At 36.4% G+C, this 55,292-nt stretch carries 62 protein-coding genes, 1 riboswitch and 1 other annotated feature; of the genes, 43 read left to right on the forward strand and 19 right to left on the reverse strand.

Going from position 1 to position 55,292, the window contains the following annotated elements; all coding sequences use genetic code 11:
- Positions 1–180: 180 nt before the first annotated feature.
- Positions 181–372: a YjzD family protein gene (locus LC095_RS23745; RefSeq protein ID WP_078435211.1), complete on the reverse strand. Its 192-nt coding sequence runs from the start codon at positions 370–372 to the stop codon at positions 181–183.
- A gap of 307 nt (positions 373–679) precedes the next feature.
- On the opposite strand from LC095_RS23745, the gene LC095_RS23750 reads away from it, so the two are divergent.
- The 4 genes from LC095_RS23750 to LC095_RS23765 all read left to right on the forward strand — a co-directional run bounded on the left by LC095_RS23750 (position 680) and on the right by LC095_RS23765 (position 3,555).
- A complete protein-coding gene (locus LC095_RS23750; protein ID WP_226530457.1) occupies positions 680–1,411 on the forward strand; it encodes an alpha/beta hydrolase in 732 nt (243 codons plus the stop codon).
- Positions 1,412–1,576: 165 nt separating this feature from the next.
- On the forward strand, positions 1,577–2,326 hold the full coding sequence (locus LC095_RS23755; RefSeq protein WP_226530458.1) for a hypothetical protein: 750 nt from the start codon (positions 1,577–1,579) through the stop codon (positions 2,324–2,326).
- Between the two features lie 71 nt (positions 2,327–2,397).
- Positions 2,398–3,351: a BMP family ABC transporter substrate-binding protein gene (locus tag LC095_RS23760; protein ID WP_226530459.1), complete on the forward strand. Its 954-nt coding sequence runs from the start codon at positions 2,398–2,400 to the stop codon at positions 3,349–3,351.
- 21 nt (positions 3,352–3,372) lie between these two features.
- The gene (locus tag LC095_RS23765; RefSeq protein WP_078435207.1) at positions 3,373–3,555 is read left to right on the forward strand and encodes a ComZ family protein; all 183 of its coding nucleotides are present in this window, start codon (positions 3,373–3,375) and stop codon (positions 3,553–3,555) included.
- 28 nt (positions 3,556–3,583) lie between these two features.
- Here the strand turns inward: LC095_RS23765 and LC095_RS23770 are convergent, their stop codons facing one another.
- A complete protein-coding gene (locus LC095_RS23770) occupies positions 3,584–3,892 on the reverse strand; it encodes a hypothetical protein (protein WP_226530460.1) in 309 nt (102 codons plus the stop codon).
- Between the two features lie 234 nt (positions 3,893–4,126).
- Here LC095_RS23770 and LC095_RS23775 point away from each other — a divergent pair, with 234 nt between their 5' ends.
- The 4 genes from LC095_RS23775 (at position 4,127) to LC095_RS23790 (ending at position 8,166) form a co-directional block, all read left to right on the forward strand.
- On the forward strand, positions 4,127–5,059 hold the full coding sequence (locus tag LC095_RS23775) for a beta-ketoacyl-ACP synthase III (protein WP_226530461.1): 933 nt from the start codon (positions 4,127–4,129) through the stop codon (positions 5,057–5,059).
- Between the two features lie 27 nt (positions 5,060–5,086).
- Positions 5,087–6,328, forward strand: a complete 1,242-nt coding sequence (fabF, locus tag LC095_RS23780) for a beta-ketoacyl-ACP synthase II (protein WP_226530462.1) — start codon at positions 5,087–5,089, stop codon at positions 6,326–6,328.
- A gap of 149 nt (positions 6,329–6,477) precedes the next feature.
- Positions 6,478–7,272 carry a DUF2268 domain-containing protein gene (locus tag LC095_RS23785; protein WP_226530463.1) on the forward strand — a complete coding sequence of 265 codons (795 nt, stop codon included), beginning with the start codon at positions 6,478–6,480 and terminating at the stop codon, positions 7,270–7,272.
- Positions 7,273–7,413: 141 nt separating this feature from the next.
- Complete coding sequence (locus LC095_RS23790; protein ID WP_226530464.1) at positions 7,414–8,166, forward strand: YjbA family protein; 753 nt, start codon at positions 7,414–7,416, stop codon at positions 8,164–8,166.
- A gap of 135 nt (positions 8,167–8,301) precedes the next feature.
- On the opposite strand, the gene trpS is transcribed toward LC095_RS23790, so the two are convergent.
- Positions 8,302–9,291, reverse strand: coding sequence for a tryptophan--tRNA ligase (trpS, locus tag LC095_RS23795; protein ID WP_026561051.1), 990 nt, complete (start codon positions 9,289–9,291; stop codon positions 8,302–8,304).
- 67 nt (positions 9,292–9,358) lie between these two features.
- Positions 9,359–9,564: a binding site (T-box leader), on the reverse strand.
- Positions 9,565–9,679: 115 nt separating this feature from the next.
- Complete coding sequence (locus LC095_RS23800) at positions 9,680–10,042, reverse strand: DUF3899 domain-containing protein (RefSeq protein WP_226530465.1); 363 nt, start codon at positions 10,040–10,042, stop codon at positions 9,680–9,682.
- A 403-nt stretch (positions 10,043–10,445) separates the two neighbouring features.
- Here LC095_RS23800 and LC095_RS23805 point away from each other — a divergent pair, with 403 nt between their 5' ends.
- From LC095_RS23805 to spxA, 7 genes are all read left to right on the forward strand, one after another.
- The gene (locus tag LC095_RS23805) at positions 10,446–12,134 is read left to right on the forward strand and encodes a peptide ABC transporter substrate-binding protein (RefSeq protein ID WP_226530466.1); all 1,689 of its coding nucleotides are present in this window, start codon (positions 10,446–10,448) and stop codon (positions 12,132–12,134) included.
- 146 nt (positions 12,135–12,280) lie between these two features.
- On the forward strand, positions 12,281–13,210 hold the full coding sequence (opp3b, locus tag LC095_RS23810) for an oligopeptide ABC transporter permease (protein WP_226530467.1): 930 nt from the start codon (positions 12,281–12,283) through the stop codon (positions 13,208–13,210).
- Positions 13,210–14,232 (forward strand): oligopeptide ABC transporter permease, encoded by a 1,023-nt coding sequence (gene opp3C / locus LC095_RS23815; RefSeq protein ID WP_226530468.1) that lies wholly within the window; start codon positions 13,210–13,212, stop codon positions 14,230–14,232. The genes opp3b and opp3C overlap by 1 nt, the downstream gene beginning before the upstream one ends.
- A 21-nt stretch (positions 14,233–14,253) precedes the next feature.
- The gene (locus LC095_RS23820; RefSeq protein WP_226530469.1) at positions 14,254–15,297 is read left to right on the forward strand and encodes an ABC transporter ATP-binding protein; all 1,044 of its coding nucleotides are present in this window, start codon (positions 14,254–14,256) and stop codon (positions 15,295–15,297) included.
- Between the two features lies 1 nt (position 15,298).
- Positions 15,299–16,237 (forward strand): ABC transporter ATP-binding protein, encoded by a 939-nt coding sequence (locus tag LC095_RS23825; RefSeq protein WP_226530470.1) that lies wholly within the window; start codon positions 15,299–15,301, stop codon positions 16,235–16,237.
- A gap of 382 nt (positions 16,238–16,619) precedes the next feature.
- Positions 16,620–17,198 carry a GNAT family N-acetyltransferase gene (locus tag LC095_RS23830; RefSeq protein WP_226530471.1) on the forward strand — a complete coding sequence of 193 codons (579 nt, stop codon included), beginning with the start codon at positions 16,620–16,622 and terminating at the stop codon, positions 17,196–17,198.
- Between the two features lie 245 nt (positions 17,199–17,443).
- Positions 17,444–17,839 carry a transcriptional regulator SpxA gene (gene spxA, locus LC095_RS23835; RefSeq protein ID WP_226530472.1) on the forward strand — a complete coding sequence of 132 codons (396 nt, stop codon included), beginning with the start codon at positions 17,444–17,446 and terminating at the stop codon, positions 17,837–17,839.
- 81 nt (positions 17,840–17,920) lie between these two features.
- On the opposite strand, the gene LC095_RS23840 is transcribed toward spxA, so the two are convergent.
- Complete coding sequence (locus tag LC095_RS23840; RefSeq protein WP_226530473.1) at positions 17,921–18,589, reverse strand: TerC family protein; 669 nt, start codon at positions 18,587–18,589, stop codon at positions 17,921–17,923.
- Positions 18,590–18,925: 336 nt separating this feature from the next.
- Between LC095_RS23840 and mecA the strand changes: the two genes are divergently transcribed.
- From mecA to pepF, 5 genes are all read left to right on the forward strand, one after another.
- Positions 18,926–19,597 carry an adaptor protein MecA gene (gene mecA / locus LC095_RS23845; protein ID WP_026561060.1) on the forward strand — a complete coding sequence of 224 codons (672 nt, stop codon included), beginning with the start codon at positions 18,926–18,928 and terminating at the stop codon, positions 19,595–19,597.
- Positions 19,598–20,013: 416 nt separating this feature from the next.
- A complete protein-coding gene (gene cls, locus LC095_RS23850) occupies positions 20,014–21,525 on the forward strand; it encodes a cardiolipin synthase (protein ID WP_226530474.1) in 1,512 nt (503 codons plus the stop codon).
- Between the two features lie 115 nt (positions 21,526–21,640).
- Positions 21,641–22,825 carry a competence protein CoiA gene (locus tag LC095_RS23855; RefSeq protein ID WP_226530475.1) on the forward strand — a complete coding sequence of 395 codons (1,185 nt, stop codon included), beginning with the start codon at positions 21,641–21,643 and terminating at the stop codon, positions 22,823–22,825.
- 80 nt (positions 22,826–22,905) lie between these two features.
- Complete coding sequence (locus LC095_RS23860; RefSeq protein WP_226530476.1) at positions 22,906–23,067, forward strand: hypothetical protein; 162 nt, start codon at positions 22,906–22,908, stop codon at positions 23,065–23,067.
- 140 nt (positions 23,068–23,207) lie between these two features.
- Positions 23,208–25,037, forward strand: coding sequence for an oligoendopeptidase F (gene pepF / locus LC095_RS23865; protein WP_226530503.1), 1,830 nt, complete (start codon positions 23,208–23,210; stop codon positions 25,035–25,037).
- A gap of 197 nt (positions 25,038–25,234) precedes the next feature.
- On the opposite strand, the gene LC095_RS23870 is transcribed toward pepF, so the two are convergent.
- From LC095_RS23870 to LC095_RS23890, 5 genes are all read right to left on the reverse strand, one after another.
- Positions 25,235–25,390: a hypothetical protein gene (locus LC095_RS23870; RefSeq protein ID WP_226530504.1), complete on the reverse strand. Its 156-nt coding sequence runs from the start codon at positions 25,388–25,390 to the stop codon at positions 25,235–25,237.
- 393 nt (positions 25,391–25,783) lie between these two features.
- Positions 25,784–26,668 carry a ClpXP adapter SpxH family protein gene (locus LC095_RS23875; protein ID WP_226530477.1) on the reverse strand — a complete coding sequence of 295 codons (885 nt, stop codon included), beginning with the start codon at positions 26,666–26,668 and terminating at the stop codon, positions 25,784–25,786.
- Positions 26,652–27,083 carry a hypothetical protein gene (locus LC095_RS23880; RefSeq protein WP_226530478.1) on the reverse strand — a complete coding sequence of 144 codons (432 nt, stop codon included), beginning with the start codon at positions 27,081–27,083 and terminating at the stop codon, positions 26,652–26,654. Before LC095_RS23880 ends, LC095_RS23875 begins: the two co-directional genes overlap by 17 nt.
- A gap of 231 nt (positions 27,084–27,314) precedes the next feature.
- On the reverse strand, positions 27,315–27,959 hold the full coding sequence (locus tag LC095_RS23885; protein ID WP_413467538.1) for a lytic transglycosylase domain-containing protein: 645 nt from the start codon (positions 27,957–27,959) through the stop codon (positions 27,315–27,317).
- A gap of 11 nt (positions 27,960–27,970) precedes the next feature.
- Complete coding sequence (locus LC095_RS23890) at positions 27,971–28,555, reverse strand: CYTH domain-containing protein (protein WP_226530479.1); 585 nt, start codon at positions 28,553–28,555, stop codon at positions 27,971–27,973.
- A gap of 161 nt (positions 28,556–28,716) precedes the next feature.
- On the opposite strand from LC095_RS23890, the gene LC095_RS23895 reads away from it, so the two are divergent.
- The 4 genes from LC095_RS23895 to LC095_RS23910 are packed head-to-tail and all read left to right on the forward strand — an operon-like array spanning position 28,717 to position 31,515.
- Positions 28,717–29,100: a hypothetical protein gene (locus LC095_RS23895; RefSeq protein WP_226530480.1), complete on the forward strand. Its 384-nt coding sequence runs from the start codon at positions 28,717–28,719 to the stop codon at positions 29,098–29,100.
- 42 nt (positions 29,101–29,142) lie between these two features.
- Positions 29,143–29,772 (forward strand): GTP pyrophosphokinase family protein, encoded by a 630-nt coding sequence (locus LC095_RS23900; RefSeq protein WP_078435186.1) that lies wholly within the window; start codon positions 29,143–29,145, stop codon positions 29,770–29,772.
- Between the two features lie 49 nt (positions 29,773–29,821).
- Entirely contained in the window at positions 29,822–30,625 is an 804-nt protein-coding gene (locus LC095_RS23905; RefSeq protein WP_026561069.1) for an NAD kinase, read from the forward strand.
- Positions 30,625–31,515: an RluA family pseudouridine synthase gene (locus LC095_RS23910; RefSeq protein WP_226530481.1), complete on the forward strand. Its 891-nt coding sequence runs from the start codon at positions 30,625–30,627 to the stop codon at positions 31,513–31,515. Before LC095_RS23905 ends, LC095_RS23910 begins: the two co-directional genes overlap by 1 nt.
- A 47-nt stretch (positions 31,516–31,562) precedes the next feature.
- On the opposite strand, the gene prpE is transcribed toward LC095_RS23910, so the two are convergent.
- Together prpE and LC095_RS23920 are read right to left on the reverse strand one after the other, a co-directional pair.
- Positions 31,563–32,297 carry a bis(5'-nucleosyl)-tetraphosphatase PrpE gene (prpE, locus tag LC095_RS23915; RefSeq protein ID WP_226530482.1) on the reverse strand — a complete coding sequence of 245 codons (735 nt, stop codon included), beginning with the start codon at positions 32,295–32,297 and terminating at the stop codon, positions 31,563–31,565.
- Positions 32,298–32,367: 70 nt separating this feature from the next.
- Positions 32,368–33,543 carry an FtsW/RodA/SpoVE family cell cycle protein gene (locus tag LC095_RS23920; RefSeq protein ID WP_226530483.1) on the reverse strand — a complete coding sequence of 392 codons (1,176 nt, stop codon included), beginning with the start codon at positions 33,541–33,543 and terminating at the stop codon, positions 32,368–32,370.
- 351 nt (positions 33,544–33,894) lie between these two features.
- On the opposite strand from LC095_RS23920, the gene mgtE reads away from it, so the two are divergent.
- The 11 genes from mgtE (at position 33,895) to LC095_RS23975 (ending at position 44,689) form a co-directional block, all read left to right on the forward strand.
- Positions 33,895–35,262, forward strand: a complete 1,368-nt coding sequence (gene mgtE / locus LC095_RS23925; RefSeq protein ID WP_226530484.1) for a magnesium transporter — start codon at positions 33,895–33,897, stop codon at positions 35,260–35,262.
- A 179-nt stretch (positions 35,263–35,441) separates the two neighbouring features.
- A complete protein-coding gene (locus tag LC095_RS23930) occupies positions 35,442–37,289 on the forward strand; it encodes a monovalent cation:proton antiporter family protein (RefSeq protein WP_226530506.1) in 1,848 nt (615 codons plus the stop codon).
- Positions 37,290–37,620: 331 nt separating this feature from the next.
- Positions 37,621–37,730: riboswitch (TPP riboswitch) on the forward strand.
- Between the two features lie 77 nt (positions 37,731–37,807).
- Positions 37,808–38,425 (forward strand): thiazole tautomerase TenI, encoded by a 618-nt coding sequence (gene tenI, locus LC095_RS23935; RefSeq protein WP_226530507.1) that lies wholly within the window; start codon positions 37,808–37,810, stop codon positions 38,423–38,425.
- On the forward strand, positions 38,409–39,536 hold the full coding sequence (thiO, locus tag LC095_RS23940) for a glycine oxidase ThiO (protein WP_226530485.1): 1,128 nt from the start codon (positions 38,409–38,411) through the stop codon (positions 39,534–39,536). The genes tenI and thiO overlap by 17 nt, the downstream gene beginning before the upstream one ends.
- On the forward strand, positions 39,533–39,736 hold the full coding sequence (thiS, locus tag LC095_RS23945) for a sulfur carrier protein ThiS (protein ID WP_226530486.1): 204 nt from the start codon (positions 39,533–39,535) through the stop codon (positions 39,734–39,736). Before thiO ends, thiS begins: the two co-directional genes overlap by 4 nt.
- A complete protein-coding gene (locus LC095_RS23950) occupies positions 39,736–40,509 on the forward strand; it encodes a thiazole synthase (protein ID WP_319005847.1) in 774 nt (257 codons plus the stop codon). The genes thiS and LC095_RS23950 overlap by 1 nt, the downstream gene beginning before the upstream one ends.
- A complete protein-coding gene (locus LC095_RS23955; RefSeq protein WP_226530488.1) occupies positions 40,509–41,525 on the forward strand; it encodes a thiazole biosynthesis adenylyltransferase ThiF in 1,017 nt (338 codons plus the stop codon). Before LC095_RS23950 ends, LC095_RS23955 begins: the two co-directional genes overlap by 1 nt.
- A gap of 17 nt (positions 41,526–41,542) precedes the next feature.
- A complete protein-coding gene (thiD, locus tag LC095_RS23960; RefSeq protein WP_226530489.1) occupies positions 41,543–42,358 on the forward strand; it encodes a bifunctional hydroxymethylpyrimidine kinase/phosphomethylpyrimidine kinase in 816 nt (271 codons plus the stop codon).
- Positions 42,359–42,453: 95 nt separating this feature from the next.
- A complete protein-coding gene (gene thiE / locus LC095_RS23965; protein ID WP_226530490.1) occupies positions 42,454–43,104 on the forward strand; it encodes a thiamine phosphate synthase in 651 nt (216 codons plus the stop codon).
- 76 nt (positions 43,105–43,180) lie between these two features.
- The gene (fabI, locus tag LC095_RS23970; protein ID WP_226530491.1) at positions 43,181–43,954 is read left to right on the forward strand and encodes an enoyl-ACP reductase FabI; all 774 of its coding nucleotides are present in this window, start codon (positions 43,181–43,183) and stop codon (positions 43,952–43,954) included.
- Positions 43,955–44,191: 237 nt separating this feature from the next.
- The gene (locus tag LC095_RS23975) at positions 44,192–44,689 is read left to right on the forward strand and encodes a CotO family spore coat protein (protein WP_226530492.1); all 498 of its coding nucleotides are present in this window, start codon (positions 44,192–44,194) and stop codon (positions 44,687–44,689) included.
- Between the two features lie 111 nt (positions 44,690–44,800).
- Here LC095_RS23975 and LC095_RS23980 read toward each other — a convergent pair whose 3' ends face one another.
- The 5 genes from LC095_RS23980 to LC095_RS24000 all read right to left on the reverse strand — a co-directional run bounded on the left by LC095_RS23980 (position 44,801) and on the right by LC095_RS24000 (position 47,732).
- Entirely contained in the window at positions 44,801–45,214 is a 414-nt protein-coding gene (locus LC095_RS23980) for a CotY/CotZ family spore coat protein (protein ID WP_226530493.1), read from the reverse strand.
- A gap of 154 nt (positions 45,215–45,368) precedes the next feature.
- Positions 45,369–45,854, reverse strand: coding sequence for a CotY/CotZ family spore coat protein (locus LC095_RS23985; RefSeq protein WP_226530494.1), 486 nt, complete (start codon positions 45,852–45,854; stop codon positions 45,369–45,371).
- Between the two features lie 480 nt (positions 45,855–46,334).
- On the reverse strand, positions 46,335–46,844 hold the full coding sequence (locus LC095_RS23990) for a spore coat protein (RefSeq protein ID WP_226530495.1): 510 nt from the start codon (positions 46,842–46,844) through the stop codon (positions 46,335–46,337).
- A 93-nt stretch (positions 46,845–46,937) separates the two neighbouring features.
- Entirely contained in the window at positions 46,938–47,219 is a 282-nt protein-coding gene (locus LC095_RS23995; RefSeq protein WP_226530496.1) for a hypothetical protein, read from the reverse strand.
- 90 nt (positions 47,220–47,309) lie between these two features.
- On the reverse strand, positions 47,310–47,732 hold the full coding sequence (locus LC095_RS24000; protein WP_026561087.1) for a spore coat protein: 423 nt from the start codon (positions 47,730–47,732) through the stop codon (positions 47,310–47,312).
- 306 nt (positions 47,733–48,038) lie between these two features.
- Here LC095_RS24000 and LC095_RS24005 point away from each other — a divergent pair, with 306 nt between their 5' ends.
- From LC095_RS24005 to LC095_RS24025, 6 genes are all read left to right on the forward strand, one after another.
- Positions 48,039–48,389: a DUF1360 domain-containing protein gene (locus tag LC095_RS24005; RefSeq protein WP_078435166.1), complete on the forward strand. Its 351-nt coding sequence runs from the start codon at positions 48,039–48,041 to the stop codon at positions 48,387–48,389.
- Between the two features lie 142 nt (positions 48,390–48,531).
- The gene (locus LC095_RS26980; RefSeq protein ID WP_264196186.1) at positions 48,532–48,657 is read left to right on the forward strand and encodes a hypothetical protein; all 126 of its coding nucleotides are present in this window, start codon (positions 48,532–48,534) and stop codon (positions 48,655–48,657) included.
- A 137-nt stretch (positions 48,658–48,794) separates the two neighbouring features.
- Positions 48,795–49,490, forward strand: a complete 696-nt coding sequence (locus LC095_RS24010) for a DUF421 domain-containing protein (RefSeq protein WP_226530497.1) — start codon at positions 48,795–48,797, stop codon at positions 49,488–49,490.
- Between the two features lie 14 nt (positions 49,491–49,504).
- On the forward strand, positions 49,505–49,708 hold the full coding sequence (locus LC095_RS24015; protein ID WP_226530498.1) for a hypothetical protein: 204 nt from the start codon (positions 49,505–49,507) through the stop codon (positions 49,706–49,708).
- 87 nt (positions 49,709–49,795) lie between these two features.
- Positions 49,796–49,927: a YjcZ family sporulation protein gene (locus LC095_RS24020; protein WP_372496303.1), complete on the forward strand. Its 132-nt coding sequence runs from the start codon at positions 49,796–49,798 to the stop codon at positions 49,925–49,927.
- 166 nt (positions 49,928–50,093) lie between these two features.
- Positions 50,094–50,348, forward strand: a complete 255-nt coding sequence (locus LC095_RS24025) for a stage VI sporulation protein F (protein ID WP_026561091.1) — start codon at positions 50,094–50,096, stop codon at positions 50,346–50,348.
- A gap of 204 nt (positions 50,349–50,552) precedes the next feature.
- On the opposite strand, the gene LC095_RS24030 is transcribed toward LC095_RS24025, so the two are convergent.
- Positions 50,553–52,829, reverse strand: coding sequence for an ATP-dependent helicase (locus tag LC095_RS24030; RefSeq protein ID WP_226530499.1), 2,277 nt, complete (start codon positions 52,827–52,829; stop codon positions 50,553–50,555).
- Positions 52,830–53,004: 175 nt separating this feature from the next.
- Between LC095_RS24030 and LC095_RS24035 the strand changes: the two genes are divergently transcribed.
- A complete protein-coding gene (locus tag LC095_RS24035) occupies positions 53,005–53,250 on the forward strand; it encodes a hypothetical protein (RefSeq protein WP_226530500.1) in 246 nt (81 codons plus the stop codon).
- A 51-nt stretch (positions 53,251–53,301) separates the two neighbouring features.
- On the opposite strand, the gene LC095_RS24040 is transcribed toward LC095_RS24035, so the two are convergent.
- Positions 53,302–53,976, reverse strand: coding sequence for a YetF domain-containing protein (locus tag LC095_RS24040; protein WP_226530501.1), 675 nt, complete (start codon positions 53,974–53,976; stop codon positions 53,302–53,304).
- 159 nt (positions 53,977–54,135) lie between these two features.
- On the opposite strand from LC095_RS24040, the gene LC095_RS24045 reads away from it, so the two are divergent.
- Positions 54,136–55,149 carry a DUF3231 family protein gene (locus LC095_RS24045; RefSeq protein WP_226530502.1) on the forward strand — a complete coding sequence of 338 codons (1,014 nt, stop codon included), beginning with the start codon at positions 54,136–54,138 and terminating at the stop codon, positions 55,147–55,149.
- Positions 55,150–55,292 lie beyond the last annotated feature (143 nt).

The raw sequence follows: 55,292 nt of genomic DNA on the forward strand, positions 1-55,292 counted from the left end.
GTATTGAACATAAATATCACCCTCCCAATTAGTTATCTATATTATACCAAATTAACGCGGTGAAAAGTTAAAGTATTCAGATGAAAATAATAGGCTGCCGAGGTTTCTCGACAGCCTGACCTACTGTTAGAAGTAGGTTTTTTTGTTTTTTAGTCGAATCATTTTTAATACTTAGGTTTTTTAATGATGATCATGCTTAGCTACAGGCTCGTTAGGAATAACCTCAGCAATAATGAAAATGACAACGATTGCAATCACGGATAAAACTGTCGCAGTCATAAAATCGTAATGACCACCTGTCATATTATTCACTACATATGACGCCATGTGAATTAATAAAAAGCCCCAAAAAAATGTCCAAAAGAAACGCAAACCATTCACCTCAATTTCCAGACGAGTTCTTATTATATATTATCACAAAATATTTCAAGTTTAAAAGAACCTTTTTAAATTGTTCATAAACTCTCCATAACCTGCATGAAATAATAAAACTAAAGGAATTTTTCATGGGGGAAATTTAATCGAGAGGTTGGAAAAACCTGTAAGCTTCAATAGAAGCTTTCACTTTAGATGTGTCCATATTTGCAACGAACGTGATACAATCCCATTCTTTTTAAAAAGTTAGACATACATTATAGAGAAATAAAATGACATTGAAGAGAAAGGTGGTGGGCAAGTAATGACGATAACGGAACGCTTTTTTCAGATTGAGACAGAATGGAATGTAATACATTTACCATTTAAACCAAATGGGTTTGGAATATTAATCATTGGTGATCGTTCAGATTTTGTTGATGAAACCTCCAGTTTTTGGCACCAACATTATGGGAGAAATCAATTAATTTCAGATTTAATGAAGCAGGGGTATACACTCTTTCATTCGAATCTTTATGGAAACCACTGGGGCAGCCCTCGTTCAGTCACAATGGCGAAACAGTTATACCATTTAGTCATGAAAAAAGAGATATTAAATCAACGAATTCATTTATTGATTGATGGAATGGGTGGGTTAACAGGGTTACAATTAATGCAGGAAATACCTGAAAGGATTCGTTCTGTCGCCATGATGAATCCTTGCCTTGACCTCCAAGCTCATCTTGAAAATGAAAAAGAGCATAAATTTTTCTATAAACGATTAATAAAGGAAATTTCGGCAGCATATGGTGTGGATCCAAAAATCGTTTCATCTCTAAATCTTCCCACACTAAACACAACTTCTACAATACCTGTGAGAATTTGGCATAAAACGAATAGTACCATTTATTCACCACAAGATCACAGTAAAAAATATGAAGAAATGCGAAACAAAGCTGAACATCCTATTCAATTAATTTATCATCTTGGTGACAATTTATATCGTATTAATCAATCAATCATAAGATTCTTTAAAGAAAATGAAAAAGTGTTATAAGGATAGAAAAGCTTAGGTTTTCAAAAAACCTAAGCTTTTTTATTGGATATATGGGGTAATCCCATGTCATGAGGCGACGAGGCTTGTCATTCTGTCAAAGGGAATACTAAATGAAGGATCTTTTGCATATTGTAAGATATCGTCCTTAAGGAGGTAATTCAAGATATGCGAGTGATGGTGTTTGGAGCACAGTCACACATTGGGTTTGCGATTTGTGAAAAGTTGCTTGAGGAGGGAATTGAAGTATGTGGAATTTTTTTAGACTCTACCTCAGAAATGAGAAAGCTTCTACTGGAAGAAAGAATGTTGTTGATTGGAAGAAATGCTTTATTTCATGAATTAACATTAGATGATGACTGGAGAAACATAGAAGCTACCCATGTAATTTATTGTAAAGAAAAAAGCGATGACCAAGATTTGCTATGTTTCGAGAAATCTGTTGAGACAGCAGTTGAAACAAGGAGCCACTACTTTTATGTAGCTCCTGATCCCAGACAGATTGAAGAAGACGATCAGTATCATACGTCAACACTGGAATCTTATACGCTTTTTAACTTACCGGGGCTTTATGGACCATTTCAACCACCGGAAGAAAAAATTCATCAACACTTAAAATCTTGTGTAGCAGGTCAGAAAAACACACTTATTATTAACGAGCCGATAATATTTATTACAGATGCTGCTGAAACAATAGTTGAGATCATAGAAAAAGGTAATTATCAAAAAGTGTATTCGTTTCTATGTGAACAAAAGGATGAAACAATTGAATCAGTTTCAGTTGAGGTGAAAATAAACGCGAAAGAAACTGAATCAGATGGATACCGGATCATGAACAAAACATCCATAGAAAAGGGACTATTAGAACAGATTTCCTGTATTAAAATGTATAAAGAGATCTACGGAATTGATAGTTAGTGCTTGAACAAATAAATCATGAAAGGATAAAATAAAAGCGAAGGAAAAAGAATACAAGGAAGTGGTTGCCCATGTACTTAAAGCTAGGTTCTGTCTTTATTATTCTTCTTTCGCTTTTTGGTTGTGGACAACCTGTAGCTTCGGGGGAACTCGAAAAGGTTGGTTTACTTGTTACAGAAACAATTGATGAAAAGGTTTGGGGAACAAAAGGCTACAAAGGATTGTTGAAGATTCAATCGGAATTAAATGTTGACGTATATTACAAAGAAGGCATGAATGATGAGGCAGGTATACGTGAAGCTATCGAAGAATTTCATAACAATGGTGTAAATCTCATTTTTGGACATGGAAGTGAGTTTACAAATTATTTCAATGAGATAAGTAGTGAATACCCGGACATTCACTTTGTTGTTTTTAACGGAGAAACCAATGGTGAAAATGTTACAAGTTTGAATTTTGATTCAAATGCAATGGGTTTTTTTGGTGGGATGGTAGCAGGAGAAATGACAAAGACGAACAAAGTTGCAGTTTTAGCAGCTTTTGAATGGCAGCCTGAAGTTGATGGCTTTTTCGAAGGTGCTTACTATCAAAATGAAAATGTGGAAGTAGATATCCAGTATGTACAAGATTGGAACAATACGGATATTGCGTTAACTCTACTTGATCAAATGATTGCAGATGGAGTAGACATTGTTTATGTAGCTGGCGACGGATATAATATAGCTGTGATTGAAAAGTTGAAAGAAGAGGGACTTTATGCAATCGGCTTTGTGTCAGATCAATCTGACCTGGGAAAAGGTACAGTGTTAACAAGTACAGTTCAACATGTTGACACATTGTACGAAGTTGTCGCAAAGGAATTTGATAATGGAAAACTGGAAAATGGGGAACTCTATTATGATTTTAAAGATGGAGTGATTTCATTAGGTACCTTCAGTCCTCTGGTCAGCGAAGAATTCAAATCAACTGTTATGGAATCAATCAAAGAGTATAAGGAAACAGGACTCTTACCTAATCAACTTTAATAAATGAAAGGAGTGAAGAAAATGGAACAGCACCCAAAAACAATGGAATTTATGCAAATTGCTATGAAGTACTTGCCTGAAGCAAAGCAAAAGCTAGAGGGCTCAGGAATTGAATTATCAATGGAAACCATCCAACCAATGCTTGAACTATTTACAAAAGTTATGGGAGAAGCATATGAGCTTGGGAAAAAGGATGCTCAGTAAAAAAACAAAGGCTGCCAATAGGTAGCCTTTATTTCATTTTCTTCTTTATATAATCCACAATTGGTCCAAATTCTTTTAAAACCGGTTTTAAATTTTCTAATGAACCCATAATATCATCAATCTGCTCCATTAAGGTAAAGTAGTTCACCTCATTATTTTGTTCTTCTACTTGTTTTTCCTGAGAATTGTGTTGTTCTCTGTATTTATTGGGAACCCTATTTCCGAACATAAGCTGTGTAAATCGGTCGGATGGAGGAGTGGCTTCGGTTTCCTTTTCTGTAGGTTCTGACAGTGAATCTAGGTCAATCTGTTCTTCATCCTTCTCGTCATAAGACATGTCTTACACCTCCTTTACGTTTGGCTGCGATACATATCTATTACTAGTTTATGAATGGGAATGTAGCAAGGTCTAGACATGTGTACTGAAACATTAATATTGAAAAAAAAAAGTGAATGATATAGAATTAGTACCAAGTCATAATAATTGATATAAAAAGTGCAATTTTCAATAGTAGAAGATAAATGAAAAACCAAATGTAGTGAGAATGAATGGATAAAAGGGGCTGTACAAATGAATGCAGGAATAATTGGTATCGGTCGGTACACACCTGAAAAAGTTGTTACTAACGCAGATTTAGAAAAAGTGATGGATACATCTGATGAGTGGATTAGAACAAGAACCGGCATAGAAGAACGACGCATTGCAGATGATTCAATAGATACATCCCATATGGCAACTTTTGCTTCGGAAAAAGCATTAAAGGATGCGGGGGTTTCTGCAGAGGATATAGATCTGATTTTAGTTGCAACTGTAACTCCTGATCAGCCGTTTCCTACTGTTGCATGTATGTTACAAGAGAAATTAGGAGCAAAAAAGGCAGCTGCAATGGATATTAGCGCTGCATGTGCCGGTTTTATGTATGGAATGGTTACAGCTAAACAATTCGTTGAGTCTGGTGCTTATAAAAATGTATTAGTAGTTGGAGTCGAAAAACTATCTAAAATTACTGATTGGGATGACCGTAATACGGCAGTTCTTTTTGGAGACGGTGCTGGTGCAGCAGTCATTGGCCCAGTAAGTGAAGGAAAAGGAATTCTATCCTTTGAATTAGGTGCGGACGGCACAGGCGGAAAGCATTTATATCAAGATGAATACATCATTATGAATGGTCGTGAAGTATTTAAATTCGCTGTTAGACAAATGGGTGAATCGAGTTTGAACGTGCTGGAAAAAGCAGGTTTAACAAAAGAAGATGTAGACTTCTTAATCCCGCATCAGGCAAACATCCGAATCATGGAAGCGGCAAGAGAGCGTTTAGAGCTTCCGGTTGAAAAAATGTCTAAAACCGTGCATAAATATGGAAATACTTCAGCAGCATCCATTCCTATTTCTTTAGTAGAAGAAGTAGAAGCAGGAAAGATTAAAGATGGAGACTTAATTGTAATGGTCGGTTTCGGCGGAGGACTTACATGGGGAGCAATTGCTCTTCGTTGGGGTCGATGAGAATAAAAAAGAATGAGGTGAAGCTACATGGAAAAAAAGCGAGTAGTAGTAACAGGATTGGGTGCAGTAACTCCGATAGGAAATGATGTAGAGACAACTTGGCAAAATGCGATAAACGGTGTTTCAGGTGTTGGACCCATCACTAGAATAGATTCAGAGCCATATGCAGCAAAAGTAGCAGCAGAGCTTAAAGACTTTGATGTTGAACAGTTTATGGATAAAAAAGACGCAAGAAAAATGGACCGCTTTACTCAATATGCAGTAGCAGCATCCTTCATGGCTGTTAAAGACGCAAATCTTGAAATCACAGATGACAACGCACCACGTGTTGGTGTTTGGATCGGTTCTGGCATTGGCGGAATGGAAACCTTTGAACAACAATATAAAACCCTCCTTGAAAAAGGTCCTAGAAGAGTAAGTCCATTCTTCGTCCCAATGCTTATCCCGGATATGGCAACAGGTCAAGTTTCAATTGCTTTAGGGGCAAAAGGTTTTAACTCTTGTACAGTAACAGCTTGTGCAACAGGAACAAACTCAATTGGAGATGCTTTTCGTGTTATTGAACGCGGGGAAGCAGATGTGATGATTTCGGGTGGAGCAGAAGCACCTCTTACTGAAATGTCATTTGCAGGATTTACTGCTAATAAAGCATTGTCAACAAACCCGGATCCTAAAACAGCAAGCCGCCCATTTGACCAAGATCGTGATGGTTTTGTTATGGGTGAGGGAGCAGGTATTGTTGTTCTTGAAGAATTGGAGCATGCTTTAGCTCGAGGAGCAAAAATATATGCTGAAATCGTAGGATATGGGGCAACAGGTGATGCCTATCATATAACAGCACCTGCACCAGGTGGTGAGGGTGGATCAAGAGCGATGCGGATGGCAATTGAAGGTAGTGGCCTATCAGTTGATGATATTGATTATATTAATGCTCATGGTACAAGTACCCCTTACAATGATAAGTTTGAAACGCTAGCCATAAAAGAGGTATTTGGTGAACATGCTAAAAAATTAGCGATAAGTTCAACTAAATCAATGACTGGTCATCTTCTAGGTGCAGCAGGTGGAGTTGAGGCTATTTTTAGTGTTTTGGCGATTAAAGAAGGTATCATTCCGCCAACGATTAATTTGCAAACTCCAGATCCTGAATGTGATCTAGATTATGTTCCTAATGAAGCCCGTAAACAGGAAGTAAGAGCTGCTCTAAGTAACTCTTTAGGATTTGGTGGACATAACGCAACAATTATTTTTAAGAAATATCATGCTTGATTTTTATAAACCCGACAGTTGTGTCGGGTTTATTTTTTATGAAAACCGTTTAATTAATAATGTAGTGGCAAATTAACAAAGATGTAACTTCCATCAAGAACAGTTCTTCCTCCACTTCATAGAATACTTATGAAGGAGAGATGTTCATCATGAGTTTAATCAATACGATTGATTGGCTAGAGAATACACCACAGCAACTAAAAATTTGTGAAAAATTAATTCCATTTTTTAACCATATGAATAAGAGAGAAATTGCTTCCTATCTAAATTCTTTTGGTATGTATAAACATCAAGCAAACATTGAGCAATGGATTGAACAGATGACAGAAAAGCAACTTAGCCATTATATTAAAAAGTTAGAAAAGAGATATAAGCTTGAGTGGAATGGACCGGATGTACCGATCTTTATGTTCCCGATAGATCAAGCCAATCGGAAAATAGAGAGGGAATACCGCGGGAGATCTGGTTTAGCTTTTCATAATAAATTATTCTTATTTCTTTCAAAAGACGTACATAAAGACGATATTGAGTCTTTATTTTTACACGAATATCACCATGTTTGCCGACTGGCTGCTGTCACAAAATCTGAGGATACGTTTACGATAATTGATACAGTGATTATGGAAGGTTTGGCAGAAAATGCGGTTAGGGAAATGGTTGGCGAACAGGCTGTGTCGAATTGGACAAAATTATATGATTCAGACCAATGTGAAAGATTTTTTGAGCGAATGATTCTGCCAAATAAAGAGATGACTAGGGAAAGTTCAAAATTTACCCAGCTCATGTATGGAACTGGATTTTACCCAAATATGCTGGGGTATTCTGTAGGATATCATATTGTAAAAACATTGATGGATAAAACAGGATTGAAGACAAAGCAGATGTTAGGTATGCCGTCTGAAAAAATACTGAAAAAGTATTCGGATGTAAAGAAAACATCATAAAAAAGAGCCTACTTTCATACAATGTGTTAGGACATGTTCAAACTTCTGAAAAAACAATGCATAATCTTCATAGATTGGAATAAATTCTCTAAAATTTGCCTATACTGTTTGACAAATGGTACTGAAGTGAGGGGTTTTTATATGTTATTTCTTCATGATGTTTGGGTAAATTGGTTTGAAGGTGAAGAGAATGGATACAATGTCTGTCATTTTCATGAATGGAGAAAAGATGACAGTGTTGAACTCCTTGATCAGGTTCCTCTATTAAAGGTAAATTCCATGCTATTCGACTACATAGAAAACAACTTATCGGAGTTACCACCTGGTCTATTAAAAGATATTTTTCAAAAGGCTTATATACGTAAAAACCATGAGCGAATCCAACTTGATTATTGTTTTGTTGTGACAGATGGAATAGGAATTTTAGCAGTTGATACAATTGGCTATACCATTCCAATTCGAAAAAGCAGAATTATCCCAAGACAAGAACAATTGGTATTTGAAATGGTGAAAGAAATTGAGCCTGAATCATATTCAACAGAAATTATAAAAGAAGAATCAAACAAGGAATATCATATTTTGTCTTTAGCACCACAATATATGAGAGGCTTGACAAGAAAAGAACGCCAATTAAAGCAATTGTTATTTATGGCGCTTGATCAGCTGTTGGCAACAAAAAATGCTGCTGAAGTGAAGTACTGGTATACTGAATGGAATCCTACAAAATATGAGGATATTCAGCAAAGAGAATTTGATGAAGTATGGAATCAGCTCTATGAAGAAACATTAAACGGTTGGTCTCCTAAGCATATTCAGCTATGTGAACGACTAATAAAAGGACAACCCTTTTTTGAAAAGCTTTGGGACATGGAGCATGAATCAAAGGTTAATTGACTTGGACAAGCTACATAGTAAAAAAACGATGTGATAGGTTCACATCGTTTTTTTAGTTTCAATAGGACTTGCAAAAAAAATTACTGGATTTGCAAGAATAAATAGAAACCTGCAAAATTGAGGTAAGTAACTCTTTTACTTACGCTTACGACCTAGTCCCATAGCATTTTCCATTTTCTTTAATGTGCGGCTTGCGACTGCATTCGCCTTTTCTGCACCTTTATCAAGGATTTGATCCAACTCATCTGACTCCATCAGCTGATAATACTTATCTTGGATCGGTTTTAATGCATTTACAACAACCTCAGCTACATCTGTTTTGAAATCGCCGTATCCTTTTCCTTCATATTTTGCTTCGATTTGTTCAATCGGTTCATTTGTTAAAATAGAATAAATCGACAAAAGGTTTGAAATTCCAGGCTTGTTTTCTTTGTCGTATTTTACAATTCCTTCTGAATCAGTGACAGCACTTTTAATTTTTTTCTCAATTTGTTTAGGATCATCTAAAAGTGTGATAAATGCTTTTTGATTCGCGTCTGATTTACTCATTTTTTTGGTTGGATCCACTAGTGACATAATGCGAGCACCAACTTTTGGTATACGTACCTCAGGGATAGTAAGAACATCGTTATATTTTTTATTAAAACGTTCTGCCAAATCTCTGGTTAACTCTAAATGTTGTTTTTGATCTTCGCCTACTGGTACAAGGTCAGTATTATAAAGAAGAATATCTGCTGCCATTAGTGGTGGATATGTGAGTAATCCGGCAGAAACAGCTTCTTTTCCATGTGATTTATCTTTGAATTGAGTCATTCTTTCTAATTCTCCGATATAAGAAACACATTGTAACATCCATCCTGCTTGTGCATGGGCAGGAACCTCGGATTGAATAAATAATGTGACTTTATCAGGGTCTAAACCAACAGCAAGATAGAGTGCTGCAAGACTTCTTATGTTTTTCCTTAAAGCTAATCGGTCCTGAGGAACGGTAATTGCGTGTTGATCAACGATACAAAAATAACAATTGTACTCATCTTGTAAATCAACAAATTGTTTTAATGCACCAATATAATTGCCTAATGTAACGGAACCACTTGGTTGTATGCCTGAAAAAATTGTTTTCATAGTACCCTCCTAAAAAAATAAGTGAAATGTATAAAAATAAACACAAAAAAGGCCCACTCGCCCCGAAGATAGGGACGATGGACCGCGGTGCCACCCTAATTATTTCTTAAAAGAAATCACTTTAATCTTTAACGCAAGATTACGTCTGCACGTACTAAATTTCTGCACAGAAGCTCAGAAGTCCATTCCATATCGGTCATTACCTGTTTGCACCAACCACAGGCTCTCTACAAAATGCGCCATATATGTACTACTCTTCATCATAGCCGATTATTTTTTATATCTTCAAAGTTTAAGAAAAGACATAGACCCCCGCCATTCTGGTTGTAAGAAGTCGTGTTTTTCTAATTATATGAAATCATGTATGCATTTGCAAATTTTATATGTTTTATATGTAATAATAAAGAACTGTCCCGATCACTACAATGCCAGTCATAACTAATCCACTAGTTAAAAAAGGTGAATGATCGAATGCTAACAGCTCAGAAACTGGTGTCATTTCATTCACTTCCTGTTTTGAAAGCTCCTTCCCCTTAGAAACAAACATTCTTCTAAAGCCATATGTTATGCCGTCAAAGAAACCACCTTTTACTGTGATTGTAAAGAAAGAAATAAACAACAGTCCCATAGCGAAAAAGAAAGAAATATTTACAAATGATAAAATAGTTAATTTTTGGTAAATGATAAAAGACAGTAAGATTGTTAAACATAATGACACAATAATGAGTGTAACAGATCGATTAGTGCGCAATTTCTTTCACTCTTTTCTTGTTAAAATATTTTGCATCTATTATATCAGATGAAAGGAGGAGGGAAAAAAACAAGTGAAGTTATTGTAGAAATATTTATTAGATACAAATGTATAAATTATATAAATTCATTCGTCATATTTCTACAATTTCTACAAAAAATGTTTGTAAGATTTTGTAACCCTTTCCAATTCAACGCGTTAAAGCGTTGTGAAGAAAATGAGTGAAAAATTAAGAAAATTCAAATGGATTTAGATAGGTCTTTTTACCTATTTTTTATTCGAATTTCATTAATATTATTGCATTTGTGTAAATTTTATTAAAAAAATAAATGCACAATTTACTGAATACTTGTATAATAATCCGTGTAAAGAAACTTGTTCAAAATAAAGGGAGGTCAAATTTGTGAAAAAGTCGAAATATTTTCTACTTTTAGCATTATCGCTTGTACTAAGTATGTTTTTAGCTGCATGTAATGGTGGCGAAGATACTGGTAAAGAGACAGATACAGGCGGAGATGAAGGTGCAGCTGAGCAAAAAATTACTGCTCTAGAGTCACAAGCAATTCCATCAATGGATAGTGTAATGGCTCAAGATACAGTTAGTTTCACTACGATGAATAACGTAATGGAAGGTTTATACCGTCTAGATCCAAACCAGGAAGTTGTTGAAGGTATGGCAGAAGGTGAACCGGAAGTTAGTGAAGATGGTACAGTTTATACATTTAAATTAAGAGATGCGAAATGGTCAAATGGCGACCCTGTTACAGCGAATGATTTCGTGTATGCATGGCAACGTGCAATTGATCCTGCAAACGCATCACCTTATGGTCCATATATGATGGATGGTAAAATCAAAGGTGCAGCTGAAATTTCTGCAGCTGGTGCAGAGAAAAAAGAATACGATCTTAACACTCTGGGTGTTAAAGCAATCGATGATAAAACACTTGAAGTAACATTAGAAAGACCAATTCCATATTTCCAATCTTTAATGGCGTTCCCAACGTTCTATCCACAAAATCAAAAATTTGTTGAAGAACAAGGTGACAATTACGCGAAAACTGCGGAAAACCTAGTTTATAACGGACCTTTCGTTTTATCTGACTGGGGCGGAAGCACAGCATCTGAATGGACTTACACAAAAAATGAAGATTATTGGGATGCAGAAACAGTTAAGTTAGAAACAGTTCAATGGAATGTATTAAAAGATTCTCAAGCATCTGCAAATGCTTTTGAAACTGGTGAAGCAGATGTAACTGGAAAACTTTCTTCTGACATCGTTCCTCAATATGAAGGCGATGAAAGAATGGTAAAATGGTTAGAACCAACAATCTTCTGGTTGAAATTTAACCAAAAAGAAAATGAAGCTCTAAAAAATCCGGATATTCGTAAAGCTCTTGCACAAGCAATTAACAAAGAAGACTTCGTTAACAGTGTATTAAATAATGGTTCAATCATTGCAAACTATGCTGTTCCAAGTGAATTTGTTAAAAACGAAGAAACTGGTAAAGACTTCCGTGAAATTAATGGAAACGAATTATTACCATATGATGTAGATGCAGCAAAAGCATCATGGGAAAAAGGTTTAGCTGCTCTTGGTACAGATAAAGTAGAAGTTAGATACTTAGGTGATGACACTGAAAGTGCTAAGAAGGTTGCTGAATATGTTAAGAACCAATTAGAAACAAATCTTCCTGGTCTTACGATTAAAGTTGAGAGTGTTCCATTCAGCGTTCGTTTAGATCGTGAAAATTCTCAGGATTATGATATTCAAATGGCTGGTTGGGGTCCTGACTACTTAGATCCAATGACTTTCTCTGACCTATGGTTAACAGGCGGAGGAAACAACAAAATGGATTACTCTAATGAAAAGTATGATCAGTTAGTAAAAGACGCTCAAACAACATTAGCACAAAAACCTGTAGAGCGTTATGAAGCACTTGCTGAGGCTGAAAGAATCTTACTTGAAGAAGATGCTGCGATTGCTCCTATGTATCAACGTTCTTCTAACGTGTTAGTAAATGAGAATGTTGAAGGATTTACTTACCACTTAGTTGGACCAGAATATAGTTACAAATGGGCATCAGTAAAATAAGTATTGATTTTATTAGTACTTTTTGATTATAGTGATAATTGATGTAAAGAGAGAGAGTATATTGAATATCGATATACTCTCTTTTCCCTTGTTGGGAAATTGTCGAACTTTGTAGAATATTTAATTTATTTAGGAGGTGCACTCATATGGCGAAATACTTAACTCAACGTGTTATTTATATGGTCATTACACTTTTTTTAATTGCCACGTTTACTTTTTTCCTCATGAAAATTATTCCAGGTACACCTTTTACAAATGCTAGTAAATTGTCAGAGACACAGCTAACGATTATGAAAGATAAATATGGTTTAGATGAGCCCGTACCGGTTCAATATATGAACTATATGGTGAATATGCTTAAAGGTGATTTAGGTGTTTCCTTTCAATTCAATAATGTAGGTGTCACTGAAATACTTGTAGATAGCATTGGTCCATCAGCAACACTAGGATTTCAGGCCATTCTTTTTGGAACATTTTTCGGTATTATCTTAGGCGTTATTTCAGCATTAAGACAAAATACTTGGGTTGATTATAGTGCAACATTTTTAGCGGTACTTGGTAAATCAATCCCTTCATTTGTTTTTGCGGGACTATTGCAATATTATATTGCCGTAAAATTAGGTTGGTTTCCGGTTGCATTTTGGAAAGGCCCGGAATACACGGTATTGCCTACAATTGCATTAGCTATGTTCCCGATTGCAACAGCAGCAAGGTTTGTTAGAACTGAAATGGTAGAGGTTTTAGAATCAGATTACATTACACTTGCTAAAGCTAAAGGTGCAAGCTGGTTTGAAATTGCATTTAAACATGCCCTTAGAAATGCGTTAATTCCAGTAGTAACTGTTTTAGGACCGTTGGTTGTTAGTTTAATGACCGGTTCTCTTGTTATAGAAAAAATATTTGGTATTCCGGGACTAGGTGAGCAATTCGTAAAGTCAATTACAGTAAACGACTACCCGGTTATTATGGGGACAACAATCCTTTTTGCGGTTCTGTTTGTTGTCGTTATCTTAATTGTGGATTTACTGTATGGAATCATTGATCCGCGGATTCGTTTAGCGGGAGGTAAAAAATAATGGCACATGAGAAAATTTCAAAAGAGTTGTTTAAACCCGCTCATATTGATTCTGCGAAAAGTGAAGAAATTTCCAAGCCGAGCCTTAATTATTGGCAAGATGCATGGTTGCGAGTTAGAAAAAACAAAGGTGCAATTATCAGCTTAATTGTTTTAGCACTATTAACAATCATGGCTATTGTTGGACCACATATAAATGGTCATGGTTATGATGATCAAAATCTTAAACATTCTAACTTACCCCCAAGAATTCAGGGGCTTGAGAATATTAGCTGGTTACCATTCGATGGGGACTTAACTAGAAAAAACGGCGATGTTTATAATGCCTATGAACAAAAGAAGGTAGATGAATATTACTGGTTAGGGACAGACAGTCTTGGTCGTGATTTATTTACGCGTGTATGGAAAGGTACACAAGTATCATTATATATTGCGGTATTAGCTGCTGTTATTGATATGGTTATTGGTGTTTTATACGGTGCAATCTCCGGATTTGTCGGTGGCCGCACTGATAATGTTATGCAACGGATTACAGAAATATTAGTAGGAATTCCAAACCTTGTTGTTGTTATCCTCATGATTATTGTGTTGGATCCGGGTATTTTATCGATTACAATCGCCTTAACCATTACAGGTTGGGTCGGAATGGCGAGGGTTGTCCGTGCCCAGGTCATGAAATTAAAACAACAGGAATATGTTTTAGCAGCTAGAACATTAGGTTTGTCAAATGGAAAGATTATTTGGAAGCATCTTTTACCAAACTTAGCTGGTGTAATTATCATCAATACGATGTTTACCATTCCAAGTGCCATTTTCTTCGAAGCCTTTTTAAGCTTTATTGGACTGGGATTACAGCCACCGTTGGCTTCTTTAGGTACACTGATTGATGACGGGTTTAAAGTACTTCAGCTATACCCTTATCAAATGATCATACCGGCAATTATTATTAGTTTAATTATGATCTGCTTTAATATGATTGCAGATGGACTGCGCGATGCTTTAGATCCGAAAATGCGTGACTAGAAAAGGTAGGTGAACCCGAAAATGGATAAAATCTTAGAAGTGAAAGACTTGCACATTTCATTCCATACGTTTGCTGGAGAAGTGCAGGCAATTCGTGGAGTTAATTTCGATTTGTTTAAAGGGGAGACTTTAGCAATCGTAGGTGAATCCGGTTCAGGAAAATCAGTTACGACAAAAGCAATTATGCGTTTGCTTCCCGAATCAAATTCAGACATTAAACAAGGTGAGATTCTTTTTGAAGGTAAAGATCTAGCAAAAGAATCAAATAAAAATATGCAAAAAATTCGTGGGAAAGATATCTCGATGATTTTCCAAGATCCAATGACATCATTGAATCCAACAATGAAAATTGGAAAGCAGATTATGGAACCGATTATTAAACATCAAAAACTAAGTAAATCAGCTGCGAAGGAACGTGCAATTGATATATTAAAGCTTGTAGGAATTCCTAAACCTGAAGAGCGTTTTAATCAATATCCACATCAATTTTCCGGTGGAATGAGACAAAGGGTCGTAATCGCGATTGCTCTTGCATGTAATCCGAAGGTTCTTATTGCTGATGAACCGACAACTGCATTAGATGTGACAATTCAAGCTCAAATTCTTGAATTAATGAAGGAATTACAGAAGAAAATTAATACATCTATTATTTTTATCACCCATGATTTAGGTGTGGTGGCAAATGTTGCTGATCGTGTTGCCGTGATGTATGGTGGGAAAATTGTTGAAACCGGAACAGTTGATGAAGTCTTCTACAATCCACAGCATCCATATACATGGGGATTAATAAGTTCAATGCCAAGCCTTGATACTGAGGAAGAGGAATTATACGCCATTCCAGGTACTCCGCCTGATTTATTACACCCACCAAAGGGTGATGCATTTGCACCTCGTAATGAATATGCAATGCAAATTGATCTTGAGGAGCAGCCTCCAATGTTTAAAGTATCTGATACACATTATGCTGCAACATGGTTACTCCATCCGGATGCGCCGAAGGTTGAACCGCCACTAGCAGTAAAACGACGCCAGCGTCAATTCCCTGACAAAAAAGGGGGGAACTAAAATGAAAACAAAAGAAAAGTTATTAGAGATTAAAAATTTAAAGCAATATTTTAACATAGGTAAGCCTAACGAAGTAAAAGCGGTAGATAATGTTTCGTTTGATATTTTTAAAGGGGAAACATTAGGGTTAGTTGGAGAGTCCGGGTGTGGAAAATCTACAACCGGCCGAACAATTATCAGATTATATGATGCTACTGACGGTGAGGTTCTATTCAACGGAGTAAATGTACATGGAAAAAAATCCCGTTCACAATTAAAAGAATTTAACCGAAAAATGCAAATGATCTTTCAGGATCCCCAAGCTTCTTTAAACCCAAGAATGAAGGTTTCAGATATTATTGCTGAAGGTATTGACATTCACGGTCTTGCAAAAACGAAAAAAGAACGTATGGACAGAGTCATTGAATTACTTGAAACAGTTGGATTAAATAAAGAGCACGCAAACCGCTATCCTCATGAATTTAGTGGCGGTCAGCGTCAACGTATCGGAATCGCTCGTGCACTTGCTGTAGAGCCTGAATTCATTATTGCAGATGAACCAATCTCTGCACTTGATGTATCGATTCAAGCTCAGGTTGTTAATTTAATGAAAAAGCTTCAAAAAGAAAAAGGCTTAACATATTTATTTATTGCCCATGATTTATCAATGGTGAAATATATAAGTGATCGTATTGGTGTAATGTACTTTGGAAAGCTTGTGGAACTAGCTAGTGCAGAAGAACTCTACAACAATCCGATTCACCCTTACACACAATCCTTACTATCAGCAATTCCACTTCCTGATCCGGACTATGAGCGCACTCGAGTTAGAAAGACGTATTCGCCTAGTCAACATAATTATCAACCAGGTGACGAAGTTGAATTCAGAGAAGTAAAACCAGGACACTTTGTCATGTGTTCACAAGCGGAATTTGAAAAATATAAAAAAGAACATGCTTAATAATTTTGTGGAAGAGATTACCGTTGGTAGTCTCTTTTTTTTACGTGTACATATATGAAAAAAATGTTATAATTAAACTGGAACATGTGTTCTTTTAGGGGGAATTGTTACTTATAAACCAGTAATAACACTATAGTGAAATGGAGCGGAAGACACTCGACTCCTGCAGGATGTAGAGGAAAGGCTGAGACCCCGCAGGCGAAGCCGAGGAGGCTCAGCTTCCTCCCTGCGGAAAGCGAGTGTCTGGAGCGCAATGAAACGGATCAATCTTGACCATTAGTTTGTAAGAAACAGCCTTTTATTAACATAGAATGTTTAATAATTCATAAAAAGGGTATACATAAGCATGGGAGAATTTATTAAATGTGATAGGAGTAGATGAATGAACTGGTATGAGAAATTAAATCAGTATTTTCCCATTGAAGAAATGAAGTCAAAAAAACATATGGAAACATTGCTTCAAGAGAGGAAAGATATCTATCATAAGGATGAAGGGAAAAATCATGTCTTAATGTATGCTGAACTTCCTGATTTTCTTTTTATTGATTATCTCTTCGTATCAAAAGATGCTCGAGGAGAAGGATTAGGGAGTAAATTAATCAATAAGCTCAAAAATAAAAAGAAACCGATCATTCTTGAAGTTGAGCCCATTAATTATGAAGACTCTGATTCCGAAAAGCGCTTGAAATTTTATCAGAAACAAGGTTTTAAGCATGCTGAATCAATTGGTTATGAAAGGCGCTCACTTGCAACAAATGAAATAAATAAGCTTGAAATCTTATACTGGGCACCAAATGATGAATCTGAAGAAAAGATTTTTGAAGCGATGCAACAAACATATACCCTTATTCATACATTCAAAGACAAAGAACTTTATGGAGAATCCTATCAACCTGTTCATGAAGTACTTTCAATGAATGATAAGAAGAACAATCAAAATATTTTCGATGAGCTGACTTAATTGAGAATGCAGACAGTGCCTTTTTTGAAACAGCAGGCTATTATTGAAGTCAAAATAAGTCACTGTTTACATACACTATCTAGACTTTTCAAGATTGTAATCGTTTTGTCATACTTTTAATATAATAGCTATATGCATACTTACTTTTTTATAGTATAATCAACTTATTGATTCTTAATTAAATTAATTTTAATTTTAGAAAGATATAAATGTTACTCATTCTATATTTAGAGGAGTGAAAGTCAATGGTTACATTGTATACATCACCAAGTTGTACTTCATGTCGTAAAGCAAAGGCATGGTTAGAGGAACATGAAATTGCGTACGTTGAAAGAAATATTTTTTCGGAACCTTTATCCATTCAGGAGATTAAAGAAATCCTACGAATGACTGAAGACGGAACAGATGAAATAATCTCAACACGTTCTAAAATTTTCCAAAAGTTAAATATTAACTTAGAAACATTGCCATTGCAAGATTTGTATACTTTGATTCAAGAAAACCCTGGACTTCTTCGTCGTCCTATTATCATTGACGAAAAAAGACTGCAGGTAGGCTATAATGAGGATGAAATCAGACGTTTCCTTCCTCGCCGTGTTCGAACTTATCAATTACAAGAAGCACAACGTTTAGTTAATTAAATATGAAAAAGAGGTTATTTCTACATTTTAGTCAAATTCTTGAATACTGTAGAAATACCTCTTTGTTTATTTTGGGATTGTCTATTCTTTTCTTAAAGAAATTTGTTGATAAATAAGACCTGCTAACAAAATAAAAGACACGGTTAAATAGGGAATGCTCTGCTCAATCATAGGGTAAGAGGTAAAAAGATTTTGCAAATTAGGCTCTTCAATAATCATTTTTCCTGATGTAAGCGCAAGTAAGCCGCCACCAATATAGATCAAAAATGGATATTTTGTCAGTAAGACAAGGATGATCTTACTTCCCCAAATGATAATAGGAATGGAAATAAATAGTCCTAGTGCTACTAATAGCATATGCCCCTGCGCTGCTCCAGCTACTGCAAGAACATTATCAAATCCCATTAATAAATCGGCAACAACTATTGTCTTAATAGCTTTCCATAAAGATGGATGACTTCTTATCTTAGTTGTGTCTTCCTCTTTCCCTACAATAAGCTCGTACGCTATATAGAGGAGAAAAACGCCACCGATAAGTTGAAGGAAAGGTATTTTCAGTAAATAAACGGCAATTAAAGTAATGAAAATACGAATAACAATTGCGAGCATTGTTCCTAATACAATCGCTTTGTTGCGCTGAACAACGGGTAAGTTACGGCATGCCATAGCGATAACAACGGCGTTGTCTGCACCAAGGACTAAATCAATTCCTATGATCAAAAGAAGTGATAACAAGAAATCGTGTTCCATCGAATAAACCCTCTTTTCAGCTTTTTGACTGCTCGTACAAATTATATGATTGTATTTTTAAGTTATGCTTTTAAGATTCATATAGGTAAATAACTGTTTTTGTAAATTCAGAGTTTTTTTATTTCCTTTAAGCACTTTTTATCATAAAATAGGAGTACAAGATTCTTTCAATATTGAAGGTTTTGAACATTAGTGTGAATCATTCTTTCAGGAGAATGTTGACACTTTCCTTTACCCGGGTTAAATAGTTGAAATTTTGGGTAAAGTGTAGTAAAGTACAACTACCCTGAGGGGGGTTGTCCCTTCAACATCTTATATAGAAGGGAAGGTTGAGTAATGGAAATTGAACGTATTAACGAGAATACCGTAAAGTTTTATATTTCGTATTTAGATATAGAAGAGCGTGGATTTGATCGTGATGAAATATGGTATAATCGTGATCGAAGTGAAGAACTTTTTTGGGAAATGATGGATGAAGTCCATGAGGAAGAAGAATTTATGGTTGAAGGACCTCTTTGGATTCAAGTTCAGGCACTTGATAAAGGTTTAGAAGTTATTGTGACAAAGGCCCAATTATCCAAAGACGGACAAAAGCTTGAACTTCCGATTTCTGATGAGAAGCTTAAAGAACTGCCAGTAGATGAAAATATTGAATCCTTATTGGATCAACATTTTAATAAATCAAGTGATTCACAAGATGATCACATGGAAGATATGGAGCAACAGCTTCAATTTGTATTAAAATTTAATGATCTTGAACATATTATTTCCTTGTCTAAATATTCGCAATTGAATGGGATGACGAATCATTTATACACGCTCGACCAACAATATTATTTATTTATAGAGTTTGATGACGAGGTCAGTGATGATGAAATCGAGAACACATTAAGTATACTCCTTGAATATGGACAAGAATCCCGGGTGACTATTCACCGACTTGAGGAATATGGATCTATCATTGCAAAAGATCATGCACTTACTGTTATCAGAAAGCACTTTTCCTAATAAATCATAAGTAACAGAAAAAACCGATTATTCATGAATCGGTTTTTTCTGTGTTTTTTACCCCACCTTATCAGGCGGAAAAATTTTCACTTCAATATTCGAGAGAAGCAAAGAAGATAAGCGGGAAATAACTATAACTGCCTTAAAGGTCCGACGAAGGACAGGACGTCCAAGTCAGGCTAGCATAAGGATGTGGCGTTATATCTAGCCTGATAAGTTTCGCTAACCATCAGAAGGATGAAGAAAACCCCTACTGATGGAAGTCTCACTTTATTTTACTATTATAGGGTTAAAAAGGATTCTTAAGTAATAAAATAGTGAGAACTATAAAGCAGTAAACTTTGAAAAACAGCCGGAGAGGTTTTGTTTTATTAAAAGAAGGGAAGTAAGAATAAAAATAAGACAGGTGAAAATCGATGAAATTTACATTCCGATTACTACTATTTATTACACTTATTGCTTCCATTATCCTAATTACCAAAAGCTTCTGGGGAGATTGGATTGTTGGATCTGTCAGTGTCCTTTTTACACTTTCCATTATATTTATTTGCATTGTCATTTTCTTAGAAAATCGACATCCATCTCATACAATCACATGGCTCGTTGTATTGGGGGGGTTTCCTCTAGTAGGTTTCTTTTTTTATTTATTCTTTGGAAGAAATATTAAAAAGAGGCGGTTGTTTGAAAAAAAAGCTCTTTTAGATGAAAAAGCATTTTTGGAAATAGAGGGAAATCAAAAGTCATATCAAGATAAAATTGAGCATATGGGGAATCATCAGCAATTATTGTTTAAGTTAGCTCACCGTTTAGGACATAGTCCTATTTCATTTAGCACCAAGACAAAAGTGTTAACAGATGGAATTGAGACATTTGAACATATCTTCCAGGAAATTAAGAAAGCAAAACATCATATTCATCTTGAATATTACATTGTGAGAGATGATGATGTTGGACAGGGGTTAAAGAACCTCCTGATTGAAAAAGCAAAAGAAGGCGTTGAGATCAGGTTTCTTTATGATGCTGTTGGGTGCTGGAAATTATCTAAAGAATATATTAAAGAACTAAGTAAAGCGGGTATAGAAATGGTTCCGTTTTTACCGGTCAAAATTCCCTTCTTTAACAATAAAATAAATTTTCGAAATCATAGAAAAATCGTCGTGATTGATGGAGAAGTTGGCTTTGTTGGGGGCTTGAATGTAGGAGATGAATATCTGGGGAAAGATTCCTATTTTGGTTATTGGCGTGACACCCATCTGCTTATTAAGGGTGAAGCAGTTCGAACATTACAAATGATTTTTTTACAAGACTGGTACTACATGACAGATAAAAAACTTTTACATCATTTGTATTTAGCATCTAACACAGAGTCAGTAGAGGAAACGGGAGGGGTGCAGTTAATTGCAAGTGGTCCAGATAATAAATGGGATGTTATTAAGAACTTATTTTTTTCAATGATTATTTCTGCAAAAGAGTCGATATGGATTGCTTCTCCTTATTTTGTACCTGATGAAGATATTCTCTCAGCACTAAAGGTTGCCGCATTAAGTGGAATTGACGTTAGACTTCTCGTACCAAAGCGTCCGGATAAAAAAATTGTTTATTATGCATCAAGATCATACTTTCCTGAACTATTAGAGGCAGGAGTAAAAGTATATGAATATGAGAAAGGATTTTTACATAGTAAAATTATTATTGTTGATTATGAACTAGCTTCCATTGGGACAGCCAACATGGACATGAGAAGCTTTCATTTGAATTTTGAAGTGAATGCCTTTCTATACCGGACGGGAAGTACACAAAAGCTAGTAGACGCATATATAAATGATATAAATCATTCCAGAGAGATTAATTTAGAACAGTTTTCAAAGCGATCGCTTCCGGTAAAACTTTTTGAATCCGGGGCAAGGCTTATGTCGCCATTGCTTTAAAACAAAAATAAAAACAACCAGTGGAAATTGGTTGTTTTTATTTGCAAAAGTTTATTTTTCGTCATTTGTCAAATTCCCTTTCGTATGGATAATGGATAGAAAAGGGGGGAAGCAAATGTTTGTCGCAATTGATCAGGAAGGATTGATGGTTAATGTTGCAGAAACAAAGTGGTCAAGAACGAAATTAATGAAGCTCAGGGAAGAAAGGATCTTCAACTGTCCAACATGTAATCAAGAAGTAGATTTGAAAATAGGCTCTATTATCGCTGCACATTTTGCACACAAAAAATCTGGGGAATGCCCCACCGTCAAAGGAAGTCTTGAAAGTGACTATCATATGAGGGGAAAACATGATTTGTATCATTGGTATACTAGTCAGAAAGGGATAGAATCTGTACAACTCGAACCTTATCTACAAGAAACAATGCAGCGCCCGGACCTATTCATTAAATATAATCAAAAAAAGATTGCGATTGAATATCAATGCTCAACAATTGATACGAGAATTTTGAGAAAAAGGTCACAACTATATCACCAGGAAGGAATCTCCTATCTATGGATCTTAGGTGCCAAAACTCTAACAAGAGTAGCATCACAGTCCTATCGTCTATCTCCTTTTCAATGGAACTTTATCTTGAAAAAAGAAAACTCAGCACCATATCTATTTTCATATTGCCCTAATTCAAGGGCAATGATTGTGTTATACCATCTTCTTCCATTTTCCTCACGAACAGTTATTTCTGAACATAAACATTATCCTTTACCGTCAAGCTCGCTTCATGATGTCATGAAACTTCAACCTTATAAAAAAGAAAATTTGTATAAGGAGTGGATTCGTAAGGTTAGAAGTTTTCGTCTTAAAGCCCCGGGTTTTCAATCTAAACAATCGTCAAAACTCCATCAATATCTATATCAAACCGTTCATCTGCCACTTCCATATTTACCTTCCTATGCATTTCTTCCTTTGGACAATAATTATATTTTTGAATCTCCTGTCTATGTGTGGCAGGGATGGATCCTCTTGTTTATTCATGCTATCCCGTTAAATGGTTCATTTCGTACACATGATGTTTATCATGCCATCTCAATAAGAATGAATGATGGCTCCATTACATCTCGCTCTTTAATAAAGCATGTGTCCTTTACTTCAGCAATTAATACATATCTCATGAAACTTGCAGACTTGGGAGTTGTTATTTTCGAAGAAGAGGAACGATTGAAGAAGAAAAAAGAAATAAGGTGGACAAACCAAATGGAAGAGCTGCTCAAGGAAGATGTGAAAATAATAGGATCAATATAAATACGACAGTGAATAGGAATTTATTTTTTGAACAAATTAAAAGGGAGATATTAACATAAAGAGGTGAACATATGTTTAATATGAAGAGAAAAAATAATCCTGTTTTAATGGTGGCTTCGATGTTAGGTGTTGGGGCAGCTACTTACTATTTGACAAAAGAAGCAATGCGGGGTGAAGATAGAGATAGTAAGGAATCATATCCAACTGAAAATCCCTTTGATTATATAAGGAATGATTTTTAATTGGCTCATGCGGAGAATGATCTTCGGGAGGGTTGGATATGAACATAAGCAAACTGTTATCTCTTCTTACAGCTTTTACACTTATGGGTTCAATGAGCCCAAGCTCCGCATTAGCTGTCAACGTTAAAGGGGGAAATGATATGTCGGAACAAACAGCAGTAAAAAAGTTACCATCTAGAAGTGACATCAAAGTAGATGATACATGGAGATTAGAGGATATTTTTTCTACAGATGATGCCTGGGAGAAAGAATATAATGAAGTTCAACAAGCACTACCTAAAGTAGCTGAGTTTAAAGGAAAACTAGGGGACAGTGCAGCATCTCTTCATGAAGCTCTTTCCTATCAAGACGAGGTTATGGAGCGCTTAGGAAAACTGTATACATATGCACATATGAGGTATGATCAGGACACAACAAACTCAAAATACCAGGCATTAAATGATCGTGCCAGAAACTTATACACACAGGCTTCAAGTATTAGCTCATATATTGTACCGGAAATTCTATCAATTGATGAAGCGAAAATTAAGCAATTTTTAGGAGAAAAAGAAGAACTGAAACTATATGAGCATGCTTTAGACGAAATTAATCGCCAGCGTCCACATGTTCTTTCGGCTGAAAAGGAAGAACTATTGGCTGAAGCTTCAGAGGTTTTAGATTCTTCAAGCAATACATTTGGTATGCTGAACAATGCTGACTTAACTTTCCCGACAATTAAGGATGAAAACGGAGAAGAGGTAGAAATCACACATGGCCGATATATCCGCTTTTTAGAAAGTGAAGATCGCAGAGTACGTGAAGAGGCATTTAAAGCAGTATATGGCAAATATGATGAATTCAAAAACACTTTTGCCAGTACTCTAAGTGGGACAGTAAAAAAAGACAATTTTAGTGCAAAGGTAAGAAACTATGATTCAGCTAGGCAGGCAGCACTAAGCAGTGACAATATTCCTGAGGAAGTCTACGAAAATTTAGTGAATACGATTCATGATCATTTGGATTTGCTTCAACGTTATGTGAAGCTTCGTAAAGAAGTACTGAAGCTTGATGAAGTTCATATGTATGATCTGTATACACCGCTCATCAAAGATGTGAAAATGGAAGTAACCTATGAAGAAGCAAAAGACTATATCTTAAAAGGTCTTGAGCCATTAGGAGAAGATTACATCTCAATACTTGAAGAAGGCTTTGAAAATCGTTGGGTTGATGTACATGAAAATAAGGGAAAACGCAGTGGTGCCTATTCATCAGGTGCATATGGAACAAATCCATATATATTAATGAACTGGCAGGATAATGTAAACAATTTATTTACACTTGCTCATGAGTTCGGACATTCTGTACACAGCTATTACACACGCAAGTCTCAACCATATCCTTATGGAAACTACTCTATTTTCGTTGCAGAAGTAGCTTCGACTTGTAATGAAGCACTGTTAAATCATTATCTGTTAAATACAATTGATGACGAAAAGAAACGGCTATATTTATTGAATCATTTCCTTGAAGGATTTAGAGGAACTGTTTTCCGTCAAACAATGTTTGCTGAATTTGAACATATCATTCATCAAAAAGCACAGGATGGAGAACCGCTAACACCTGAATTATTAACAAAAACTTACTATGACTTAAACAAAAAATACTTTGGTGAAGATATTGTAGTTGATGAAGAAATAGGATTGGAATGGTCAAGAATTCCTCATTTCTATTACAATTACTATGTTTATCAATATGCAACAGGATATAGTGCTGCAACAGCATTGAGCAACCAAATTCTAGAGGAAGGTCAGCCTGCTGTAGACCGTTATGTAGAATTTTTAAAAGCAGGAAGCTCTGATTATCCAATTGAAGTTCTTAAAAAAGCAGGTGTTGATATGACTTCATCTGCACCGATCGAAGAAGCTTGCAAAGTGTTTGAAGAAAAATTAAATGAAATGGAAGAGTTATTAGCGAAAGTGAATAGTTATTAGAAAAGCGCAAGCGCCTTGACCAGCCTAGGGCAAATAAGGCGATTTGGAATAGAAGGCGATCTTTGCCTTCAATTCCAAATTGACTTATGACCTCGAGGGGCTAGGCGCTGGAGCTAGACACCTACACTAAGTACAAAATTTTTTACTTTCTTACCTGTAACTATAAAAGGAATATGCATACGCACATTCCTTTTTATTTAAAATCCTTTAAACGTTTTTCGATGGTTAATAAAATAAAGAGTTGTAAAAATAGCAATAAATAGTAGAGGAGACGTAATATATAGCGGGAAAATGTCCATAAATGCTAATAAGTTAATAATGATTAAAACAATTGTTATGAAGGTTAGAAGCAGGATCCAGCTACCTTTCATGAGTAATCCCCCTTTGAATTAATTCTTAGTATTTTATATGTTATCAGTGAGCCAATTATCCATGAAAATTGAGACAGGTTAAGTCATCGAGAAGTGCATGCAAACATCATTTGAATGTGAATTTTTTGTGAAAAGGAGCTATCTTACTTGTCAAATGTCGACACATTTTGATATATTATAGATGTGAAATTAATCACAAACAAACATTTACCCCTTTGTTTGACCGTGAAAAATTTCTCCCATCCCCTTTGTTGTCGTTAAGACATATAAAAAAGACCCTTTACTTTGTATAGGGTCTTTTTATTTTGGAAGCGGAAGTTTCTTTACTTTCTTATCCATAAAAAAGAGATTGACTATAGTCAATCCCCAATCCCTTTATTTGGTTCCTATATATCTCCAAAATGTTCCATGTTTCGCTTGAACCTTTTCAACTTTTTGGGAAAGAACCAGCTTTTTAAGCTCTTTTTCTACTTCAGTTATGGTCATATTATAAACAGTTGCAATCTCAACTGATGCAACAAATCGATAATGCTGTAAGAAGATTTCCAATGGAGGTGTGTGTGAAGGTTTAATCACGTCACCAACCATTTCTTCTAAAAGCTGTACATACATATCATAAGAATAAATGCCGGTTATTTTTAATCCTTCCTGCTCAACTTCTTCGCTAAAAAAAGCGAGTGTGGGGATTTCCTGAATATCCATTTCTGATGTGATTTTAAGATCACATTGCAATGCTTTTGCAGCACTATCAGAATGGAGGTCCTTTTGAAATTCAGTTACATCCAGTCCTACGTTATTAGCAATATCTACTAAAATTTCTTCTTCTGATACATTTTGACTTTCAATAAATAATAGTTCCTGCAATTTACGTAAATAGCGAAGTCCTGCTTTTCTACCTTGCAATTCTGCGGATTTTATTGCAAGAGATGCACGGTACGGAGTTGATAATGGATTTTCCATCCATACTTTACCATCACAAGACATGCCTGTACGACATGCAGTTTTTTCCCAAGCTTGAGCGAGCTTTTCAGGGCTTTTTCTTTTCGTAATATTCAATGTTGCGAGGCGTCCGCTAATGATGTATTTAAGGGTAAAGAGCCGTCCGTACTCGATTTGCAACTTTTTTACAATTGGTTCCAATGCCCAACATTCAGGGCAAAGAGGATCAACAAACATATATATTTCAATTGGTTTATCAGGATGCCCATGACAATGGGAGAAGAAGAGGGATACGTTCTGTTTCTCATGATGTTCCTTCATTGCTTGTGCCTTCTTTCTGATTGCTTTCTTCTTCCGGTTCAATTGTGTTGACCATATGATGTGCTGTTAGCTGTAATCGATGAAGGAGAAAATCCCTTATTTCTCCTTCTAAGCCTGTTTCTTTCATAGCAGTTTGCATACAGCTTATCCAAGCATTTGCTCTGGAAGGTGTGATTTCAAAGGGCAGATGTCTTGCTCTTAACATCGGATGCCCATGTTCTTCCGTATAAAGTTGTGGTCCACCTAAGTACTGTGTCAGAAATTGCTTTTGCTTACGTGCTGTTTCCGTGAGATCATCTGGAAATATGGGAGCCAGTAACGGGTGTTTCTGAACATGAGAATAAAAGGTATCAACAAGCTGCGAAAGTGTTTCTTCTCCGATCGCTTCATAAGGTGTTAAATGTTGATTCGTCATGTTGATTTCTCCTTTTCGATGTGCTAAATAACAGGGTACGTTAAAATTGAATCTTAGGTAGCTTTTGTTTTTGATGTAAATTCATTTTAACAAGCGTTCTTACATATCTCAAACAAACCGCTCTCAAATGTTATATTTACCATTATTGTATGTGGAAGAGATGGTAGTATGTATAAGTTGTCTCATGTGAAAAAAAGACCATCATAGAAGATGGCCTTTAAAAAGTTTGCTTTACACCAGATAGGTTGACGTGATTTTTCTTACATAGTTTTGTGTTTCTTTAAATGGGGGAATGCCGCCATATTTGTCTACGTTTCCGGGTCCCGCATTATATGCTGCTAAAGCGAGGGAAACATCTCCATTGTATCGTGATAGCATTTGTTTTAAATATTTTGTTCCACCGTCAACATTTTGGGCTGCATCTAACGGATTATCTACTCCAAGAGATCTTGCAGTTGCAGGCATCAGCTGCATCAATCCCATTGCTCCGGCATGGCTTTTGGCAGACGGGTTAAAACCGGATTCCTGTATAATGACAGCACGAATTAACTTCTCATCTACACCATACTTTTCGGCTGCTTTATTAATGATTTCATCAATTGAGTTTGCCTGTAAAGGAGCGTCCGATTGACTAGTAGGATTCAATTGATCTACAACAGGGGAACTCATTAACGAAGATATTGGCAAAGATGATAGTGTTGGTATAACATTCTGTTGGACTGTTTCATTATTACTGCTGGTACCGACTGATAAGAAAGATTTTAGCAGTTCTTGAAAATTCGTTTCAAAAGTGGAATTACTTGACTGATTAGCAGATTGATTAAAGCTTTGAAGTGCTTGCAGTTCAAGCATGGTTTTGTAATATTGCATTTTAATATCCAATAGTCTTACCTCATCTCACTATATTTTTGCTCATAAAACCGGCGAATTTTATTTTTCGTTTCACGAATTGGAATATTTAGTTCTTCTAAAAGATTATCGAAAACCTTTTTCCCTTCTTGTTCATCTGTTACTTCATATTCAAGTTCAAAGTCCTCTATATTTAAATATCGGCTGTGATCGATCACAAGTAAACCATTTTTATAATTTATTTCTGCCCGTAATGTGGATAAAGTACCAAAATAGCTCATGTCCGCTTTATTAATTCCAAGGCTTGTTATTCTCTCAGTAATTTGTCCATCCTCTAGGATCCCTGTTTCCATCATCTGTTGTGCTGCTTCTTTTGTAACGATTTGATGAGTCTCCAGTATGCCGACTTGTGCAGGCTCCTTTAATGTCATGACAAATTGATTCTGTTTCTTTCGAATTCGAAGAGCAGATCCACGTTCTTTTAAAGAAAACTGCGGGGTGTCAAAATAATGATTTTCCTGAAGAAAAAACTGTTCATCCTTCAACTGAAATACTTTTTTTATGTTCGTAAACTCATTGCGAGTTAATATGTTTTTAAATTCTATTTCTATTTCCTGTGACATATCGGTTTGACCTCACTAATCAGAGTTTCAACGAAAGCCATTACCTTCAACAGGTGCTTCCGCATTTCTTATTATCTCTCGAATTTAAATAGTCTGCAATGTTATCATGTAACTTTTTAATATGGTAAAATAATCTTGGATTGTAATGGAAGGAGATTCGTATGAATACTAGAATTGAATTAGTCGAAGCAAAAGTAGAAGATCATGTATTAATTTTGGAGCCGGGAGAAATTTCATCCGGATTGGAACAAAGTGATGTAAAGGCACAAGGACAGATGCTTGTTGATTCTGATCAATTGGCTTTTATTTATATATTAGAATCAGGGGATGAGTTTGTCTATGCAAGTCTTCCTCATCAAATTTGGCCGCAATTAAAAGAAGCGTTGGATAAAGAGTATAAAGTTGCTATGAAATTGAAGGCCAAGCAGATTGAGCTCGAAAATTTAACAGAAGAATTACGTTATCTATTAGAAAATATTAAAGATAATGCAAATTACGGAGATGAAATGGAGAGCAAGGTAGTAGAACTTTTTTCTCTATCTTAAAATGTAGTGGACAACAGGCGGTTGTGTTAGGGGGATACATAGATGGAAGGTCAACAATGGAAAGCCTTTTTGGCTCCTTATAACCAGGCAGTGGAGGAATTAAAGGTTAAGTTAAGAGGCATTCGGTCACAATATGAGCTGGAACATTCTAATTCTCCGATCGAGTTTGTTACTGGCCGAGTGAAGCCTATTGCTAGTATTTTAGATAAAGCTAAGCGGAAAAATATAGCAATGGAAGATTTGGAAGAAGGTCTTCAAGATATCGCAGGGGTAAGGATGATGTGTCAGTTTGTTGATGATATTCGATTTGTTGTAAATATGTTGAAAAATCGAAACGACCTGGAAATCATTGAGGAACGAGACTATATTACAAATCAAAAAGACAGTGGTTACAGATCTTATCACCTTGTTGCAAGATACCCGGTACAAACCATTGCAGGTGAAAAGAAGCTGTTGGTTGAAATTCAGATTCGTACGTTATCAATGAATTTTTGGGCAACGATTGAACACTCATTAAATTATAAATACAGTGGAAACATTCCGGACAACATCAAAGTCCGCTTAAAACGAGCTGCTGAAGCTGCATACTCACTAGATGAAGAAATGTCCCAGATAAGAGGAGAAATCCAAGAAGCCCAGGCTATTTTCTCAAGGAAGACTGATAAAAAATAAGCTGAACACTAACCTTATTATGAAAATAAACAATAAAGGGGTAGTATCTATGAAATTTGCTATTTCATCAAAGGGTGATCCAATTTCAAACTCAATTATGCAAAAAATGAAAACCTATTTACTTGATTTTCAGCTGGAATATGATGAAGAATGTCCGGATATCGTGATTTCAGTTGGAGGAGATGGAACGCTGTTGTATGCATTTCATCGCTACAAAAGCAGACTGGACAAAACCGCCTTTATTGGAGTACATACCGGTCACTTAGGATTTTACGCCGATTGGGTACCTGAAGAAATTGAAAAGCTTGTGATTGCCATAGCAAAAACACCTTACCAGGTTGTTGAATATCCGATCTTAGAGGTTATTGTCCGTCATAATGATGGTGGCAGGGAGGCAAGGTATTTGGCTCTCAATGAATGTACGGTGAAAAGTATTGAAGGAACATTGGTTATGAACGTTGAAATTAAAGGCCAAATGTTTGAAACCTTTAGAGGTGACGGATTATGTATATCAACACCGTCAGGAAGCACGGCTTATAATAAAGCTCTTGGTGGAGCCATTTTACATCCTTCTTTACGGGCGATTCAATTGGCGGAAATGGCTTCTATAAATAATAGAGTCTTTCGAACAATTGGATCACCATTAATTTTACCTGAGCATCATACATGTATGCTGAAGCCGGTAAATGATGTTGATTTTCAGGTTACGATTGATCATCTCACCTTGCTGCATAAAGATGTAAAGTCCATTCAATGTAGAGTGGCCCATGAAAATGTCCGATTTGCACGATTTAAGCCATTTCCATTTTGGAATCGTGTACGAGATTCATTTGTGGGAAATACAGAAAAATAATGAACAGAGCGTTTCATCTGAAGTGGACCATTCGCAAGGAAGAAGATGGTATGCTCATCTTTGACTTTGTGAAAGCAAAGCAAATCTCTAAACGTGCTTTAACAGATATTAAATTTAATGGCGGCGACATATTAGTTAACTCGGAACATGTGACTGTCAGGCATAAGGTAAAAGAAGGAGATGTCCTAACAATCATTTTTCCCGAGGAAGAACGAGGCTCAGGCCTACAGGCAGACAAAGTACCATTTAACATTGTTTATGAAGATCAACATTGTTTAGTGATTAATAAACCGCCATATGTCCCGTCTATCCCCTCCCGGGAGCATACAAAAGGAACATTGGCGAACGGATTGATTGATTATTATGAAAAACATCATATACCTTCGACCGTTCACATTGTGAATCGATTAGATAAAGATACATCAGGACTTATGCTTGTTGCGAAACACCGATTTGCTCACTCTTTATTTTCTACTCAACAAAAAACCAAGCAAATCCATCGCACGTACAAAGCAGTCGTGCATGGTGTATTGGCTCTGGATAAGGGCACGATAACAGCTCCGATTGGCAGAAAAAAAGATAGTATTATCGAGAGAGAAGTTTGTGAAGAAGGACAGGTGGCAGTTACTCATTATGAGGTCATTCAACGACTGGAGGATAAAACGCTTGTAGAGCTGGTCCTTGAAACTGGCAGAACTCATCAAATCCGAGTGCATATGTCTTCACTCGGGAACCCTTTATGTGGAGACCAATTATACGGTGGAAATGAAAACGAGATCAAAAGACAGGCCCTTCATAGTTCACAGCTGTCATTTTGGCATCCTCTGTTAGAAAAGCAATTAACATTTGAAACGGAAATACCTGAGGATATGAGAGAATTACTTAATTAGCCCTACTGCATTATTAGTAGGGCCTTTTATAGTGAAGTGAACATCCATTATTTTTCCCTAAATCTTGTCTCATCATATGGCAGGCTGGATGGGACGGAAATAAGTTCTTCCTCCGGGTAACGGAAAGCGGTGAGTTTATTTCCAAAAACGGCTCCTGTATCAATATTAATTGTACGATTTACCCGTCTGGGTTCTTTAATTGGTGTATGACCATATACAATCATTGGTTTCCCTTGGTAATGCTGAGCCCAATCGCGGCGTACAGGTGTTCCATCCGGATTTTTCTTACCGGTAATATCTCCATATAACACAAAGGTTTTGACAGCATTGGTGTTCTTTCCTATATAATCTTCGCGAATGCCGGCGTGGGCAACAATCAATTTGCCATTATCGAGAATTTGATATAAATGAGAAGATTCGTATAACCACATAAATTTTGCTTTTACATCAGCTTGCTCATTGGTTGCTAACTGTTCATATTCTGCAACAGTGGTTTCAAGTCCATGAGTGATTTGGACTTTATTACCTAAAAAGAAGCGATAAAGCTTATTACAATGATTACCAGGTGAGTAGTGGGCATGATTCTCTTTTACAAGCTGGTATACAATCCGAATAACCTCAATAGAATTTGGTCCACGATCTGTTAAATCTCCCACAAAAGATAGCTTCCGTCCTTCAGGATGAACAGGCATACCAGATTCCCAATCATATCCCAATTTCTTCGTTAACTCTTCAAACTCTGTATAACATCCGTGTATATCACCAATCACATCGATTTTCATATGAAGACACCTCATATCATTGTTTTGCTAGTAATAAAAAGGGTACTCTAGAAATAGAGTACCACTTGTCTTAATCAAACATGTATTTTCTTGTGCGAGACCTGACATTTAAAACAATACCGATTGCGACCATATATGTTGCCAGTGAACTACCGCCGTAGCTAACAAAAGGTAATGGTAAGCCGGTAATCGGAAGAAGTCCGATTGTCATGCCGATGTTCTGGAATACTTGGAATGTAATCATCCCGATAACACCGGTACATAAATAGCTGCCAAATGGGTCATTACTTTCCAGAGAAATGTGAATCATTCTGTAGATAAGTAAAAAGAATAACGATACAACGATACTGCCGCCAATAAATCCAAATTGCTCAGAAATAATCGCAAAGATAAAGTCAGTATGGGCCTCAGGTAAATAAACTTCTAAATTATTATACCCTTTTCCATGTAGTTCTCCTGATCCGATAGCGAGGAGTGATTTTACAAGCTGGAAACCTTGTTCTCCTGAATATTCATAAGGATTTAACCAACCATAAAATCGGTCCAATTGATAAGATTGACCACCTAGAATGTATTTTAAAAGGATATCAGGGTATTTAAAAAATAGAATAAGAAATGTACCAACACCCACTACAAACGTAATAACGGCCGGCAGAATAATACGCCACTTAATACCTGAAATAAGCAGTAAAGAAGCAATAATTACACAAAATACCATTGTCATCCCCATATCCGGTTGTCTAATTAACAATAGAATAGGAGGGCCGGCAACAGCGGCTACTTTTCCGATAAGAAGAAAGTCATCTGTTGTTGTATTTTGCGGATACTTCTCTCGGTGGTCAGCGACAACCTTACTCAAGACGATAATAATGATAATTTTCATTAACTCTGATGGCTGAAAATTACCAAATGGTCCAAGTTTATACCAGGCTGTTGCTCCTTTAATGGTTTGAACAATTCCTTCCGGTAATATTTCTAAACCAAGTAAAAGTAAAAAGCCAAAACCATATAAATACCAAGCAAGCTGTCTAAACCGATCATAGTCAATGAGCATTGTCACTGCAATGGCAACTGCACCAATAATGTACCACTGAATTTGTTTCATCGAAAAATTGATGCTTTGCAGGGTTGCAGGTAATGTTGATTCAGCACTATTAATCGCGACTGAACTGACAATCGCTAATAAAAACAATATGAAAATTAACGTATAATCTATTTGTTGTTGAGGGGATTTATCATTTGTCATAGCCGATCCCTTTCTAAAATCTTTTAACTTGAAAAACAGTCCATCTTCATTGTATCATGTACAATCTTAAAGGATTGTGAACGATTTGCAAAGAATCCTTTTTAAAAAGATGTGGAATGTACAATTTATTTTGTTTTTTGTTATGCTGCAGGTCACTTCACTTTTCAGAAATGTTTCATTTGTGTAAATAGTCGTCAACTTATTGATTCATCATTTGTATATAGAATATTATAGTTATTATGGACAGAAGCACAATATGTAGAAGGATATAAGTTTTTGTCGAACGCATGAGATATTTTTCCATATAAATATAAACGATCCAATCGATTAAAAAGAGAGGAGGAACAACTTATGTCAGAAATAAAAGAACAGGCAGAACATGAAGTGGAAGCACTTCTAACAAGTTTGTCAGATAAAAATATGGATGAATTCCGTTCCATTTTTTTAGAGCAACATCCATATGACCAAGCAAATGTATTTATTAAACTTGATCTTGATCAACGAAATACAGTATATCAATATCTTTCTCCTGAAGAAATGGCTGCAGTGTTTGAAAATATTGAGGATGAAGACGGTCAATATGAAACCTATTTATCTGAAATGGATCCCACATTTGCGGCACAGATGCTTGCCCAGATGTATGCGGATGATGCAGTCGACGTTTTGAATGAATTAGATAAAGATCAGGTTGCAAGCTATTTAACGATTATGGATGATGATGCAGCTGAAGAAATTCGGGAGTTGCTTCATTATGAAGAATATACTGCAGGTAGTATTATGACAACTGAGTATATCTCCATTCATGCCCATCAAACAGTACACTCTGCCATGCAAATATTGAAGCAGGAAGCACCGAATGCAGAAACTATTTATTATGTGTTTGTCATTGATGAAGAAGAGAAGCTGGCAGGCGTTATTTCGTTAAGAGATCTGATTATAAGTGATTCAGATACAATGATTTCAGAGATTATGAGCGAGAGGGTATATTCTGTAAGTGTTGCTGAGGATCAAGAAGAAGTCGCAAGAAAAATGAAGGACTATAACTTTTTAGCTCTTCCAGTTGTTGATTTTCAGGGCCATCTACTAGGAATCATCACAGTTGATGATATCGTTGATGTTATTGATGAAGAGGCGAGTGATGACTATTCAAAATTAGCCGCTGTTTCTGATGTTGGATCAACAGATCGAAATCCGTTTTCAGCAGCTAAAAAGAGATTGCCATGGCTGATTATCTTATTGTTCTTAGGAATGTTTACGGCAAGTTTAATCGGACGATTTGAAGAAACTCTAGACAAAGTCGCCATTTTAGCTGTTTTTATTCCATTAATTGCGGGAATGGCCGGTAACACTGGGACACAGGCATTAGCGGTTGCTGTTAGAAGAATTTCATTAGGAGACACCGAAGATCAAAGTTTAAGCAAAATGGTATTCAAGGAAGCTGGCACTGGACTCATTACAGGAACAATATGTGGAATTGTTGTTGCTCTTACTGTCTTTATTTGGAAGGGGACACTTTTTCTGGGAATATTAGTCGGTGTGTCTATTTTGGCTACATTAACAGTTGCGACCATTTCAGGAGCATTCATTCCGCTAATCATGCACAAACTAAAGGTTGACCCTGCTGTTGCATCAGGACCTTTTATTACAACGATTAATGATATTATTAGTATTTTAATTTATTTTGGAATGGCTACATTGTTTATGCAATATTTGATTTAACAACGGCAAGCATATTAATACAATTCAAAATTAAATTTGTATATGATAGGAACTAGAATTATCTCAAACAACTTTTGGTCACAATGAAAAATGATGAGGTTGAATGCAGTGAAATACGAGTATCTTCATTTCTGCATTCAACCATTTCAATTATAGAAAAAATAAAAAGGAGGGATAGGATGCACGGAGCTTCTGTAACTTCATTAGTTATTGTTATTCTCGCAGCCTTTTTAACCCCAATTTTACTCCACCGTTTAAAATTAAATTTTATGCCGGTTGTGGTAGCTGAGATTATCATCGGGTTATTTATTGGGAAAAGCGGCTTCAATATTGTTCACGAGGATATGTGGTTGGAGACATTATCAATGCTTGGCTTTATCTTCCTAATGTTTCTTAGTGGACTTGAAATCGACTTTACAGCATTTGCGGGAGGGAAGAAGAAAGAAAAGCTTCCTTCAGGGAAAAATGCTCCAAATACATTCTTAGTTTCAACTATTATTTTTGTGGGGATATTTGCCTTATCATTATTACTTTCTTACATATTTGTCTGGATCGGTTTAATGGACAATGCCTTCCTCATGACATTGATCATTTCAACCATTTCGCTAGGTGTTGTTGTTCCTACTTTAAAAGATGCCGGCATTATGAAATCCAACATCGGTCAAATTATTTTGCTGGTCGCTGTAATTGCTGATTTAGTAACGATGATTTTACTTGCTGTTTTTGCCTCTATATATGGAGGAGGAGAAAGCAATACATGGCTGCTACTCATTCTGTTTGGAGCTGGTGTTGCGCTTTACTTCTTAGGAAAAACGTTTATGAATCGGTCGTTCATTGAAACAATGTCAAAGGGAACCATTCAAATTGGGACTCGTGCTGTTTTTACTTTAATCATTTTATTAGTGGCAATCTCTGAGACTATAGGGGCAGAAAATATCCTTGGAGCCTTTTTAGCAGGGGTATTAGTATCACTCCTATCTCCTAACAAAGAAATGGTTCAAAAACTTGATTCGTTTGGATATGGTTTTCTCATTCCGATTTTCTTTGTAATGGTGGGGGTCGATTTAGATATATGGGCATTATTCCAAGATCCTAAAATTTTCATATTAATCCCATTATTGTTTATCGCTTTACTAATTTCTAAAATTGTACCCGTATTGTATTTGAAAAAATGGTATGACATGAAAACCACTTTAGCTTCTGGGTTCTTGTTAACATCAACCTTATCTTTAGTTATTGCAGCAGCGACAATCGGGGAAAGGATGGAAATCATTACATCTCAAATGTCAGGGGCATTGATTTTAGTTGCTGTAATTACGAGTATTGTCACACCAATATTCTTTAAAAAGCTGTTCCCTAAAACGGAAGCAGAGCCTACAAAAATTAAAGTGGCATTTATTGGTGCAAACCAAATGACATTACCTGTAACAAGGGAATTAAATCCAGATCTGTATGAAACAACGGTTTATCATATTCAACAAGACAAAATTGATAAGCAAATAGCTGAATCATTATTCGAAATCAAAGAAATTAGTGAGTTTCAGGTTGATGCTTTAAAAGAACAGAATGCATTTGATGTTGATATGATTGTTGTGGCAACTGGAGATGAACAGAAAAATGCTGCGATTGCCCTGTATGCAAAAGAAGAACAAGTTAATCGGGTAATTGCGAGTGTTGCTTCACCAGACTTAGCAAGTAAGTTAAAAGATGAAGAAATCGACATCTTCTCAACACTACTATCTACGAATACAGTGCTGCGTGCTTTAATTGAAGCACCAAGTGTGATGAGAATTTTGACAAACCAAGAAACAACTCTTTACCAAATCAATTTAAACAATCCAAAATACGATGATATTCTATTACGTAACTTTCCGTTTACTGGTGACATCATTTTCGTAAGAATTTTTAGAGGAAAAGATTCCATTGTACCTCACGGTGATACAGACCTTAAACTCGGCGACCGTCTCATCGTCACAGGCTCAAGAGAATATGTGAATGAACTTAAACAGGAGTTGGAGTTAGTCTGATATTTGTAGGATAATGTATTTTGTTTATTTTTAATGATTGCTTTTTCATAAAGATTAATCTTTGAATATTTATTATTAAGTCGATAGTGTAATGGAGCGGAAGACACTTGACTCCTGCGGGAGATTGAGGAAAGGCTGAGACCCCACAGGCGAAGCCGAGGAGGCTCAGCTTCCTCCCCGCGGAAAGCAAGTGTCTGGAGTGGAATGGAACGACATACTTTCACATTAAAATAGAGTATAAAGTTTCTCAAACGCTATTTTATTTCAATTCTTTCTTGAAAGTTCGCACACATTTGGTATGATATTAATAAATAACAAATAAATATTGGCAATCAACCGCTAGGGGAGCCCTATACAATGGGCTGAGATTAAAGTGATTCTTTAAGACCCTTATAACCTGATCTGGTTCATACCAGCGTAGGGAAGTGGATTACTGCATGATATAAAAATGTATGTAAAACCACTTTTCTATAGAAAAGTGGTTTTTTTATTTGCCATAAAAGAACTAGGTGATCGTAATGGAATTCCATGTCATAACAGATGGTAAGCAAACCATAAATGAACTGATATCTAGATTGTCAATCATTCACACGGAAGTGGATTATATCCACATTCGAGAAAAAACAAAATCAGCTTCAGACATAATGGATCTCTTATCTGTGTTAGTGGACAAAGGTGTACCAAAGGAAAAGCTCGTCATAAATGATCGAATGGATGTGGCTGTTTTACAAAACATACCTAATCTTCATTTACCAAGCCATGGCTTTTCGATTCGGGAAGTAAAAAAATATAGGCCTTCATTTAGAATCGGCCGATCGATTCATTCTTTAGAGGAAGCGATTCAATGTGAGCGTGAAGGCGCAGATTATTTATTATATGGGCATATTTTTGAAACAACGTGTAAAGCAGATCTTTTGCCTCGGGGTGTCGAGCAGTTGAAGGACATTTGTAAAAACGTCAAGATACCGGTTATCGCAATAGGAGGAATTACTCCCAAAACGATTGATCAACTAAACCGAACAAATGTACATGGTGTAGCGGTTATGTCTTATGTCATGGAGAGCAAAGACCCCAAGAGTGCATTGTTGACATTAAAGAAGGTAGTAGAGGAGAGATACAATGAGCAAGCACTATGATGTAGGAATTGTTGGTGGCGGAATCATTGGTCAATCGATTGCCTACCAATTGGCAAAAGAAGGTATCTCTGTCCTTGTGTTGGATCGTCATAAAGGTGGATCTGGTGCGACAAGTGCAGCAGCAGGAATGCTTGGAGCAAATTCTGAACTTGAACAGAATGATGCTTTTTTCCAGTTTGCAAAGGAAAGTCAACGACAATATCATCTATTACAAGACGAACTTTCTAATTTTTCACAGATTCATATTCAACTAGTTGATAAAGGAATGTATAAAGTAGCTTTATCTCAAGAAGAAGCCGTAGCTTTAAAAAAAGCGGTACAACATCATGAAGCACTTGAATGGCACACAAGGGAAACGGTTTTAAATCACGAACCTTCTGTTTCAAGTGAAATTGAAGGAGCACTTCATATCCCCGAGGATGGTCATGTTTCACCAATACATGTTTGTGAGGCATTTACAAAATCAGCTAGTTTACTTGGTGCAACTTTTATCGAGAATGCTCCTGTTCAGTCCATAAAAAAAACATCGGTCAATGACTATATACTCAGTACACCACAAGGAGACTTTACTTGTAATAAAGTAGTTATAGCGAATGGCGTTTGGAGCGGTTACTTCTTTAAACAGTTAGGGTTACCAAATGGCATGAAGCCTGTTAAAGGAGAATGCCTGGCAGTAAAAAGTAATACTTTGCATTTGGAAAAGACAATTTTTTATGATCATTGCTACATTGTTCCTAAAGGTGATGGAAGATTTGTCGTTGGTGCCACGATGGTAGAGGATGACTGGAGCACATCACCATCTTTAGGAGGAATTCATGCGTTAATTGAAAAGGTCTCCCCGCTCGTGCCGGGGATATCATCTGCGCAACTTATAAGCACCTGGGCAGGGTTAAGGCCACAATCGGAGGATGGAAAACCTTATATTGGAGTGCATCCTGAAGATGATAATATTCTATTTGCAACAGGACATTACCGAAACGGAATCCTGCTTGCTCCTAAAACAGGAACGATGATAAGGGATTTTATTTTAAAGAAAAAGATAGATGAAAACTATGTGAGAGCATTCTCTGTAACGAGAAATTTAGCACAGTCTAATGAGGTGATCGTATGAGCATAAAGCTTAATGGAGAGCTGGTTGATCTGAAGGAAGATGTTAAAACAGTTCAGCAGTTATTAGCTTTTTATCAGTTGGAAAACCGTCTGGTTATCGTAGAACATAATCGGGAAATTGTTGTAAAAGATCAATATGATTCAACAACCATTCAACATGGGGATGAAATTGAATTAGTTCATTTTGTAGGAGGAGGATGATTGACATGTTAAAAATTGCTGATAAAGTATTTCAATCAAGATTATTATTGGGGACAGGAAAATACCCGTCATTCGAAATTCAAAAGGAAGCTGTTGCTCAGTCAGAAGCAGAGATTTTGACGTTTGCGGTTCGTCGAATGAATATTTTCGAAGAATCTCAGCCGAATTTCCTTGAACAGTTAGATGTATCAAAATATACACTGTTGCCAAATACCGCGGGTGCAAAAACGGCTGAAGAGGCAGTGAGAATTGCAAAGCTTGCAAAAGCATCAGGATTATGTGACATGATTAAAGTAGAGGTGATCGGCTGTGACCGTTCATTGCTTCCAGATCCTGTTGAGACATTAAAAGCGAGCGAAATGCTGTTAGAAGAAGGATTTATTGTTTTACCGTATACATCAGATGATGTGGTTCTGGCAAGAAGATTAGAAGAATTAGGTGTTCATGCAATTATGCCTGGTGCTTCACCGATTGGTTCTGGTCAAGGATTATTAAATCCTCTTAATCTATCCTTTATTATTGAACAATCAAACGTGCCTGTTATTATTGATGCCGGAATAGGCTCTCCTGCAGATGCTGCATTGGCAATGGAACTCGGTGCTGATGGTGTCCTTTTAAATACAGCTGTTTCTGCTGCAAAAGATCCTGTGAAAATGGCTGTAGGGATGAAGCTAGCTATTGAAGCTGGCAGATTAGGGTATGAAGCTGGTAGAATAGCTAAAAAAGACTATGCCATCGCAAGTAGTCCAACAGAAGGAATGATTACAACTTAATGGAACGCTATTCTAGACAAATACTATTCTCTCCAATCGGGGAAAAAGGTCAAGAGCAAATACGAAAGAAACATATTCTTGTAGTTGGTGCAGGTGCATTGGGTACCGCAAATGCCGAGATGATTGCCCGCGCAGGGATAGGAAAACTAACAATCGTTGACCGTGATTATGTAGAATGGAGCAATTTGCAGCGGCAACAGCTTTATATAGAAGAAGATGCACAGAATCGAATCCCTAAAGCTATTGCGGCAAAGCTTCATCTGAAAAAAATAAATTCAGAAGTAGAAGTTCATTCATATGTTGAAGATGTAACATCGGCCAATATTGAAGAACTTGCTGAAGGTGTGGATTTAATCGTTGATGCCACCGATAACTTTGAAACAAGATTACTTATAAATGATGTGGCATTAAAACATGAGATTCCATGGATTTATGGTGGATGTGTTGGAAGTTATGGCTTATCTTTTACCATTATTCCTCACGAAACACCTTGCTTGCACTGCCTATTAAAACATATCCCGTTTGATGGAATGACATGTGATACGGTGGGGGTTATTTCACCAATCGTAAGCATGGTAGCTTCACATCAAACATCAGAAGCGCTAAAGCTTCTGGTGGGAGATGAAGAAAATAGACGTGGTAAGCTTGTATCCTTTGACTTATGGAAAAATCAATATTCATCAATCAACATGGACCGTCTAAAAAATAATGCTTGCCCGACATGTGGAACAAATCCAGTATACCCTTACTTAACAGCTGAAATGGAAACAAAGGCTGCCGTTCTATGTGGAAGAGATACTGTACAAATCAGACCAAGTGAGACAAAACAATTTTCATTTGCACAAGTGGCTGAACGAGTAAAGCCGCTTGCAGATGCATTTTTAGAAAATCCGTTTTTAATGTCATTTACATTTGGAGAGCATAGAATCGTTCTGTTTAAAGATGGGCGTGCCTTAATTCATGGAACAAAGGATATATCGGAAGCAAAGAAGATTTATCACCGCTACGTTGGGTAGTAGGGAGAGGGAGAAACATGACAGTGTCTCGAGCGCTTACAATTGCCGGATCTGACTCTGGAGGAGGAGCTGGTATTCAAGCGGATCTAAAAACCTTTCAGGAGCTTGGTGTGTTTGGAATGTCAGCCATTACTGCTGTAACAGCCCAAAATACATTAGGAGTACAAGGGGTGTATCCGCTTAGTCTTGATGCGTTAAAGAATCAAATCGATTCGGTTGCTACTGATTTGAAGCCGGCTGCAATTAAAACAGGTATGCTTTTTAATGCTGAAATGATTCAGGTAGTTGCTGATCGCATCCAGTATTATGGGTGGGAGAATATAGTAGTTGATCCAGTTATGATCGCGAAAGGCGGACAGTCGCTTTTGCAAAAAGAAGCAGTCAGTGCACTGCTGACAGCCTTAGTACCTCTGGCTAAAGTGATCACTCCAAATATCCCTGAAGCAGAGGTTTTAACAGGAATGGAAATTCAAACGCTTGAGCATAAAAAAGAAGCGGCTAAAAAGTTGTTCAATCTTGGCGCCAAGTTCGTCATGATCAAGGGAGGCCATGATATAACAGGAGAAGTCGTGATCGACCTGTTATATGATGGAAACAGCTTCGAATCATTTGAGGGTATACGAAGAGAAACAAAGCATACTCATGGAACTGGCTGTACATTTGCCGCAGCCATTACGGCTGAACTAAGCAAAGGAAAAACCGTGCATGAAGCCGTAAGTACAGCGAAGGAATTCATACAAGCAGCAATCGATGACCAATTAGGAATCGGCGAAGGACACGGCCCAACAAACCATTGGGCATATCGAAAAAAGAATCTTATATTTAGTTCATAATAAAAATAGGACTGACTCTGATAAGGCGAGGCAATCTACAGATTAGTTGCCGTGTATTTGTGGAGTCAGTTTTTTTGGCGGGGAGAGACATAATCATGAATGTATCTAAAGCATTAAAACTATATCTTGTTATGGGATCGACAAATTGTCATGTTTTTGATCCGGAAAAGACTTTGGCTGAAGCAATTGAAGGTGGAATCACGTTATTTCAATTTCGGGAAAAAGGGGATGATACTTTAAAAGAAAAAGACCGTTTATATCTGGGGCAAAAATTAAGACAGCTTTGTAAAAAGAATAAGATTCCGTTTATTGTCAATGATGATATTGAGCTTGCTCTAGAGCTTCAAGCTGATGGTGTGCATATTGGACAAGATGATAGTACCCCATATAAGACAAGAAAACAAATTGGTGAGAACATGTGGATGGGAATTTCTACACATTCAGTCGAAGAAGCCCAACAGGCAGTAAAAGATGGAGCCGACTATATAGGAGTAGGACCGATGTTTCCTACTAAAACAAAAGCAGATGCTCATCAGGTGGTGGGGCCTGACCTTATTAAAACAATAAGAAGATCAGGTTTGGAACAATTTCCGATTGTCGGGATAGGTGGAATTACACTTGATCGGGCGAATCTTGTTTATGAAGCAGGAGCAAATGGTGTGGCAGTTATAAGTGCCATTAGTGGAGCTGAATCTCCGAAACAGGCTGCTGCAGAATTTCTCTCCCTAAAAGCAACCAAAATATGAAATAGCACTTTTTTAAAATCAGTGATATAATTATAACCAGGTACTAATAACATGTATTAATTTAAGGAGGATGTACATGAGTTTATCATTAAAAGGACGTAATATTGTCGTAATGGGTGTAGCGAATAAACGCAGTATTGCTTGGGGAATTGCACGTTCTTTACATAATGCCGGAGCACGATTAATTTTTACATATGCTGGTGAACGTCTTGAGAAATCAGTTCGCGAGTTAGCTGAATCATTAGAAAGTAATGATTCACTTGTTCTACCTTGTGATATTACAAATGATGAAGAAATTAAAACATGCTTTGCCACAATTAAGGAACAAGTTGGAGTGATTCACGGTATTGCACATTGTATCGCGTTTGCTAATAAAGAAGAATTACAAGGTGAATACCTAAACACAACACGTGAAGGTTTCCTGCTTTCACAAAACATTAGCTCATACTCTCTAACAGCTGTTGCTAAGGAAGCGAGAGGTCTATTATCAGAAGGCGGAAGCATTGTGACGCTAACGTATCTGGGTGGAGAGCGTGTGCTGCCTAACTATAATGTAATGGGTGTTGCAAAGGCTTCTTTAGAAGCAAGTGTAAGATACTTAGCAAGTGATCTAGGAAAAGACGGTATCCGTGTGAACTCAATTTCCGCTGGTCCGATTCGTACTCTTTCTGCAAAAGGTATTAGTGACTTTAACTCAATCTTAAAAGATATTGAAGAGCGTTCTCCGCTTCGCCGCACAACAACTCCGGAAGAAGTTGGAGATACTGCATTATTCTTATTCAGTGATTTATCTCGAGGAATGACTGGAGAAAATCTTCACGTTGACTCAGGATACCATATCTTAGCATAATTCTTGATCATAGTAGAAATCGACTTAGCCGTTTGGTTAAGTCGATTTTTTTATACTTTAAGAAAGGTTAACTATATTAAAGGATTAAAGTGTAAAAAAAGACATCGACTTCCGCCATTCTTGGCGGTAAGTCGTGTTTTTCTAAGAAAAAATCCTAGAGCCCAGAAAATAGGCACATTACCCAGTACTCCCGCATAACATGTTGAGTGTGTAGACTCTTGTTTAGGAGGGAAACGAATGGCAAATAAGCAAAATTACAAAATGAAGCCCCTTATGTATATTGTTCAGCCTGATTCTGACGGTGTTCATGTTAATATGCAGTCATATGTAGTGAAAAAAGCAAAACAAAAAGTGGTGGAGAAGCCAAAACAATCAGAAGTTACTGTTAATACTGTAGTAGAGGAAGCAGTTGAAACTGAACTGCAAGGGGCTGTTAGTACGGCTGTGGAGATTCAAGAGGAAGAACAGGTAGAAGAAGAACCTACAGTTAAGCAGTATCGAAAGCAAAGAAAACCTATTACCAAGATGAACGTTCAAGAAAAAATTGAGTTTTTTAAACATCTACCGAAAAATATGCCTAGGACACTTTGTCAGATCAGTACAGTTGAAGAAACGTACCGTGGAGTAATTATGACAGAAGAAAATGACATTGTTACAATTCGCTCGTTAACCCATTCTAAACCGATTGATATACCGCTAAATCAAATTAAAGAAATTAATTTGTTAGGTTTCTAACGTACTTAAACAAAAAAAGTTAGGCACATTTGTGTCTAACTTTTTTTGTACTATCAGAAAGTATACCCATTAGGGCTTGGTGACAAGCCAAGTTTTTTCTAAACCAGATCTTTAATCAACTAATAACCGGGGTGATAAGCATTGAATTGCACAGAAACAGCTTAAGTCAACCTCTACACAATTTTTTGTTTTAACAAGCTCTTTTACATCACAAATTTTATGAGCAACATGTCCGTGACAATCGATTGGAAGCAGTAGCCGCAGTGTTGCACAGCAATGATGAATCCCTTCGACTCTGAAAAAATTTGTTTCAAAGCATTCCCCACCAACATGACCGAATGCTTTAAATGGCTCACCCTTTTCGTTTAACAGAATGAAGGGGATTGTATCTCCCAGTGTTTTGACTGGGTTTAGAAGGTTTGAATAACAACTAGTTGGACATTTTTCATCTTCGACAGCTTCCTGTTGATTCAGTATATTTTCAACCGCATCACATACACAGTTAAAGGCATTATTATGTCTCATTTTTGATCTCCCTCCCACCAATAGTTCTTATTAATAGTATAAGAATTAAATGGTTGATAGGTTCTAGGGAAAGGGCCTATTTTTCTGAAAAATCTTGATACAATCTAAAAAGAAAAGACTGCCGATTGTTCAGCAGTCTTTGATGTTTATCCGTTTATTTGTGGCATTTTTTTCTTTCGTCTGCAACACGGTCCACTAATTCCGGTGACAAGCATTGGATAGCACAGAAGCAATCAAGGTCTACTTCGATGCAGAAGTCAGTTTTCTCAAGACCGAAGAAATCTTCGTCACAAGGATTACATACGCTTAGCGTATTGCCATCAACATCAACCGGACGTAATAATGATAATGTTGCACAGCAATCTTCAACAGCTTCAACACGGAAGAAGATTGTTTGGAAGCAAGTCATGTCTCCGTTGAATCCACCAACATTACCGAATGCTTTAAAGAGTTCACCTTTTTTTCCGTAAAGGATGAAAGGAATTGTATCTCTTTGCGGACCAGAGACAGGGCCTAATAAATTGCTGAAGCAGCTAGTTGGGCATTTAATTTCTTCTACTGCTTCTTGTTCAGCTAAAATTTGTTCAACGGCTTCACATACGCAATTATTGTCTCTATCTTTTTTATCTTTGCAACCCATTGAATAGTCATCTCCTTAAATGATTTATTGACTTTAGTCCTTAACAGACTATGTGGGAAATGACTAGTTGGTGTGGGTTATCGTCTATATTGTATGTATTCATCCAGAAAGTTTTTAGGTGAATGTATCAAAAAAAAAGGGATGAAACTTGTCTTATTAAGAACAAGTTTCCTTATATTTCATTACTATAAGTTTAAAAATAGTCCGTTCCATTGTGCTCCAGACACTCCATGCTCCGGGGAGGAAGCAGAGCCTCCTCAGCTTCGCTTGCGGGGTCTCGGCCTTTCCTCATCTCCCGCAGGAGTCGAGTGTCATCCACTCCATTTCACTATAGTGTTATTATAGTATCTTAAAAGCAACAATCTATGGGAAACAATTTAATAACAATAGAAATAGCTGATACACATATAATATGATCTTTTATCAGTTGGGGATAAAAACATAAAAATAAAAAAGCAGGGCAGCCCCTGCTTCTTGTCATTAGAAAATGTCGATGTTAACAACTAGTGCGATTAAGATTTGAAGAAGAACTTGAAGTGAGATTGCAACGTCTGTGTCAGTTGTTGTAACTTTTACATCTTTTGAATTTTCAATGACTAGTTTTTGTTTGTTAACTTGTTTCATATCTGCTTCTTGAAGTAATTGTTGAGTTACTTGCTCTGCACGAGCGCTGTCAGCGATTGTTAAGTTGATAACAAGTGCGATTGCCACTTGAAGTGCTACTTGTAGGGAAACAGCTACTTGAGTATCAGTTGATTTAATATCAATGTCACAAGAATCTCTTACGATGATAGTTTCAGAAGAAATTTGCTCTGTTTCGCTTACTTGATTTGCTACTTGTGATACTTGAGCATCGTCGCCAAAGAAGTTGCCAACATTAGCTCCAGCCACCTCATTGTTATTATTGTTGTTGTGATGATGACAATCACAGTGTGTTGGATGACAAGAATTACGGTCTAATGCAACCCACTCATATGGTTTTGCTTGCATGTTTTAATTCCTCCTTTCGATGTACTATTATTAAATGTCAGGATTTTATTTTTGTATAAGACAAACATCTTGGTGTTTTCACCCATTTTTAGTTTATTTGTCTTTCTTTTTATTTTTCAACATGTCACGCAGTGTCATGTTTTTTGGTGCTTCGTCAACTTTTTCAGGCTCTTCTTTCTTTGCCTGAGCTCCTTTTACAAATTCATTCACTTGTGCTTGAAGATCTGCTACTACCTTTTTTAACTGCTCCTTTTGGTCGTCCGTTAATTTCTTTTTACTTTCATCTGAGATGTTATTTTTGCTTAATACGTCTTGAACGAATAGTTGCATCATTGTTTGTGAGATGTCTTGAAGATTTAATTTATCATTAGACAATGTTGTTCACCTCCATAACATAAATGGATAGGGGAAATAGCGCATAGCGACCCCTTCCCCATAAAGATTTTTTATTTATCTCTGGCAGTTTTATAGGATATCAATTGATACTAACAATGCTAGTAAAATTTGAATTAGAACCTGGAGAGAAATGGCTACATCTGTATCTGTTGTTGTAATCGTAACGTCACGGGAATTCTCAATGATTACTTTTTGTTTATTTGCTTGCCTGATCACAGAGTTTTGTAATAAATCCTGAGTTACTTGCTCAGCACGTGCGCTGTCAGCAATTGTTAAGTTAATAACTAATGCAATTGCTACTTGTATTGCTGCTTGTAATGAAACAGCTACTTGTGTGTCTGTTGATTTAATATCAACGTTGCAGGAATCTTTAATGTGGATAAATTCCTCTGAAACTTGAACTGTCTCATTTGTTTGTACCGCATCTTGTGTTGTATTTGAGTTACTGTGCTTACATTTGCAATCATCTAAGGCAGACCATCTAGTTGACATCCAAATTCACTCCTTTCACGATAAGAGGTAAAAAGGGGTCACAACGATTAACCGTTACGATGGGACGTTTAGGGAGGAAAAAATCGTGAGGTATGCTGTGTTCCCTTTTAATTGTATATAATGCAGATTCACTAGGTTTTGAATGAGGCAAACATACAGGTTTGCACCCATTTTTCTTATAAATGCTGATGGACAAATGACTGTTTAGGGATTTGGCCTATACATAAAAAAATTAACATGTCCAAGTTCATAAAATAAAAATGCCTTCATAATGTATAAAGATTATGATTAGAAAGGTGGGAGGGGATGATCACATGGGTAGAATTTTTGATCATTGCATTGGCATCTTTTCGGTTAACGAGATTAATGGTTTTCGATAAAATCACCTCCTTTATTCGCAGTCCATTCCATCGTGAAATTGAAGAGATAAACGAAAACGGTGAAACCGAAATTTATATCGAAATTAAAGGAAAAGGAATACGGGCATGGATCGGTGAATTATTAAGTTGTTATTGGTGTACAGGGGTCTGGTGTACAGCCTTTTTATGCGGATTGTGGTGGTTTTGGCCAATAGGTGCCGAACCATTACTTGTGATTTTAGCCATTGCGGGATTAGCCGGAATCATTGAATCTATCGTAGGGAAATTAATAGAATAGGCAAAACACATAGAAACATAAAAGCAATTACACATAAGATGAGATATAGATGCTAAATGACTGCAGACGGTAAAAAGAACAACTGACTTCTTCAGCATAACGTCTAAAAGCTATATTAAATCGATAGGAAGGTGGGATAATCATGAAAAAGGCAAACTTGAATCCTTCCGGAAGACCTACTAACTCGAATCAAATGATCTCTGTGTCAAAACCTAAAAAGGTAAAAAAGAGTGGCTGCGGATGTGGAAAGAAAAATAAACGTGTGTAGCTTTTAATAGGTTTGAATGGAGAGACTACTTAGATAAAGTAGTCTCTTTTTAATGGTAAAAAACACATTACATATTTTTACATATATATCCACATACTAAATTTAGTTTTTATTCCAAAAGTTAGGGAGATAGTAATATGCCAGATTGGATTGAAGTAGTCATTCGTTCTTTTTGCATTATCGGTGGTCTTTTTTTTATTACGAAGTTACTTGGGAAAAAGCAATTATCCAAATTATCTTTTTTTGAATATATTGTTGGCATAACAGTAGGAGATATTGCCGGGACCATCACGATGGATATTGAATTAAATATCTTGAACGGAGTGGTTTCTATCTTAATATGGACGTTATTTCCCCTTGTCATATCTTATATCTCACTTAAAAGTAAGAAATTTCGAGATGTTGTTGAAGGAAAAGCAACTACGTTCATTCAGGATGGCAAAATTTTAGAAGAAAATCTAAAGTACGAAAAATATAGTACAGATGAATTACTTGAACAGCTGCGCAAGAAAAATATCTTTCAAGTTTCTGATGTTGAGTTTGCCATATTAGAGACGAATGGGGAGTTAAGTGTTTTATTAAAAAAAGAAAAGCAGCCAACAAAATGGGAAGATTTTTTCGGAGAAGGTCCAAAACAAAAAACACCGTTAACGGTCATTATGGATGGAAACTACTTAGAAAGTGCGATTTATGAGGGTGGCTATAGTTTAGATTGGGTGAGGAGTAAGCTGAAGGAGAAAAAAAGAAATGTGAAGGATGTATACCTTGCTCAACTCGACTCTGATGGGAATCTATATGCAGATTATTATGATGATCAACTAAAAAAGCCATAAACAGGAGAGGAAAAATGAATATTTTAGAACTGTTTTTTGAAGGATGGCTGAATTCTACTATGAAAAAGCATGATCGGATTCAGTCTGGAGAAGATGTGAAACTGGCTGAACTGCATGACCAATTAAATACATTAGACCAAACAACAGAAGATTTTGAATATCGAATGGAGAGCGCAGCAGTAGAATATGAAAAATGGGTAAAGTCAAAATCAAAGTGAAATTAAGGCAAAAACACTGTTATTCGTCCACACCGTTTCCTCAATCCCTACATAGATTATAAAGAAGTTAGGGTAGAGGAGGTGCTTATGCTCATGGGTTACGGCTACGGTGGTGGTAACTATGGTTATGGCGGTGGCGGATACTACGGAAGTACTTTCGTATTAATCGTAGTATTGTTCATTCTTTTAATCATTGTTGGTGCATCTTTTTATAACTAATGTGTGAAGCTTTAATGACGAACCAAGTACGAGCATGGTAGGCTGCTCGTACTTTCGTCTTTTTAAAGAGTTCAGGAATGCTTGAATTTTATTAAAAAGATGAATTTCCTATCACATTTTAATTGGAATTCCATACGATAATATCATGAATTAAGGAGGCGGGAAAATGGATAGCAAATTCTTTAAGAATCTTGAAGGAAAAACTGGCGTTAATATGAATGATATTTTCTCATTAGCTAACTCATTACAAGGTGCAAACTTTAAAGATGAAAAAACAGTACGCAGCGTCATTCAACGAGTTTCTAAGATTGCCAATAAACCAGTTAACAAGCAAATGGAAGATAAAATCGTTAACTCTATTGTTAACGGAAATGAGAAATTGGATTTTAATACGATTTCTAAGATGATAAATAAGAAGTAAACAGAAAAAAGGGTCTGACTTTGGTCAGACCCTTTATAGTAGGGTAGAAAATTAAGTTTTGCAAAAAGAAGCTATCTTTTGCAAAATAGATTAAGAATTTGCAAGAAACTTGAAAAAAATTTGAAATCCAAAAAACTAGTGGAAGTCTACAAGAATGAGCTGATTTTGTAAATGAAATAAGCATTAGAGCAGCTTCTTTCTAACTTATTTCATCATTCCCCGTATAAACCGGGAAGGGACAGCCTTTCGTCCTCTCCGATAAGAGGGAACTGACAAATATAAATGTTCTTTTGCCCGCGTCATCGCCACATAAAGTAATCGTCGTTCTTCCTCAAGGTGTTCGAACTTTTCCTTTCGAGCCGACTCCAAAGCGAAATCATGTGGTAGGGAGCCGTCGACAACACCTAATACATAGACATATTTAAATTCAAGGCCTTTTGAACGGTGAATCGTCATAAGCTGGACTCCGGATTCCTGTGTTGATGTTTTTAACGATTGCTGTGTCACAATCATATGGTCAACATGCTGGAGAAAATCAGTAACAGTCATGAATTTCTTCGCAACTACCTTTAAATCATTCAAGTCATCCGAGCCCTTTTCCATTGCATTTCCTTCATTACCTTGCTTCTTTAAGTAATCAACAAATCCTAAATCTTTTTCAATGATCGTTAATGCGACAGCCGGTTTTTCATGCTGAAGAGAGTTGATCCTTGGGATGATTTTCTTTAGCTTTGCTTTTTGAAATGCAGGCAGTCCATTTACATGCAATAGAGCTTCAACAAGTGAGCAGTCATGCAGGATGGATAAAGCTTTGACATCATTGAGAACCGATTGTTTTAAAAATAAAGCGCGTATCAACTCCGTTATGGCGGAGCTGTCATCAGAGTTCATACTAAGGCGAAGATAGGATAAAATACCACGTACCATTTTTCTTTCATAAAAGGATGATTGTCCCTTTTCAATAGTAAATGGGATGCTTGATTGAACAAACCGTTCAAACACTGCTCGTCCACCTGTATGTGTACGATATAAAACGGCAAATTCCTCAGGTTTTGTTCCTGCTTCAATTTTCTCCTTCATATCTTGCAGAATCATTGTAGCCTCTTCCTCTTCATCATATGGAAAAAAGGCAACAGGTGAGTGTGGCGTTTCATATTGTGCGATCATTTGCTTACTGAGTCTTTGTTTATTTTTTGATATAACATCATTTGCTGTTGAGACAATTTGATGATCAGAACGATAATTAGCAGAGAGTGTAATCACTTTTGCTGATGGGTATTCTTGTTTGAAATTTAAAATAAATGACGGTTGACTGCCTCTAAAACTATAAATAGTTTGATCATCATCTCCGACACCGCATAGATTGTTAGTATGACTGGATAATAGCTTAATAAGCTTATATTGCACAGGATTAATATCCTGAAATTCATCTATTAAAAAATACTGAAACCGATGTTGATAAGAAGATAAAAGAACAGGATTTTCATTTAGTAGCTCATAGCATTTTACTAGCATATCATCGAAGTCAAATTGACCGCGCTGTTGTTTTTGATCCTCGTATTCTCTATAAAGAGTGAGTGCGGTTTGCTCCCAATCATCAGCAGGCTTTATACACTGGGGCATGTGCATGGTATTTTTCCAATAACCGATTTGTTGAATTGCTTGGTCAAATGGAAAGTCCTTTTCATCAATTCCTAATTCTCTGCAGGAGGCTTTTAGATAGCTTTCCTTTTGCCAATCCCATTTTAACAGGTGTCGACTATTCCACTTCTCACGATCGTGGTGGATAAGGATTTTATAAAAGATACTATGAAATGTTCCAATGACCAATTGATTAAGCTTTGAAGCCTGGACAGAAGAGTTTGCAATAAGCCGTTGCTGCATTTCTTTTGCAGCCTTTGCTGTAAAGGTGACAAGCATCATCGATGTAGGTGAAATCTTTTTTTCTTCAATCATGTATAAAGCTCTTGTTGTTAATACACGTGTTTTTCCACTACCGGCCCCGGCTAAAATAAGCAAAGGTCCTTCAGTCGTTGTGACAGCTTCTTTTTGTTCCACATCTAGTGGAATGCCCAATAGGGACGCAGGGGCTTTTACTTTTACTGAAAAGGGAGTTCTTCCTTTAAGAATTTTTGGTTTAGACCATTTTGTTGTTTCTTTTTTATCAGCTGTAGCAATACTTCTTGATTTTGGTAACCGAAACCCATTTTGCGCAGTGTCGTTCTCTATTGTTTCATGAGTTGGTGTTTCTTCTTGTTTGGGAAAATCGAGCTGAAATTGCTTCTGGCATGTTTCATTTAATTCTCTGTTTGAGTGATAAAAATAGGGAGGATGGTTAATGCCTAAATACAGCTTCACCGGTTTTCCGCAGCACCTGCAAACGACTGCCTCTTTTAAAGATTCTTCATAGATTCTTTGGATTTCCTGCTGAGGTAATTGTGTTAAGGAGATGATTGATTTCTTTATTTTTGCTGAATTCATTGTTGTCCTCCTCCCTTAAAATAGGATAGTTCATCGTATGTATATAGAAATTTAGTATAAGCGAATAAATGAAGCGACAAAATCTATGATAACAGAACGAGAACTGAACGAAAAGTGAAAGAAAATGGTTTAACCTTCCAATTATATGGGGAATAAAGAATAAGAGGTGATAAAAATGGGATATATCTTACCGATACAACATGATACATACACTCAATACGCTAATCGATCTGTCTCAGTTCAACAACATTATGCACATGTTATACCAACATCTGGAGTCACTCTGAATACTCGTCATCTCCGTGAAAGCCCACAGGCAGAACAACAAAAGTTTGCAGATATCTTAAAAGAAAAAATGAAGCAGAATAACTATGTAGCAACATATACAGGAAAAGGGAAACACTTGAATGAATATGTTTAACTATGAAAAAAGGACCGGCTTCATTTGAAACCAGTCCCTCTTTTGATGATGTTAGAATGACTGAACATGTAATCCTTTCCCTTCTAACCACTCTGCATAGAGAACTTCCTCTGTCCGAAAAATATTTTGTTGCTTTAATTGCTGCTCAAGCCAGGTGTAATTAAAACCAGCTTCAATTAAATTTTCCTTCAAAACTTTGCCGTCGCTAATAATTGTAATAGGGATGTGAACGTTTTCCTGATTCACTTGAAGATCTGACTTTGTCGGATTTTCAAATTTTGCTTTTTTTAGAATACTGACGGTTCCATCTGTTTCAAGAACAGCATACTCCAACTCTCTAATAGAGAATACACCCTTAGATCGAATTAAATGTTGTAATTGATTGATGTCCAGCTTACACTTTTTTAAGCTGTCTCTTTGTATTTGTCCTTCTCTTATAATAATGGTTGGCTTTCCTTCAAGAAATCCTCTTGTTCTACTCCACTTTTGTGTAATCATTTCTAAGATGAAAATGAGAAGTCCCCAAATGAATACAGCATAAAATATTTCAGCTATACTAACTTGATCATCAAAAACGGCATTCCCGACCAATTCACCCAAAACAAGGGCAGAGATAAAGTCAAAGGTTGTAATTTGTGTGATTTGTGTTTTTCCTAATATTCTTGTGATAACAAATAGAGCAATAAATCCAAAGAAAAGTTCAATTGTTATTTGTCCAAAATGCATATTTAAAACCTCCGTCACACACGTCCATATATAGTATCATTAGCGTCATGATTATTTTTATACTATAAGATATACCAGTTGCTAAATGACTGAAATAAAAAGAGGAAAGACAGGAAAGAATATAAAAAAAATTCTACATTGGCAGAAGGAGGGGTTTACGTGTCTGAAGATTATAACAAACTTACCTCAACTGAGATTGCATCTCTATGGACGACCTATATGAACGAGAGCATGGTGAAGACGATGTTATCACATATGCTGATTGATATAGAGGATAGTGAAATAAAAACAGGGGTTCAGCAATCTTATGATCTGGCGAATCATAATTTGAATTTTTTAACAGAATTTTTCCGGAAACATAAATATGCTAAACCAGTTGGATTTACAAATGAAGATTTATATACAAATGCACAAAAATTATACTCCGACACATTTATCCTTATCTATGTTAATCACATGTCAAAGGTTGCCATGCTTGGGTATTCAGGTTGTTTGGCGATGTGTGTACGAGAAGATACAAGACATTTCTATACAGAATGTTTGCAAAAGGCGGCAAATTTATATAACTCCACTCTTGAAATTGCTGACAAAAAGGGTTTTTATATCAAAGCGCCGTACATAGAAGTACCAGAGGAAAGTGATTATGTGGAAACGAAAAAATATCTCAGTGGATTAAATCCTTTTTCAGAGAAACGTCCATTAAACGCGATTGAAATTTCTCATTTATACATGAATATCCAAACCAATTCAATCGGCAGTAAATTATGTTTAAGCTTTGGACAGACATCTCAAAATAAGGAAGTACAGGAATATATGATGAGAGGAAGCGACATTTCAAAAAAACATGTAAAAATCTTTACGAAAATATTGGCTGAGAGTGATATCATAGCACCTGGTTCTCCGGATGTTTGTGTAAGTGATTCTACATCACAAACATACTCTGATAAATTGATGATGTTCCAAATGTCATTGCTTAGTGCAGCAGGTTCGGGTAATTACGCAACAGCGGCAGCAGCAAGTCAACGGGCAGATTTAATGGTAAATTATGAAAGGTTATCTATAGAAATTGCAGACTTTGCAAAAAACGGTGCGGATATTATGATAAATAACAATTGGCTGGAGCAGCCGCCGGGTCTGAAGGATCGCAAAAAGCTTGTAAAGAAGGAAAAATAGAAAAAAGCTAACAAGAATGTTAGCTTCAGCTTGTAGAGAAAGTGGGTGTTTTTCTCTACAAGCTTTTTTATTTTCTTAAAATGTTCTTATAAAGATTAATAAATTTCCTAAGATAACCAAAGAAAAAGCTTCTCACACACCTA

Source organism: Metabacillus niabensis (assembly GCF_020524345.1).
Taxonomy (GTDB): Bacteria; Bacillota; Bacilli; order Bacillales; family Bacillaceae; genus Metabacillus; species Metabacillus niabensis_B.

Bases quoted from the DNA above. Each gene is read 5' to 3' on its own strand.
- LC095_RS24040 (WP_226530501.1), bottom strand. From the start codon at position 53,976: ATGCATTTTGGACAAATAACAATTGAACTTTTCTTTGGATTTATTGCT.
- LC095_RS23900 (WP_078435186.1), top strand. From the start codon at position 29,143: ATGGAAGGTCAACAATGGAAAGCCTTTTTGGCTCCTTATAACCAGGCA.
- LC095_RS24020 (WP_372496303.1), top strand. From the start codon at position 49,796: ATGCTCATGGGTTACGGCTACGGTGGTGGTAACTATGGTTATGGCGGT.
- LC095_RS24030 (WP_226530499.1), bottom strand. From the start codon at position 52,829: ATGAATTCAGCAAAAATAAAGAAATCAATCATCTCCTTAACACAATTA.
- LC095_RS23760 (WP_226530459.1), top strand. From the start codon at position 2,398: ATGTACTTAAAGCTAGGTTCTGTCTTTATTATTCTTCTTTCGCTTTTT.
- opp3b (WP_226530467.1), top strand. From the start codon at position 12,281: ATGGCGAAATACTTAACTCAACGTGTTATTTATATGGTCATTACACTT.
- spxA (WP_226530472.1), top strand. From the start codon at position 17,444: ATGGTTACATTGTATACATCACCAAGTTGTACTTCATGTCGTAAAGCA.
- LC095_RS23820 (WP_226530469.1), top strand. From the start codon at position 14,254: ATGGATAAAATCTTAGAAGTGAAAGACTTGCACATTTCATTCCATACG.
- LC095_RS23755 (WP_226530458.1), top strand. From the start codon at position 1,577: ATGCGAGTGATGGTGTTTGGAGCACAGTCACACATTGGGTTTGCGATT.
- LC095_RS23905 (WP_026561069.1), top strand. From the start codon at position 29,822: ATGAAATTTGCTATTTCATCAAAGGGTGATCCAATTTCAAACTCAATT.
- LC095_RS23920 (WP_226530483.1), bottom strand. From the start codon at position 33,543: ATGACAAATGATAAATCCCCTCAACAACAAATAGATTATACGTTAATT.
- mgtE (WP_226530484.1), top strand. From the start codon at position 33,895: ATGTCAGAAATAAAAGAACAGGCAGAACATGAAGTGGAAGCACTTCTA.
- LC095_RS23840 (WP_226530473.1), bottom strand. From the start codon at position 18,589: ATGGAACACGATTTCTTGTTATCACTTCTTTTGATCATAGGAATTGAT.
- LC095_RS23825 (WP_226530470.1), top strand. From the start codon at position 15,299: ATGAAAACAAAAGAAAAGTTATTAGAGATTAAAAATTTAAAGCAATAT.
- thiE (WP_226530490.1), top strand. From the start codon at position 42,454: ATGAATGTATCTAAAGCATTAAAACTATATCTTGTTATGGGATCGACA.
- trpS (WP_026561051.1), bottom strand. From the start codon at position 9,291: ATGAAAACAATTTTTTCAGGCATACAACCAAGTGGTTCCGTTACATTA.
- thiO (WP_226530485.1), top strand. From the start codon at position 38,409: ATGAGCAAGCACTATGATGTAGGAATTGTTGGTGGCGGAATCATTGGT.
- fabF (WP_226530462.1), top strand. From the start codon at position 5,087: ATGGAAAAAAAGCGAGTAGTAGTAACAGGATTGGGTGCAGTAACTCCG.
- LC095_RS23875 (WP_226530477.1), bottom strand. From the start codon at position 26,668: ATGAAGGAACATCATGAGAAACAGAACGTATCCCTCTTCTTCTCCCAT.
- LC095_RS24010 (WP_226530497.1), top strand. From the start codon at position 48,795: ATGCCAGATTGGATTGAAGTAGTCATTCGTTCTTTTTGCATTATCGGT.
- LC095_RS23990 (WP_226530495.1), bottom strand. From the start codon at position 46,844: ATGCAAGCAAAACCATATGAGTGGGTTGCATTAGACCGTAATTCTTGT.
- LC095_RS23860 (WP_226530476.1), top strand. From the start codon at position 22,906: ATGAAGAGAAAAAATAATCCTGTTTTAATGGTGGCTTCGATGTTAGGT.
- cls (WP_226530474.1), top strand. From the start codon at position 20,014: ATGAAATTTACATTCCGATTACTACTATTTATTACACTTATTGCTTCC.
- LC095_RS23750 (WP_226530457.1), top strand. From the start codon at position 680: ATGACGATAACGGAACGCTTTTTTCAGATTGAGACAGAATGGAATGTA.
- fabI (WP_226530491.1), top strand. From the start codon at position 43,181: ATGAGTTTATCATTAAAAGGACGTAATATTGTCGTAATGGGTGTAGCG.
- LC095_RS23955 (WP_226530488.1), top strand. From the start codon at position 40,509: ATGGAACGCTATTCTAGACAAATACTATTCTCTCCAATCGGGGAAAAA.
- LC095_RS24000 (WP_026561087.1), bottom strand. From the start codon at position 47,732: ATGTCAACTAGATGGTCTGCCTTAGATGATTGCAAATGTAAGCACAGT.
- prpE (WP_226530482.1), bottom strand. From the start codon at position 32,297: ATGAAAATCGATGTGATTGGTGATATACACGGATGTTATACAGAGTTT.
- opp3C (WP_226530468.1), top strand. From the start codon at position 13,210: ATGGCACATGAGAAAATTTCAAAAGAGTTGTTTAAACCCGCTCATATT.
- LC095_RS23765 (WP_078435207.1), top strand. From the start codon at position 3,373: ATGGAACAGCACCCAAAAACAATGGAATTTATGCAAATTGCTATGAAG.
- LC095_RS24005 (WP_078435166.1), top strand. From the start codon at position 48,039: ATGATCACATGGGTAGAATTTTTGATCATTGCATTGGCATCTTTTCGG.
- LC095_RS23785 (WP_226530463.1), top strand. From the start codon at position 6,478: ATGAGTTTAATCAATACGATTGATTGGCTAGAGAATACACCACAGCAA.
- LC095_RS23910 (WP_226530481.1), top strand. From the start codon at position 30,625: ATGAACAGAGCGTTTCATCTGAAGTGGACCATTCGCAAGGAAGAAGAT.
- LC095_RS23930 (WP_226530506.1), top strand. From the start codon at position 35,442: ATGCACGGAGCTTCTGTAACTTCATTAGTTATTGTTATTCTCGCAGCC.
- tenI (WP_226530507.1), top strand. From the start codon at position 37,808: ATGGAATTCCATGTCATAACAGATGGTAAGCAAACCATAAATGAACTG.
- LC095_RS23775 (WP_226530461.1), top strand. From the start codon at position 4,127: ATGAATGCAGGAATAATTGGTATCGGTCGGTACACACCTGAAAAAGTT.
- LC095_RS23880 (WP_226530478.1), bottom strand. From the start codon at position 27,083: ATGACGAATCAACATTTAACACCTTATGAAGCGATCGGAGAAGAAACA.
- LC095_RS24015 (WP_226530498.1), top strand. From the start codon at position 49,505: ATGAATATTTTAGAACTGTTTTTTGAAGGATGGCTGAATTCTACTATG.
- LC095_RS23985 (WP_226530494.1), bottom strand. From the start codon at position 45,854: ATGGGTTGCAAAGATAAAAAAGATAGAGACAATAATTGCGTATGTGAA.
- LC095_RS23855 (WP_226530475.1), top strand. From the start codon at position 21,641: ATGTTTGTCGCAATTGATCAGGAAGGATTGATGGTTAATGTTGCAGAA.
- LC095_RS24035 (WP_226530500.1), top strand. From the start codon at position 53,005: ATGGGATATATCTTACCGATACAACATGATACATACACTCAATACGCT.
- LC095_RS23770 (WP_226530460.1), bottom strand. From the start codon at position 3,892: ATGTCTTATGACGAGAAGGATGAAGAACAGATTGACCTAGATTCACTG.
- thiS (WP_226530486.1), top strand. From the start codon at position 39,533: ATGAGCATAAAGCTTAATGGAGAGCTGGTTGATCTGAAGGAAGATGTT.
- pepF (WP_226530503.1), top strand. From the start codon at position 23,208: ATGTCGGAACAAACAGCAGTAAAAAAGTTACCATCTAGAAGTGACATC.
- LC095_RS24025 (WP_026561091.1), top strand. From the start codon at position 50,094: ATGGATAGCAAATTCTTTAAGAATCTTGAAGGAAAAACTGGCGTTAAT.
- LC095_RS23895 (WP_226530480.1), top strand. From the start codon at position 28,717: ATGAATACTAGAATTGAATTAGTCGAAGCAAAAGTAGAAGATCATGTA.
- thiD (WP_226530489.1), top strand. From the start codon at position 41,543: ATGACAGTGTCTCGAGCGCTTACAATTGCCGGATCTGACTCTGGAGGA.
- LC095_RS23975 (WP_226530492.1), top strand. From the start codon at position 44,192: ATGGCAAATAAGCAAAATTACAAAATGAAGCCCCTTATGTATATTGTT.
- LC095_RS23790 (WP_226530464.1), top strand. From the start codon at position 7,414: ATGTTATTTCTTCATGATGTTTGGGTAAATTGGTTTGAAGGTGAAGAG.
- LC095_RS23830 (WP_226530471.1), top strand. From the start codon at position 16,620: ATGAACTGGTATGAGAAATTAAATCAGTATTTTCCCATTGAAGAAATG.
- LC095_RS26980 (WP_264196186.1), top strand. From the start codon at position 48,532: ATGAAAAAGGCAAACTTGAATCCTTCCGGAAGACCTACTAACTCGAAT.
- mecA (WP_026561060.1), top strand. From the start codon at position 18,926: ATGGAAATTGAACGTATTAACGAGAATACCGTAAAGTTTTATATTTCG.
- LC095_RS23890 (WP_226530479.1), bottom strand. From the start codon at position 28,555: ATGTCACAGGAAATAGAAATAGAATTTAAAAACATATTAACTCGCAAT.
- LC095_RS23980 (WP_226530493.1), bottom strand. From the start codon at position 45,214: ATGAGACATAATAATGCCTTTAACTGTGTATGTGATGCGGTTGAAAAT.